Genomic DNA, 54,707 nt, shown 5'->3' with positions numbered 1-54,707 from the left:
CGACGGCCAATCTGTGGACGAACCGGGTCGCTGTGGACAACTCGTGGTCCGCGATCGGGTGACGGGTTGCGCGTCCAGTACACTGTTCACGCGGTTTCGTGTCAGCACGAGCCGACTACGCGTGCCCGCGCGTACGCCGCCGCGCAGCGGTCCCGGATAAGTCCGGTCCCCTGCAGGCAGGCCACCGGGTCCTTCGCGGTCCCGTTCCTGTTCAGGGAGCGGGTGGGGGAACCGGGCCGGGCACCAGGGCGACGAGTCGACCGATTCGTCGCGGCAAACCAAACGCGCGCCCCGGACAGGGCGCGCCCGACACAAGAGGTGAACACAGGCCATGGCCGTCGTCACCATGAAGCAGCTGCTCGACAGCGGCGTGCACTTCGGGCACCAGACCCGGCGCTGGAACCCGAAGATGAAGCGCTACATCTTCACCGAGCGCAACGGCATCTACATCATCGACCTGCAGCAGACGCTGACCTACATCGATGGTGCGTTCGACTTCATCAAGCAGACCGTTGCCCACGGCGGCACGATCCTGTTCGTCGGCACCAAGAAGCAGGCGCAGGAAGCGATCGCCGAGCAGGCTCTGCGAGTCGGCATGCCCTACGTCAACCAGCGCTGGCTGGGCGGCATGCTCACCAACTTTCAGACCGTTCACCGCCGTCTGCAGCGTCTCAAGGAACTCGAGACCATGGAGCAGACCGGTGGCTTCGAGGGTCGCACCAAGAAGGAAATCTTGATGCTGACCCGCGAGAAGGACAAGCTGGAGAAGACGCTCGGCGGTATCCGCGACATGTCCAAGGTGCCCAGCGCCGTGTGGATCGTGGACACCAAGAAGGAGCACATCGCCGTCGGCGAGGCTCGCAAGCTGAACATCCCGGTCGTCGCGATCCTGGACACCAACTGCGACCCCGACGAGGTCGACTACCCGATCCCGGGCAACGACGACGCGATCCGCTCCGCCGCGCTGCTGACCCGCGTGGTCGCCGACGGTGTGGCCGAGGGCCTCATGGCCCGCAGCGGCCGCAGCAACGGCGCTTCGGAAGGCGGCGAGGAGAAGCCGGTCGGCGGCGAGCCGCTGGCCGAGTGGGAGAAGGAGCTGCTGGCCGGTTCCGACTCCGGCCAGGCCGCGGAGGGCGGCGAGCAGCAGCCCGCGCAGTCCTGATCACTCGCGCTGCGCACCCGCTGCATTCCGGCGGGTGCGCAGCGCGATCAGGCTGCTCGCCAGTCACACTGGCAACCGACCCGCATCGGGCGCGAGAGCACGGCCGCTGACCGCGGCGCTCCGCGTGGTGCCGGGTCCGAAAATCCGGAAAGATCTTCCACTTCCGTATCAACAGGGACGGACTACGCACGATGGCGAACTTCAGTGCGGCCGACGTCAAGCGTCTTCGCGAGCTGACCGGCGCCGGCATGATGGACTGCAAGAAGGCTCTTGAGCAGAACGACGGCGACTTCGACAAGGCCGTCGAGAGCCTGCGCATCAAGGGTGCCAAGGACGTCGGCAAGCGCGCCGAGCGCGCCACTGCCGAGGGCCTGGTCGCCGCCGAGGGCGGCGTGCTGATCGAGATCAACAGCGAGACGGACTTCGTCGCCAAGAACGACGAGTTCATCGAGCTGGCCAACAAGGTCGTCGCCGCTGCGGCCGCCGCGGGTGCGACCGACGTCGACTCCGCGCTGGCCGCGAAGCTGGACGACAAGACCGTCGGCGACGCGATCCAGGAGCTCTCCGCCAAGATCGGTGAGAAGCTGGAGCTGCGCCGGGTCAAGAAGTTCGACGGCCAGGTGGCCACCTACCTGCACCGTCGTTCGGCCGACCTGCCCCCGGCCGTGGGCGTGCTGGTCGAGTACACCGGTGACGACGCGGAGGCCGCTCGCGGTGCCGCGATGCAGGTCGCCGCGCTCCGCCCGACCTACCTCTCCCGCGACGACGTCCCCGAGGACCTCCAGGCCAACGAGCGCCGGATCGCCGAGGAGACGGCGAAGGAGGAGGGCAAGCCGGAGAAGGCCCTCCCGAAGATCATCGAGGGTCGCCTCAACGGCTTCTTCAAGGAGAACTGCCTGCTGGACCAGGCGTCCGTGCAGGACAACAAGAAGACCGTCAAGGCCCTGCTGGACGAGTCCGGCGTGACCGTGACCGGATTCGTCCGGTTCGAGGTCGGCCAGGCCTGATCCGACGCCGCGGCGGCTGCCGGCCGTGCCCAGCGGGCTCGGCCGGCGCACCGGCCCCGGCGGCCGTGGAAGACGGCACGGCGCCCCGCCTCCGTTGTCGAGGCGGGGCGCTTTTGCAAGGTAAGGACGGACCCGGGCTCGTGGGGGCCGCGCCGGGTTCCGGTCGCTCAGGAGCCGGGTATCCGGTTCTCGACCCGCACATCGGCTGAAGAAGTGCACACTCAAGTTCTCGCGGGAGGATCCCAGTGACCGACGACGGCCCGGCTCAGCGCGGTTACGGCCGCGTGCTGCTCAAGCTCGGCGGCGAGATGTTCGGCGGCGGCAGCGTCGGAATCGATCCCGAAGTGGTGGCCACCGTCGCCCGGCAGATCGGCGAGATCGTCGCCGACGGCGTCGAGGTGGCCATCGTGATCGGTGGCGGGAACTTCTTCCGCGGCGCCGAGCTGCAGCAGCGCGGCATGGACCGCGCGCGCGGTGACTACATGGCGATGCTGGGCACCGTGATGAACTGCCTGGCGCTGCAGGACTTCCTCGAACGCGAGCACGGCATCGACACGCGGGTGATGACCGCGATCACCATGGGCCAGGTCGCGGAGCCCTACATCCCGCGGCGCGCGATGCGGCACATGGAGAAGGGCCGCGTGGTCATCTTCGGTTCCGGCACCGGCATGCCGTACTTCTCCACCGACACCACTGCCGCGCAGCGGGCGCTGGAGATCGGGTGCGAGGTCGTGCTGATGGCCAAGGCCGTCGACGGCGTGTACACCGCCGACCCCAAGACGACGCCGGACGCCAAGCTGTTCGAGCACATCACCCACCGCGAGGTGCTGGAACGCGGCCTGAAGGTCGCCGACGCCACGGCGTTCAGCCTGTGCATGGACAACCACATGCCGATCTTGGTCTTCAACCTCATGGAGGAAGGCAACATCGCCCGCGCGGTCGGCGGTGAGAAGATCGGCACGCTGGTCAGCACCCCGGGCGCGGAGAAGCTTTGATGGTGCTGGATCCTGATCTGGTCGTGGGGCCGCCCGGGGGGCGAGCTGAGCGACACGCCACACTTGCAACATCCACTGGTCGGCAGACTTAAGGAGCAGCCGTGATCGACGAAGCACTTCTCGAAGGCGAGGAGAAGATGCAAAAGGCTGTGGAGGTGGCCAAGGATGGGCTGGCCTCCGTCCGCACCGGTCGCGCGAACCCCGCGATGTTCTCCAGCATCGTCGTGGACTACTACGGATCGCCGACGCCGTTGAACCAGCTCGCGAGCGTCTCCGTGCCGGAAGCCCGGCTGGTCGTGATCAAGCCTTACGACGCCAGCCAGATGCAGGCGATGGAGAAGGCGATCCGCGATTCCGACCTCGGCGTCAACCCGTCCAACGACGGCCAGCTGATCCGCGTCGCGATCCCGCAGATGACCGAGGAGCGCCGCAAGGAGATGGTCAAGCTCGCCAAGTCCAAGGGCGAGGACGGCCGGGTCACCATCCGCGGCATCCGCCGCAAGGTCAAGGAAGAGATCGAGCGCATCGTCAAGGACGGCGAAGCCGGCGAGGACGAGGGCGCCCGTGCGGAGAAGGAACTCGACAACCTGACCCACCGCTACACCGGTCAGGTCGACGAACTGCTCAAGCACAAGGAAGCGGAACTCCTCGAGGTCTGAGTGGTGATGCCCGGCCAGTGCGCAGATGAGTCCGGAATGTCGGCCGACGTTCCGGACCCGTCTGCGCGCCCGTCCCGTGCTGGTCGTGATCTCCGCGCCGCGATCGGCGTGGGTGTCGTGCTCGGGGCGGCCGTGATCCTGTCGTTGCTGATGGTCCGGTTCGTGTTCATCGGCATCGCCGCAGCGGCCGCCCTCGTGTCGACCATCGAGTTGGCCCAGGCCGTGCGGCGCGCGGCGGGCATCCGGATCTCATTAGTGCCGGTGCTGGTCGGCGGGCAGGCCATGATGTGGCTGTCCTGGCCGTTCGGCCTGCGCGGGATCCTGATCTCGTTCGCGATCACCGTGCTGGCCTGCTTGGTCTGGCGGTTCCGCAACGGAGTTGACGGCTACCTGCGCGATGTCACCGCGTCGGTGTTCACCGCCGCCTACGTGCCGCTGTTCACCGCGTTCGCCGCGATGCTGGTGCGTCCCGAGGACGGGGCGTTCCGGGCGATGGTGTTCCTGATCTGCGTCGTCGCCTCGGACACCGGCGGTTACGCGTTCGGCGTGCTGTTCGGCAAGCACCCGATGGCGCCGGTCATCAGCCCGAAGAAGTCCTGGGAGGGCTTCGGCGGCTCGCTGGTCGGCGGGATTCTGGCCGGTGCGCTGTCGGTGTGGCTGCTGCTCGACGGCCAGTGGTGGATGGGCGTGCTGGTGGGCGCCGCGCTGGTGTGCAGCGCGACGATTGGCGACCTGATGGAGTCGGTGATCAAGCGCGACCTGGGGATCAAGGACATGGGCAACCTGCTGCCCGGTCACGGCGGTCTGATGGACCGGATGGATTCGCTGCTCCCGTCGGCGCCGCTGGCGTGGATGATGCTGTTCTGGCTCATCCCCGGCTGATGCGGACCTGGCGGGCGAAGCGCGGTCCCGAGGTCAGGCCGAGCCCGAACATCTGGAACTGGCCCGAGGTCTACGAGGCGGAGAACACCGCTCAGGACCCGGACGGGGCGGTGTGGGAGGCGCTGCGCGCCGAGCGCGACTGGGCGGGGCTCGACGTGGTCGACGTGGGCTGCGGTGATGGCTTCCATCTGCCCGTCTTCGCCGGCAGCGCCCGGTCGGTGATCGGTGTCGAGCCGCACTCGCCGCTCGCGGAGCGCGCCCAGGCCCGGACCTCGGGCACGCCGGGCGTGGAGGTCGAGGTCGCTCCCGCCCAGCGGCTCCCGCTGGACGAGGGCAGCGCCGACCTGGTGCACGCCCGCACCGCGTACTTCTTCGGTCCCGGGTGCGAACCGGGTCTAGCGGAGGCGGAGCGGGTGCTGAGGCCGGGCGGCACGATCGCGATCGTCGACCTGGACGCCGCGACGGCGCCCTACGGTGCGTGGATGCGCGCGGACGCGCCGCAGATCGATCCGGACGGCATCGAGTCGTTCTTCGCCCGCCACCACTTCACGAGCATCTCGGTGCCCACTCGCTGGCGCTTCGATGACCGCCGGACTCTGGAGGCGGTCCTGGGCATCGAGTTCTCGGCGAGGACGGCCGCCCGGGCGGCGGCGGAAACCGCAGGGCTCACCATCCCGGTGACCTACCGCCTGAGGACGAGGACCAAGCCCGCAGGCCTCCTCACCCCGTGAGTCGGGGACCTCGGGCAGTTTTGGTCCGAACCGTCCATGATCGAAGTCCGTTTTGCCCGGACAATTCGGACCAAAACTGCCCCCCGGCCTCCGTGCTCGGTCTCCCGGGTTCAGGGGTTAGAAGGTGGCGCCTGCGGGTTGCCTGGTGACGGCGTTGACGCGGTTGAACAGGTTGGACACGCCGATCATCAGGGTCAGGGCCGCGATCTGCTCCTCGTCGTAGTGCTCGCTGATCCGCTTCCAGAGCTCGTCGTCGACGGCGTCGCCCTTGTCGGCGAGGCGGGTCGTGGCCTCGGCCAGCTCCAGCGCGGCGCGCTCGCCGTCATCGAAGAAGGGAGCCTCCCGCCAAGCCGCCACCGCCCAGAGCTTATCGTCGCTGGTCCCGAGCGCCTTGAGCTGCTTGGAGCTGTAGTGCGCGCAGAAGCTGCAGCCGTTGATCTGGCTGGAGCGCAGGTGCACCAGCTCCAGGGTTTCCGCCGGGATGTCGACCGAGTGAATCGTCTTCATCAACGCCTGGATCGACTTGAAAGCGTCCGGCAGGAGCATCGCGGGGTTGTTCATCCGTGCTTGCATGAGTGCCTCCCTGTCACATGAGCCGGTCCCGGCTCGTCTTTCCCCATGACGGGCGGCGACGGAGGAATGTGACCGATGGACGACAGCGATTTTCTGGCGAAGCGCTTCGAGCAGCACCGCAGGCGGTTGAAGGCGGTCGCGCTGCGGATGCTCGGTTCGCACACCGAGGCCGAGGACGCGGTGCAGGAGGCGTGGCTGCGCGTGGACCGCGCGGGTACCGATGACGTCGCCAATCTGGGAGGTTGGCTGACCACGATCGTCGGCCGGGTCTGCCTGGACATGCTCCGCGCCCGCCGCTCCAGGCCCGAGCAACCGGCCGAGGACCTGCCGGAGCCGTCGGAAGGACCGACCCCGGAAGCGGAAGCGGTGATGGCCGACTCCGTCGGGCTGGCCCTGTTCGTCGTGCTCGACGCCTTGGAACCGGCCGAACGGCTCGCGTTCGTCCTGCACGACATGTTCGCGGTGCCCTTCGACGACATCGCCCCGATCGTGGGGCGCAGCGCGACGGCCACCCGGCAGCTCGCCAGCCGCGCCCGTCGCAGGGTGCGGCGGAGCGGCGAGCCGGAGCCCGACCTGGTCGCGCAGCGCGAAGTCGTCGAGGCGTTCCTGCGAGCGGCTCGCGAAGGCGACTTCGAGGGCCTGCTGTCCGTGCTCGACCCGGATGTCGTGCTGCGCGCCGATCAGCGCGCGGTGGACACCGCGGCTCGCGCCCGCAAGGCCGGTGCCCCTGCGCTCGCGGCGGAATCGCGCGGTGCGGACGTCGTCGCCAAGGCGTTCCAGAACGGTGCCAAGCTGGCGCGCCCGGCGCTGATCGCCGACTCCATCGGCGCCGCCTACGCGCCTCGCGGCAAGGCGCACTCGGTGTTCATCGTGACCACTCGCGACGGCCGGATCTCCGAGATCGAGGTGATCGCCGACCACGACCACCTCGCCGAGCTCGACCCGGTGCTGCTGGACTGATCACTCGCCCGTTCGCCGGGCGGTGTCGATGACGGTGAAGGTGGCGCCGACGACGTCCCGCAGCACCGCCGTCCGGCCGTGCGGGGAGTCGGAGGGCTCCCGCAGCACTTCACCGCCCAGCGACTGGGCCTTGGCGACGGCGGCGTCGGTGTCGTGGTCGGGATCGACCTGGAAGTACAGCTGCCAGTGCGGCGGGACGCCGTCCGGCAGCGCGAGGCCGGACTCGAAGCGCCCCAGAGTCGGCTGGTCACCGACGTACCAGACGGTGTAGTCGAACGCGCCGCCCTGCTCGCCGATCTGCTCCTGCCGGTAGGCCAGGAGGTCCGCGTAGAAGGGGTCGGTGGCCGCGCCGTCGCGGGTGTGCAGCTCGGCCCAGCACAGCGCGCCCGCGCGACCCCAGCCGAACACGGCGTTGTCCGGCGCTTCCCACAGGCCCACGACCGCCCCGCCCGGGTCCTCGGCGATCATGAACATCTCGTGCCCCGGTGTGTCGGTCGGCGGGATGATGACCTTGCCGCCCAGGGCCCGGACCCGTTCGGTCGCGCGTCGCGTGGACCCGCACTCCAGGTACAGCGTCCACGCGGTGGGGATGTCGTCGGATTCCGGTCTCATCAAGCCCGCGACCGGGGTGTCGTCCCGGAACGCGATGTTGTAGTCGCTGCGCTGGACCCAGCGCCAGCCGAACAGCCCGGTGTAGAACTCGCGCGCGGCCTCGACGTCCTGCGACGTCAGGTCGGTCCACCCGGGCGCACCCAGTGGAATGCTCACGACGATCACTCCCGAAAACGGCACCAGCGGCCCCTCGATGCGATCAAGCGGGCCCTTCGTGTAGGCAGCGTCACGTCTTCGTCGTACTCCCGCAATGCGAAGCGCCCGAATGACGCCTTGATAGCCGCACGACCGCGTGATCGACTGGTGGATGTCGTATGCACGTACTCGGGTTTTTCAGGAGCAGCCATGGCATTCCGCGCGGCGCAGCCGGTCACCGCGGGCCTCAGCCGGCTTGCTCAACTGGACGGCCGGGAGCGTGCGCGCATCATCAGGCAGCTGAGCCAGCAGCACCCCGTCTTCCGCTCGATGCTCCGGCAGGCGATCATCGCGCGCGTCGTCGCGTTCGGATCCGCCATGGTGCTGGGCGCTTCTGTGGTGACCTTGGCGCAAGGCTTCGACATGTGGATCGTCGCCAGCCTGGTCTTCGCCGGGATGGGCGGTTTCTGCTACGTCGCCGTGGCGCTGACCAGCAGCCGATTCGACCTGCTCATGGCGGTTCTCGGCGCGCATCGCACGGACGAGCTGCACAGCAGGCTGATCACCGAGCAGATCTACGGCGACGAGGTCGCCCAGGTCGAGCCGCTGCCGGAACGCCCGGCGCAGCAGGTGGTGCACTCCCGCGCGGTCGGTTCGCGGCTGACCGGCGAACCTAGCTCTGCACGCTGATCGACAGCGCTGCCGCGATCTCGTCGCCCACGAAGTGGGTTTCGGCGTGCGGGGGTTCGCCCACGCGCACCACCAGCGGCCCGCCGAAGGGCTTGCGCTCCACGATCTCGATCCGCGAACCCAGCGTCATGCCGTGCTCGGTGAGGTAGCGCAGCAGTTCGGAGTCGGTGTCCCAGACGCGCGCGATGGTCCCGACCGTGCCGGGCTCGATCTGGTCGAGCTGCAAGGCCCTGTTCGCGGCGAGCGTGCCGTCGGCGGTGGGGATGGGATCGCCGTGCGGATCCACGGTGGGGTTCCCCAGCTTCGCCGAGATGTGCTCGACGAGTTCGTCGGAGACGGCGTGCTCCAGCGCGTCGGCTTCGCGGTGCACCTCGTCCCAGCGGTAGTTGAGCTCCTCGACCAGGAACAGCTCGATCAGCCGGTGCCTGCGCAGCACGGAGTGCGCGAGCCGGCGGCCTTCGGGGGTGAGCTCGACGCTGCGGTAGCGGACGTGGGTGACCAGGCCGAGCTGGTCCAGCTTGTTGATCATGCCCGAGACCGAGGACGGGCTGAGGCCGAGACGCGCGGTCAGCGTCGCGTTGGTGACGGGCTCGCCTCGCTCGCTGAGCCCGTAGATCGCCCGGAGGTAGTCCTCGACCGAAGACGACGGGCGCTCGGTTTCACTCGGCATGACTTTCACGATACGGGCGGCACCGCGCTCGCGGTCGCTCGGTCACCGACGGCCGAACGTCGCCGCAGCGCGCGGGGGATGAGGCCCTGCCCGGGTGAGAGCAGGTAGGCCAGCGCGAACACCGCGGACTGGCAGACCACGATCATGCCCCCGGTGGAGGTGTCGATGTGGAAGCTCAGGTAGGTGCCCGTCACCGCGCACAGCACCGACAGCCCCGCGGCCGTGACCAGCATCCGCGGGAACCGCTTGGTCAGCAGGAAGGCCGTCGCTCCCGGGGTGATCAGCATGGCCGTCACCAGCACGACTCCGACCGCTTGCAGGGCGACCACCACGGTCAGCGCGAGCATCGCCAGCAGCACGGTGCTGATCCGCCGCGGGGAGATGCCGATCGCGTGCGCGTGGGTCGGGTCGAAGGCGTAGAGCGTGAGGTCGCGCCGCTTGAGCAACGCCACCGACAGGACCACGGCCGCGATGATCAGCACCTGAGCGATGTCGAAGTCGGTGACGCCCAGGACGTTCCCGAACAGGATGTGGTTGAGGTCCACCTGGCTGGGGATCCGCGAGACCAGCACCAGACCGAGTGCGAACAGCCCGGTGAACACCACGCCGATGGCGGCGTCGCCCTTGAGCCGGGTGGTGCTGCGCACCCCCGCGATCAGCCCGACCGCGAGGCTGCCGAACAGGAACGCCCCCACCGAGAACGGCATCCCCAGCACGTAGGAGAGGACGACGCCCGGGAGCACGGCGTGCGACACGGCGTCGCCCAGCAGCGACCAGCCGATCAGCGTCACCCAGCACGACAGCACCGCGCACACCAGGCCCGCGACGAGGCTCACCAGCAGGGCCCGCTGCATGAACCCGAACTGGAGGGGCTCGATCAGCCACTCGATCATCGTGCCTCCACTCCGAACGTGCGGGCCAGCATCTCGGGCGCCAGGACCTCCTCGATCGCGCCGTGGGCGATCACCCGCTGCTGCAGCAGGATCGCCTCGTCGCACAGCTCGGGGACGCTGGCGAGGTCGTGGGTGGAGATGACCACGGTGCGCCCCTCATCGCGGAGTTCCCGCAGCAGAGCGCTGATCATCGCCTCGGACTTCTTGTCCACCCCGGCGAAGGGTTCGTCCAGGAACAGCAGCCGGGCGTCCTGCGCGATCCCGCGCGCGACGAAGGTCCGCTTGCGCTGGCCGCCGGAGAGCTCCCCGATGGGGCGGTCGGCCAGCTCGGTGAGGCCCACGCGGGTCAGCGCGGAGCGCATCGCGGCCTTGTCGGCGCGGCGCGGCCGCCTGGTCGGGCCCAGGTCTCCGTAACGGCCCATCAGCACCACGTCGGAGACCGTCACGGGGAAGGTCCAGTCGACCGCCTCGGACTGCGGCACGTACGCGATGAGCCCTTCGCGCCGGGCCTGCTTGCGGTCGCGGTCCATGATCCTGATCTCGCCGGCGTCCGGCCGGACCAGGCCCACCAGGGACTTGAACAGGGTGGACTTGCCCGATCCGTTCATCCCGAGGAGACCGCAGATGCGGCCTTCGCGGACGTCCACCGACACGTCGTCGAGGGCGAGCACCTCGCCGTAGCGAACGGTGAGGTGGTGAGCGGTGATGGCGGTCACGGTGTCCCTCCGCGCAGTCCGGCGACGATGGCGCGCGCGTCGTGGCGCAGCAGGTCGAGGTAGGTCGGGACCGGGCCCTCAGGCCCGGAGAGCGAGTCGACGTAGAGCTTCTCGCCCAGCTCGGCCCCGGTCTCGGCGGCGACCTGCCGCTGCGGGCCGTCGTTGACGGTGGACTCGCAGAACACCGTCGGCACTTCGTTGTCCCGGACGAACTGGGTGGTGTCCTTGATCTGCTGCGGTGTTCCCTCGGACTCGCTGTTGACCGGCCACAGGTACGCCTCGCGCAGGCCCGCGTCGCGCGCGAGGTAGGAGAAGGCGCCTTCGCAGCTGACCAGCGCCCGGTGCGACTCGGGCAGAGTGGCGAGCTGGTCGCGCAGGTAGCGGTCGATCTCGGCGAGCTTCGCGAGGTAGGCGTCGGCGTTCGCGCGGAAGGTCGCCTCGTGCGCCGGGTCGATCCGGATGAAGGCGTCCCTGATGTTGGTCACGTAGGTGGCGGCCGTGCGCGGCGACATCCACGCGTGCGGGTTCGCCTTGCCCTGGTACTCGCCGCTGCGGATCGGGATGGGGTCGACGCCCTCGGTCAGCGTCACGTGCTGGGCCTCGCTGCGCTGCACGAACCGGTCGAACCAGCGTTCCAGGCCGAGCCCGTTGTCGAGCACCACATCGGCTTTGGCAGCCTCCAGCATGTCGCTGGGCGTGGGTTCGTACTCGTGGATCTCCGAGCCGGGCTTGGTGATCGACTCGACGACGAGGGCGTCGCCGGCGACGTTGCGCGCCATGTCGGCGAGCACGGTGAAGGTGGTCACGACGTGCTTGCGGTCGTCGTCGGGCCTGCTCAGGCTCGTTCCGCAGGCCGACACGAGCATTGCGAGCACGGCCAGGACGGCGATGTTTCGGCTCGTCGCCACTCCGGTTTTCGCCACGGCGAAAAACATACCTCGGGGAGTCGTGAAGTCCAACCAGGCGGTGGAACCGGCTGCCCACCAAGGTCGTCACCCGGCGTGGGAGACTGTAGGGCGCTATGTCTACGAAATCCCTGCCGCTCGTCTTCGACGCCCCGCGCCGCGGCAAGCCGCCGCGCCACCTCGCCGACCTCTCCGCCGAGGAGCGGAAGGCCGTCGTCGCCGAGCTGGGGGAGAAGCCGTTCCGCGCCAAGCAGCTCGCCAACCACTACTTCGGCAGGCTCAACGCCGACGTCGAGTCGATGACCGACATCCCGGCGGGCAGCCGCGAGGCGCTGGGCGCCGCCCTGCTGCCGGAGCTGCTGAGCACGGTGCGCAACCTCGACACCGACGAGGGCACCACGCGCAAGACGCTGTGGAAGGCGCACGACGGGACGCTGCTGGAGAGCGTCCTGATGCGCTACCCGGACCGCGCGACGGTGTGCATCTCCAGCCAGGCGGGCTGCGGCATGGCGTGCCCGTTCTGCGCCACCGGCCAAGGTGGGCTGCAGCGCAACCTCTCGACCGCGGAGATCGTCGACCAGGTCCGCTCGGCCGCGGCGATGATGCGCGACGGCGAGGTCCCCGGCGGACCCGGCCGGTTGTCGAACGTCGTGTTCATGGGCATGGGTGAGCCGCTGGCCAACTACCGGCGGGTGATCGACGCGGTGCACCGCATCTGCGATCCGGCCCCGGACGGACTCGGCCTGTCGCAGCGCTCGGTCACCGTCTCCACCGTCGGCCTGGTGCCGGCGATCCGGAAGATGACGGCCGAGAACCTGCACGTCACGCTCGCGGTGTCGCTGCACACCCCGGACGACGAGCTGCGGGACACGCTCGTGCCGGTCAACAACCGCTGGAACGTCGCGGAGGTACTCGACGCCGCCCGCGGCTACGCCGATCACACCGGCAGGCGGGTGTCGATCGAGTACGCCTTGATCCGCGACATCAACGACCAGCCGTGGCGCGCCGACCTGCTCGGCAAGCTGCTCAAGAAGCACCTCGGCCAGTTCGCGCACGTCAACCTGATCCCGCTGAACCCGACGCCGGGCAGCAAGTGGGACGCCAGCCCGAAGCCGGTCGAGCGCGAGTTCGTCCGTCGCGTCCGCGAGACCGGCGTCTCGTGCACGGTCAGGGACACCCGAGGCCAGGAGATCGCAGCGGCCTGCGGCCAGCTCGCAGCCGAGGAGTGACCGACCCGCCCACCCCGGACCCAGGCGGCTATCCGTCCACGAACCCGGCGGCCAGGTGCCCACAGAACCGGCGGCCAGATGTCCACAGAACCTTCGGCCAATTGCCCACAGATCAGGCGGCCAAGTGACCACTGATCATTTATAGTGGTGGGCGTGAGCATCAAGAATTCGCTGGTCGAGCGGCATGCCGAGGGTCTCGTGACCGAGGCTCTCGGTGATACTCGCGTGGTGCTGGTGAACGGTGCGAGGCAGGCGGGCAAGAGCACGCTCACCCGGCTCACGGCGGAGCGTTCCGACAATCCCACGATGCGCTTCCTCGACGACCCGACCACCGCTGAAGCCGCGAGTGGTGCTCCCGCTGATTTCGTCGAGCACAACGGCCTGATGGTGATCGACGAGATCCAGTTGGCGCCGGAGCTGCTCAGCTCCATCAAGTTGACCGTTGATCAGGATCCGCGCCCAGGCAGGTTCCTGCTGACCGGTTCGTCGCGCGTGCTCGCCTTGCGGGCGCTCCCCGATGCGCTTCCCGGACGCATGGAGATCATCGAGCTGTGGCCGTTCTCCCAGGGGGAGATCGACGGGGAGCCCGACGCATTCATCGATGCCGCGTTCGCGCACGGTCCGCACCTCGATCATTCGTCGACGCTGCGGCGGCGAGACTACCTGGAGCGAGCCACGATCGGCGGTTTCCCCGAGGCGGTTCGGCGCACTCCGCGCAGGCGGAGTGCGTTTTTCAACTCCTACTTATCCACGCTCATCGAGCGAGATGTGCTGGAACTGGCCAGCATTGAGCGTCACGGCGAGCTGATGCGGTTGCTGGCGCTGCTCGCGGGGCGTGCAGGAGGGCTGCTCGTCCCTTCGGCGCTGTCGAACCAGTCGGGCATTCCGCGCACCACGCTCACGCGCTACCTCGATCTGCTCGGATCGGTGTTCTTGATCAAGCGGATTCCCGCTTGGTCTTCCGGGCACACGCACCGCGTCGTGAGCACGCCGAAACTCGCGTTCACCGACACCGGCGTGGTCTGCCATCTCCTCGGCCAGGACGTGAACCGACTGGCGGAGCCGGGCGGCTCGGCGGGAGCGGTGTTGGAGAACCTCGTGGTCATGGAGCTCGCGAGGCAGCTGACCTGGTCCGAGGAGAGAGGGCAGCTGTTCCACTACCGGACCAAGGACAAGGTCGAGGTGGACGCGGTCATCGAGACCCCGGACGGGCGCGTGATCGGGGTTGAGGTGAAAGCGGGCTCGACGGTGCGCGGTGAGGACCTGGCAGGAATGCGGCATCTGGAGAAGCAGGTCGGCGAGCGGTTCGTCGCGGGTTACGTGCTCTACACCGGGCAGCAGACGCTGCCGTTCGGCGACAAGGTGCGAGCGGTCCCGATGGACGCGTTGTGGCGGGTGCGGCCGTGAATTCGTGACCGCAATGAACAGAAGTGGCCGCTGCGGCCTCCGGTGGCCGATGATCCTCAGGTCTGAGTGATCGAGCTGGGAGGCAACGGTGCCTGACCTGAGAATTCGTGGCATTGCGGTTCATTCGATCGTCGCGGCGGCGCTGGTCCTGCTCGCCGCACCCGCTCACGCCGAGGTGCCAGGTCATCCGGCGCCGAGCGCGGGCTGCGGGAACACCGCGGTCGTGCCCGGGGAATCGGTGACCGAGGAGATCGTCTCCGGCGGTGTCACCCGCACCTACCTGCTGCACGTGCCGGAGAACTACGTCCCGGCGCGCCCGACTCCGGTGGTGCTGTCCTTCCACGGGCACACCCGGGATTCCGCGTACCAGGAGGAGCTGTCGGAGTTCTCCGGCACCGACGCCATCGCGGTGTACCCGCAGGGCCTCGTCGGCACCGACGGCGAGACCGCCTGGCAGGGAGCTCCGTACTCGGCCGACGTCGACGACGTCCGGTTCACCGGCGACCTGCTCGACGAGCTGGAGCGCGATCTCTGCGTGGATCCGGCGCGCGTCTACGCCGCGGGCAAGTCCAACGGCGGCGGGTTCACTGGGGTTCTCGCGTGCCGCATGAGCGACCGGATCGCGGCCTTCGCACCGGTCTCCGGCGCCTTCTACCCGCAGGGCGGTGACTGCGAGCCCTCGCGCTCGGCGCCGATCCTCGACTTCCACGGCGTGGCGGACGAGACGATCCCCTACGACGGTGACGAGGCCCGAGGGCTCCCGCCGATCCCCGACTGGCTGGCGGGCTGGGGCGAGCGAAACGGCTGCGACCCGACTCCGGTCACCCGCAACCTCGGCGACGGGGTGAGCACCGTCGACTACCGGGCCTGCGATGGCGGTGCCGAGGTCACCCACTACCGGATGGACTCGGTCGCCCACGACTGGCCGGCCACCCACCCGAACCCGGACTCCGACCAACCCGCGCCGATCGACGCGACTCCCCTGATCATGGACTTCTTCAACCACCACTCGTTGCGCTGAGCGAGACCAGTCCCAGTTTTAGTCCAAACCGAGCCATGATCATGTCCGAAATGTCGGCTCAGTTTGGACTAAAACTGGGACTTGGTGCGGTGGGTTCCCGGGGTCTGGAGAAGCGAAGGGCCTCTCCCCGGTTTCGAGGAGAGGCCCTTCTGTGAAGTTCCGCGTCAGCGGCGGCGCTTGTTCTTGGCCAGGTCGTAGAACAGCCCGAGGGCCAGGACCACGGCAGTGCCGATGAGGAACACGTCCTCCATCTTGAAGTGCCCGCCACCACTGAGGATGCCCTGGTGGTTGCCGATGAGCATGAGCAGGACCGCGACGACCGAGAACCAGCCGGCGATCTGGGTGCCCTTCGGGAAACCGCCGTGCCAGCCCCACTCGACCGACGGTTCCTCGGCCGGGTCGATGGCCTGGCTGGGCTTCTTCTCCAGCTCGGTGCTCGCCACGTTCCCCTCCTGCGCCACACCGGCCACACGCGGGGCCGGAAAGCCTGTTGCTTGGGTTTCGCGCACCGCCGGGTGACGATCCACGATCGAGCCCATCTTCGCACACCCGATCGGCGTCGCGGCGGCCACCTGCCGGGCATCAGCTGCGAAAAAGGTGCCGCACGAGCTCGGCTCGCACGGCACCCGGTGAACTGCGGTCGGCGCTAAGCCTCCTTGGCCCCGCCCTTGGCCTTGCGGCCGACGATGACCCGGTAGATGCCGAGCACGATGAGCGAGCCCACGATCGCCAGGATCCACGTTCTGATCGACCAGAACTCGTTGAGACCCGTCCCGAAGATCCACTTGCCGATGTAGCCGCCGAGGAATGCTCCGACGACACCGAGCAGCATGGTGATGATGATCCCGCCCGGGTCCTTGCCCGGCATGATCAGCTTCGCGATGGCACCCACGATCAAGCCCAGGACGATCCATCCGATGATGCCCATGACGGCCTCCTTTGTTCATCGGGCAGTGGCAGGTACGCCGATCGTGACGCCGGATGGTGATTTGTGCACCGCGAGGGGCACCTGCTCACCTCCTTCAGGGACAATGGCGGCGATGCACGCCGACACGAGCACACAGAGCGACACCTCCCCGCGCACCGTTCTGGTGCTCGGTTCCACCGGGTCGATCGGTACCCAGGCACTCGACGTGATGCGCGACAACCCCGACCGGTTCCGGGTCGTGGGGCTCGCCGCGGGCGGCAGCGACCCGCAGGCCCTGGCCGCGCAGGCGCTGGAGTTCCAGGTCCCGGCGGTCGCCGTGGCCAAGGGCACGGCCGCCGAGGACGTCCAGCTCGCGCTCTACTCCGAGGCCCAGAAGCGCGGCTACGCGGAAGGTGAATTCAAGCTCCCGCGCCTGCTCGCCGGGCCGGAGTCCGCGCTGGAGCTCATCGACCTCGCCCCGGCCGACGTGGTGCTCAACGGCGTCGACGGCTCCCGCGGCCTGCGGCTGACGCTGGCCGCCCTGGAGACGGGCGCCCAGCTCGCGCTGGCCAACAAGGAATCGCTGGTCGCAGGCGGCGCGCTGGTGCTGGGCAAGGCGGCTGCTGGGCAGCTCGTCCCGGTCGACTCCGAGCACTCCGCGCTGGCCCAGTGCCTGCTCGGCAACGATAACACCGACGTGGACCGCCTGGTGCTGACCGCCTCCGGCGGGCCGTTCCGGGGGCGCAAGCGCGAGGACCTGGCCGAGGTCACGGTCCAGCAGGCGCTGGCGCACCCGACCTGGGCGATGGGCAACGTCGTCACGATCAACTCGGCGACCCTGGTCAACAAGGGCCTCGAACTCATCGAGGCGCACCTGCTGTTCGGCATCGAGTACCCGCGCATCGACGTCGTGGTGCACCCGCAGTCGATCGTGCACTCGATGGTCACCTACACCGATGGCGCCACGATCGCGCAGGCCAGCCCGCCGAACATGAAGATCCCGATCGCGATGGGGCTGGAGTGGCCGCGCCGCGTGCCCGGTGTGGCGCCGCGGCTGGACTTCACCGACGCCCAGGAGTGGACCTTCGAGCCCCTGGACGACGAGACGTTCCCGGCCGTCGAGCTGGCCCGCGCGGCCGGCTCCGGCGGGGGCTGCCTGCCCGCGATCTACAACGCCGCCAACGAGGAGGCGCTGGCCGGGTTCGTCGAGGGACGGCTCCGGTTCAACGAGATCGTGCACACTGTGGGTGACACGCTCGCCGCCGCTGACCAGTGGCGCGGCGAGCCGTCGGAACTTGACGAGATCTTCGCAGCCGAGGACTGGGCGCGGGCCCGGGCACGCGAGCTGGCCGGACGGAAGGCGGAATAGTGCTGGTCGTCGTTGGCATTGTGATCTTCTTCTTCGGGCTGCTGTTCTCCATCGCGTGGCACGAGCTGGGTCACCTCGCTACCGCCAAGATGTTCGGTGTCAAGGTCACCGAGTACATGGTCGGTTTCGGGCGCACGGTCTGGTCGCGCAAGAAGGGCGACACCGAGTACGGGGTCAAGCTCATCCCGTTCGGCGGCTACATCCGGATGATCGGCATGTTCCCGCCGAAGAAGGACGAGGAGTACGGCCGCAGCGCGTCCTCGGCGCCCTGGCGGGCGATGATCGAGGACGCCCGGCAGATGTCGGCCGAGGACGTCACGCCCGAGGACTCGCACCGGCAGTTCTACCAGCGCTCCCCGTGGAAGCGGATCATCGTGATGCTGGCCGGGCCGGTGATGAACCTGATCCTCGCGGTCGGCATCTTCGCCGCGATCCTGATGGGGCACGGCATCAACACGCCGACCCTGACGGTCTCCACGGTCAGCGAGTGCGTGCTGCCCGCCACCGCGCCCGACACGCAGAAGTGCCCGCCGGGGGCCAAGCCCTCGCCGGCCGCCGCCGCCGGGTTCAAGCCCGGCGACCAGATCGTGGAGTTCAACGGCAAGCCCTTCCACACCTGGGACGACCTGCAGCAGGAGATCCGCACCTCGAAGGGCGCGGTCCCGGTCGTCGTCGAGCGCGACGGGCACCGCGAGACGCTCAACGCGAACCTGATGCAGACCGAGCGGCCCAAGCTGAACTCCAGCAGCGAGTACGAGACGGTCGGCTTCCTCGGCCTGTCGCCCACCTCCATGCTGGTCAAGCAGGACGTCGGCGGTGTCGTCAACACCATCGGCGAGTTCGTCAGCCTGACCGCGCAGAAGATCGTCGAACTGCCGCAGCGGGTCCCCGACCTGGTCAGCGCCATCTTCGGCGGCGAGCGGCACAAGGACTCGCCGGTGGGCATCGTCGGCGCCAGCCGGCTTGGCGGCGAGGTGCTGGCCACCGACCAGTTCGGCGTCGACGAGCGCATCATCCTGATGTTCAACCTGCTCGCGGGCGTGAACCTGTCGCTGTTCGTGTTCAACATGCTGCCGCTGCTGCCGCTCGACGGCGGTCACGTCGCGGGTGCCGCGTGGGAGTGGATCCGCCGCGGGTTCGCCAAGCTGGTCCGGCGTCCGGATCCGGGACCGTTCGACACGGCGCGGTTGATGCCGCTGGCCTACGCGGTCAGCCTCCTGTTCATCGCCTACTCGCTGCTGGTCCTGGTAGCAGACATCGTCAACCCGGTGACCTTGAATTAGGGGTCGTTGCAGAATCACCTTGCTTGGCGGTGCGGGTGGCGGAACCTCAGCGGTCCTCTGGCTCCGGGATCCGACGCTGATGTATGTCCAATACACGGCGCGTCGGCTGTCCTCACCAGAGAACCGCTGAGAACCCGCGGCGGTGCGGGCTGAGTCCCGCACCTGAAGAGGCGGCTGCCGCCGCGTCCGCCTGGATCCGGGAATCTTTGAGGTCGGCCGGGCACGTGGTCGTTCGTCCGCTGATTTCACCGCTGTGGTGGAACTGGTTCACAGGTGGGGACGGCGGGTCGCGTTGGGCGAGGGCGATGGCGTGAGTTTGTGAGCGCAAGATCACCGTTAGGGTGAGGCGCCCCCGAAGTTGTGGGCCGAACGGGACGTGAACGGCAGAAGTCGATCACCCAACGTGATTCGTCCGACGCCCGGACGTCCAGCCGGATGAAGGTGCGCCGGTATCGTGGACCGCGGGCGGGACACCGTCCGAAGCACACCAGAAGAGGTGGAGAGGTATCGATGACCGTCGATCTGGGCATGCCTGCGGGCGCCGCCCCGGTGCTTTCCGAGCGGCGTAAGACTCGCCAGTTGCAGGTCGGACCGGTCGGAGTCGGCAGCGAGAGCCCGATCTCCGTGCAGACCATGACCACGACCGTCACCGCCGACATCAACAGCACCCTGCAGCAGATCGCCGAGCTCACCGCTGCGGGCTGCGACATCGTCCGGGTCGCGTGCCCGACCGCCGACGACGCCGAAGCCCTGCCGGCCATCGCCAAGAAGTCGCAGATCCCGGTCATCGCCGACATCCACTTCCAGCCGAAGTACGTCTTCGCGGCGATCGAGGCGGGTTGTGCCGCGGTGCGGGTGAACCCCGGCAACATCAAGAAGTTCGACGACAAGGTCAAGGAGATCGCGCAGGCCGCGAAGGACCACGGCACGCCGATCCGGATCGGCGTCAACGCCGGTTCCCTCGACCCGCGCCAGATGGAGAAGCACGGCAAGGCCACTCCCGAGGCGCTGGCCGAGTCCGCGCTGTGGGAAGCGGGCCTGTTCGCCGAGCACGACTTCCACGACATCAAGATCTCGGTGAAGCACAACGACCCGGTGGTCATGGTGCGGGCCTACGAGATCCTCGCCGAGCAGTGCGACTACCCGCTGCACCTCGGCGTCACGGAGGCCGGTCCGGCCTTCCAGGGCACCATCAAGTCGGCCACGGCCTTCGGCGCCCTGCTCCGCCAGGGCATCGGCGACACGATCCGCGTCTCGCTGTCGGCCCCGCCGGTCGAGGAGATCAAGGTCGGGACCCAGATCCTGCAGTCGCTGAACCTGCGCCCGCGCAAGCTGGAGATCGTCTCCTGCCCGTCCTGCGGACGTGCTCAGGTCGACGTCTACAAGCTGGCCGACGAGGTCACCGCGGGCCTGGAGGGCATGGAGGTCCCGCTGCGCGTCGCGGTCATGGGCTGCGTCGTCAACGGGCCCGGTGAGGCCCGCGAGGCCGACCTGGGCGTGGCCTCCGGCAACGGCAAGGGCCAGATCTTCGTCAAGGGCGAGGTCATCAAGACCGTGCCCGAGCACCAGATCGTCGAGACCCTGATCGAAGAGGCCATGCGCATCGCCGAGGAGATGGGCGAGGGAGTCGAGGAGGGCGAGAGCCCGACCGTCACCGTCGGCTGACCCGGCGTCACGCACGAATCGGCCGTCCGGCACGTCCGGGCGGCCGATCGGCTTTTTCCAGCGTTGTCGCTGCTCCGAACGGGTGACGGCAGTGTTGCTCGATGTGGTTGATCTCCGCCGATCAGCCGTTCGCGTGGCATTTCTGGCACTCTTGGCGGGTGCTCAAGGTTGCCGGTGCCCGCTTGCTGGAGGAACGGGACGCGAATCTGGTCCGGTCGGTGCTGGACTCCGCGCCCGTGGCCGCCTGCATGGTCGCCGCGCGCGTCGAGGAGGCCGGGCTGCACCCGCTGCGGCTCGGCGGTGAGCTCTGGGGCTACGGCAGCAGGCTGACCGGCGTGTGCTTCTCCGGGGCGAACCTCGTCCCGCTGCGCGGTGGCCAGGACGAGATGCGCGCCTTCGCCGATCGCGCGCTGCGCCGGCGCCGGGTGTGCTCCTCCCTGGTCGGCCCGGCCGAGCAGGTGCTGGCGCTGTGGGAAGAAGTGGAAGTCCAGTGGGGGCCCGCGCGCGAGATCCGCGCGGAGCAGCCGCTGATGGTGCTCTCCGAGCGACCGCACGTCGAGCCCGACCCGCTGGTGCGGCCGGTGCGCCCGGACGAGCTGGAGCGCTACCTGCCCGCCGCGGTGGCCATGTTCACCGAGGAGGTCGGCGTCGACCCGTCCACCGACGGCGGCGCCGCCGGGTACCGGGCGAGAGTGGCCGATCTCATCGCCGGGGGGCGCGCGTTCGCGCGCTTCGAGGACGGCGAGGTCGTCTTCAAGGCCGAGATCGGTGCGCTGTCGTCGACGGTCGGGCAGATCCAGGGCGTCTGGGTGCATCCGGACCGCCGGAGCACGGGCCTGGGCACGGCGGGCACGGCGGCCGTGGCCGATCGCCTCGTGCGCGGCGTGGGTCGCACTGCGAGCCTGTACGTCAACGACTTCAACGTCGCGGCCCGCGCCGCCTACCAGAAGGTCGGCTTCCGGCACGTCGGTGATTTCGCGACCGTGCTGATGTAGAGCGATTTCGTCCGCTCCGCCCCCTTTGCCGGAGCCCAGATTCGGTGCCGTGCATGACTTCGGCATACTCGCGGGCATGCTTTCCTCGCGGATCATGGCCGGTGTGGCCGCAACGCTGCTGATCCCAGTGGCCGGATGCAGCACCGGGCCATCCGAGAAGGACGTGGCCACCTCGTTCGCCAACGCCGTCGCCGCGGGCGACGTGGCGGGCGCGGCGGCCCAGACCGACAACCCCGATGCCGCGCGCCGTGCGCTGGAGCAGGTGCGCAAGACGCTGTCCCCGACGGCCACGCACGCCGCCGTCGGTGACGTGACCGAGAACGAGCAGGGTGCTGCCGCGAAGTTCGACCTCTCGTGGGACTTCGGTGAGGGCAAGGTCTGGCGGTACCCGAGCACGATGCAGCTCGCCGAGGGGCCCGAGGGCTGGAAGGTCCTGTGGGCGCCGTCGGTGCTCCACCCGAAGCTCAAGGCCGGCCAGACCCTCGCCTACAGCGAGGTCATGCCCGCCCCCGGACCCGTGACGGGCGGTGAGGGCAAGCAGCTGATGGGCCCCGAGCCGGTGGTCACGGTCAGCCTCAACGGCCAGGAGGCCGGTGACGTGCCGGGCGTGGCGGGCAAGCTCGCCGACGCGCTGCGCCAGGTGGACCCGCAGATCACGCAGAAGTCCATCGTGGACGGTGTCGGCAAGACGCCGCCCGGGCAGCCCTACCAGGTCGTCACGCTGCGGCAGGCCGATTACGACAAGGTCCGCTCCAGCATCTACGACCTGCCCGGCGTGCGGTTCCCGGCGCAGATGCGGCTGCTCGCCTCCGAGCGCGGCTACGCCTCGCAGGTGCTGGCCGGTGTGTCCAAGAAGGTCGACGAGCAGGTCGAGGCCAACGCCGGGTGGCAGGTCGCGGTGGCCGACACCAAGGGCAACGAGATCAGCAAGCTGCACACCGTCGCGGACAAGCCCGTTCCGCCGACCTCGGTGACCCTGTCGGACAGCGCGCAGCGCGCCGCCGAGCAGGCGCTGGACCCGGTTCCGCAGGCCGCGATGATCGTGGCGATGAAGCCCTCCAACGGCGAGGTGCTGGCGGTCGCGCAGAACGACCCGGCCGACGCGCAGGGGCCGATGGCGCTGTCCGGGCAGTACCCGCCCGGCTCGACGTTCAAGATCGTCACCGGTGCTGCTGCGCTGGAGTCCGGCAAGGTCCGGGCCGACACCCCGGTCGACTGCCCGCCGAAGAAGGTCTTCGACGGCATGACCCTGCCGAACGACAAGGAGTTCGGCCTCGGGATGGTTCCGCTGCACACCGCGTTCGCGCAGTCCTGCAACACCACGTTCGCGCAGCTGTCGGTCGACCTGCCCGACGACGCGCTGCCGAAGGAGGCCAAGAAGTTCGGCATCGGCGTCGACTTCGACATGCCGGGATCCACGACGATCACGGGCAAGGTCTCCAACGCCGAGTCGGTCACCCAGCACGCGGCCAACGGCATCGGCCAGGGCAAGGTGCTGGCCAGCCCGTTCGGCATGGCGCTGGCGGCGGCGACGGTGGCCAACGGCGGGATGCCCACGCCGACGCTGATGCGCGGGCAGCAGACCACCGCCGACGGTGCACCGGAGAAGATCGACCCGGCCTCGCTGGACCAGCTGCGGTCGATGATGCGCGAGGTCGTGACCGGCGGGACCGCTCGTGGCCTGTCGGGCTCGGGCGAGGTCCGGGGCAAGACCGGCACCGCGCAGTTCGGCGACGGCACCCACTCGCACGGCTGGTTCGTCGGGTACCGCGACGACGTGGCCTTCGCGGTCCTCATCACCGATGCGGGAGCGTCGGGTCCCTCGGTCGAGGCGGCCAAGCGGTTCCTGGGTGGTCTCTGAGTCCCGACGATCGCAGAACGCGTGGGGTCGCTTCACGTGATCGGGCGATCACTTAGGGTCAATTGGGTGCTAGGTTGTAGCCCATCGAGCGCAACGGCGCTGTGGCGTTGCTGCGCTCGATGGCTCGCCGCCGGGGTTGCCACGCCACCGACGAGCGATCCTGGTCGCCACGTTGTGTTGCCGTTGCGACGGGCGACCTGACCGGGTGTCCGGGGGTTCTCCCGGGCGCTGGTCGGCCCGCCGCGACTCCGGCGGGCATCCCCGACGACCCCGTGCCGGCACCGCCTCCCCCGAAGGCCGTCGGCGCCGCCCAGGTGTGAACAGGAGTGGTTTTGATCTACTTCGATTCTTCCGCGCTGATCAAGATGATCGCCCCGGAGCCGGAGAGCCAGGCGTTGAGCCAGTGGATCCGGGACCGCTGGGAGCAGCCGCGCGTGACCAGCGCGCTGTCCAAGGTCGACGTGCTGCGCAACTTCCGCGAGCAGGGCCCGGCGGCCGAGGACCTGGCCTCCATCGTGGTCTCGAAGCTGGAGACGTTGCCGGTGCAGCAGGAGGTCCTGGACACCGCCAGCGAGCTGCGCGCGAACCTCGGCCCGGTGGACGCGATCCACCTCGCCTCGGCCTGCGGCATCCGCAACCAGCAGGTCACCTACGTGTCCTACGACCCGGCGCTGATCGAGGCGGCGAAGGAAGCCGGCCTCGCGACCGCGTCCCCCGCCTGAGCACCTCCTGCTGACCGGCGGTAACCGTTTCGCTTCGCGGAAACGACCGCGTCGTGCGGTTACCGCCCGGAGTCGTGGCGGCGAGCGTGGTTAGAGTGGGGACATGCCGGTTCGAGCCCCGTTGAAGCCAGGCGTTGCGACGCCGCGCCGCCCAGTCCCAGCGAACATCGAGCGTCCCGAGTACGTGGACAAGCCGGCTCCCCAGCGCAACACCGACCCCGACGTGCAGACGCCGGAGATCATCGAGTCGATGCGCTACGCGGGCAAGCTCGCCGCGGAGGCGCTGGCCGAGGCGGGCAAGGCGATCCAGCCGGGCGTGACCACCGACTCCGTCGACGCCGTGGTGCACGAGTTCCTGCTCGACCACGGCGCGTACCCGTCGACGCTGGGCTACCGGGGCTTCCAGAAGTCCTGCTGCACCTCGATCAACGAGGTGATCTGCCATGGCATCCCGGACTCGACGATCATCGAGGACGGCGACATCGTCAACGTCGACGTCACCGGCTTCGTCGGCGGGGTGCACGGCGACACCAACGCGACGTTCCTGGCCGGTGACGTCTCCGAGGAGGCGCGCCTGCTGGTCGAGCGCACCCACGAGGCGACGATGCGCGGCATCAAGGCCGCCAAGCCCGGGCGTCAGCTCAACGTCATCGGGCGCGTCATCGAGTCCTACGCCAAGCGCTTCGGCTACGGCGTCGTCCGCGACTTCACCGGCCACGGCATCGGCCGCTCGTTCCACAGCGGACTGGTGATCCTGCACTACGACGAGCCGTCGGTCGACACCGTCCTGGAACCGGGCATGACCTTCACCATCGAGCCGATGATCACCCTCGGCACCCACGAGTACGACATGTGGGAAGACGGCTGGACGGTCACCACGAAGGACAAGAGCTGGACGGCCCAGTTCGAGCACACCATCCTCATCACCGAAGACGGCAACGAGATCCTCACGCAGCGGTGAGCGGTCGCTTCCGGTCGAGCCACCACTGAGCGACCAGCAGCGGGATCGTCCAGCCCAGCCAGGTCGTCATGCCCGCGAGGTGTTCCGCGGGCATCGACGGTCCCAGGGCGAGGACCAGGACGGGCGACCACAGCCGGTTCGTCACGATCGACGCGGTCAGGGCGAAGCTGCGCACCATCCACCTGCGGTGGTCGCCGAACCGCCGCGCCCGAGCGGCGCGCCAGCCCGCCGCCGTGCAGATCAGCCAGAGCGCGGACAGCAGCACGTTGCTGGCGGCGGCCACCGGGCCGAACGGGGTCGCCGCGCCGATGACCAGGCCGATCAGCCCGGCCGGGAGCACGCCGGCGAAGACGTAGGCCCGCCCGATCCGGCGGTGCGCGACGGGGTGGCGGCTCCGGAAGCGCGGCCACACCTGGAAGCAGCAGGTCAGGATCGCCACCGAACCGCACAGCACGTGGACGACCAGGAGCGGGAAGTAGCCCGGCAGGTCCGGAGGCGGCACGCGCGAGGCGGCCGGGTCGAAGCTCAGGTACGGCGGCAGCGAGTAGGCCACGAAGACCAAGGCGATCAGCGCGAACGGGCCGACCCAGGGCCGTCGCCACCACGAGGTTCGCGCCGGGCGAGCGGTTGCCGGTGAGATCATGCTTTCCCCCTCGAATCGGTACGACGTACGACCCTACGAACCTGTCCGCGAACTCGGGGAAAACAGCTTCACATGTGGGGAAACCGCACTAGTCTGGCCAGGTGGGCGAGTCACAGCGCACTAGGGCGATGCCGCCGTACTTGCGGATCGCGGCGGACATCCGGCGACGCATCGACGAGGGCGAGCTGCGACCGGGCGACACCGTGCCCTCCACGCGCAGGCTGGTCGCCGAGTGGGGCGTGGCGATGGCCACCGCCACCAAGGCGCTCAACGCGCTGCGCACGCAGGGCTGGGTGACCACCGCGCCGGGCAGCGGCACGGTGGTCAGCGCCGGATTGCGATCGAGGCGCCCGGCCAGCGGCCCCGATGCCGCCATGACCAGGGAGCGGATCGTGCGCACCGCCCTCGCGCTCGCCGACCGCGAGGGCCTGGCGGCGGTGTCGATGCGGCGCGTCGCCGCCGAGCTGGGCAGCGGCGCCATGACGCTGTACCGGTACGTGCCGGACAAGGAGGAGCTGGTCCGGTTGATGGCGGACACGGCCTTCGGCGCCCAACCGCTGCCCGAACCCGGACCGCCGGGCTGGCGCGCCAAGCTCGAACTGGCCGCTCGCCTGCAGTGGAGCATCTACCGGCGCCACCACTGGCTTCCCCCGGTGCTGCTGACGTCGCTGACCGATCCGCCGGTCGTCGCCAGCGGCATCGCCCTGGTCGACTGGCAGCTCCGCGCCCTCGACGGCCTCGGCCTCGACGACCAGACCAAGTTGTGGATCCTGGCATCGCTCAACGGCTACGTCGGCGGCATCGCCATCACCCGCTCCCTGGACGCCGAGTCCGAGCACGGCACCGGCCTCACCAGCGCTCAACGCCAAGCCCTCGACCACTCTCTGCTGACCGGCCTGATCGCCACCGGCCGCTTCCCGGCGATGGAATCCCTCGACGCCCACCTCGACCTCGACGACGTCTTCACCTTCGGCCTCCAACGCCACCTCGACGGCCTCGAAACCTTCCTGTCCCGTTAGCGGACCAGGTCGGGGCGGAACTTCGAGATGGCCCGGGTCACCCGGTTCACGGTTGACCTCCCCGGCAGCAGCAGGCGAGGGGTCAGCGGGTCGTCGGCGTCCATCAGCTGCGGATGCGCGGCCCCGAATCCGTCGTCGGCCGGCTGGAACAGCAGTGCGGCCTGAATCGGCTTGGACTCCGGGTCGTCCTTGATCTTCGGCTGCGGCATGCGCCCGTGGAGGGCGCGCACCTCGTGCCAGCCCACCAGATCGAGACCTTCCTTCGACGGGAGGTAGAGCCCTCGCTCGTCGACGTGCACCCGCAGCGGTTTTGCGGTCATGACGGTGGCGAAGATGGTCATCAGCGCCGAGGGAACGAAGAGGATCACGGTGAAGAACCAGCCGACGACGCTGGCCACGCTCGACGAGCTGTTGACCGCTTCCTCCGGGTAGAGCGCGATGTAGAGGAAGAGGCTGCAGATCGCGCTCGCGATGAGTCCGCCGATCACCATGCTCCAGCCCTCGTGGTAGCGGACCACCTCGGCGTTCACCCCAGGAACCACCGCCGGGGAGAGGGTTTCGAGCCCGGCAGCCCGGGCCTCCCGGTGAGCGCGGCGCTCTTCGTCGATGACGCGCTGACGCTCGCGCCAGTGCGCCTTCTCCTGCTGTTCCTGCCGCTTCTTCTCGGCCTGTTCCTCCGGAGTCCCGTGGATCTTCTCCCAGAACTCGCGCTGCCCGACCTGCGAGAAACCCCAGACCAGAGACCTGACGAACATCCACAGCACGGGCGGAGCGAGGCCGATGGTGGCCAATGTGATGACCACGAGCCGGAAACCTTCTGAGTAGCCCTCCGCCGCGGTGTAGGTGTGCAGCGCGGTGTTCGTGCTGAACCGGCTTCCGCCGTAACCCCACGTGAGCCGCTTCTCCTCGCCGACGTCCTCCGGGGAGAAGAGGTTCATGTCGATGGTCGTGGTCCAGGACTTCCCGGTCTCGTCGTCCCGGACCCGGAGGGTGCAATCCCAGTTGTGCCCGAAGCCGCGGCGAGTGACGGGACCGGTGTCCTCACAGGACTCGACCAGCGCTGTGGCATTCGGCCGCTCGTGCTTCTCCGGGAACGAGAAGATGATCGTCGGCCAGAGCATCGCGATGCAGGCCGTGACCACGAGGCCGCTGACGACCTTCGCAAGACGGACGACGACCGCGTCCGAACGCCACACCGCCACGCTCATCTCTTCATCTCACGCCGCCGTCGCCGCTGTTCCTTGCGGAGCTCGCGGTTGCGCCGCATCTCATCCCAGAACTCGTCGTCCTGCTGCTTCTTCGCCTTCTTCTCCGTCGAGGTGCCGAGGCTCTTCTCCCAGAACCGGCGCTGACCCTCTTGGGAGAACGACCAGGTGATCGCCTTCGCCAGGAACCAGAGGGAGGCCACGATCGCCACTGCCCCGACCGCGAACATGACGATGAGATTGGTCGCCCCGGAATAGCCCTCGGGAGAGGAGTAGACCCTGTTGTCGGATTTGACGATGCGGCCACCCGCGTAGGCCCACGCCACGCGCTTGTCGTCACCGATGTCCTCAGGGGTGAACAGGTTCATGTCGACCTGGTCGTTCCAGGTCTCGCCCGTCTTGTCATCGCGCACCTCGACCGCGCAGTTCCAGTGGTGACCGAATCCGCGACGGGTGATCGGCCCGGTGTCCTCGCACGACTGCACCTTGGCGGTGGCATTGGTGGTCGTGCTCTTCTCCGGGAAGGAGAAGATGATCGTCAATGCGGTGAGCACGATCAACGCCACGATGCCCAGGCCGAGCACGAGGCGGATGATGCGCGCAATGGGATTGTCCGACTTCCACATGCTGTCGACTAACCTCCGTCGCGGTTGTTCTCGGCCTCGTCGGCGCCGTCGTCGAGCTTCGCGGTCTCCTTGACGGCCTCGTAGCCGAACTTGCTGGCTCCGCCGTCGTCCCAGCCCGCCGACACCGGGCCGGATGTGGGGTCGGCGAGGTCTCCGCGGAAGGCCGGCTTGAACTCGGCGCCACCTGCGAGGAAACCGCGTTGCGCTGCGCTTCCCGTTGTCGTGCTAGGAGCGATCCTCCGCGCAGCATCGGAGACGGATTGTTCGGTGATCGCTTTCTGGCCCGGGGTGACCCCTGGCATTTCGCCCAGGTTGCGGAAGAACCCGTCGACTCCCTTGCGCAACGAGGTCGCTGCCGAGCCGAGCTCGTCGAGCTTGCTCCACAGGTTGTGCAGCACGGTGCCGAGCTTGTTCATCCACTCGGAGATCTTGTCCGCCCACTTCAGCGCGATCCGCACCGCGTCGGCGATCGCGCCGCCAGCGGCGATGCCCGCGGTGCACGCTGCGGCGATGCCCCACTTGAGCAGGCAGCTCACGATCTCGGCGATGGCGCCGGAGATCATGTCGCGCACGATGCCTCGCACCGCGCCGACGACAGCCCCCGCACCGTCAACGGCGGATTTCATGCTCGTGCTGGCAGCGGCGAGCTGGTCCACCTTTTGTGAGATGTCGTCGCCGAGCTTGCGGTAGGCGTCACCGGCCTGGCCTTCCCAACCGGTCGTGCTGCCAACGGCTTGGCCGTACTCCTGGCCAACGCTCTTGAGTTCCTTGCCGATGTTCTCCCATGTGCTGGCCATACCGCCGATGGCGTCGGGATTGCCCATGAGGGCGTCGAATGGCTCCCGGAGGAACGAGATGTTCTCCATCGCCCACCCGAACCCCCAGCTGATCAACGTCCCCAGCGGGTCTGCGGCCAAACCGACGGCATCCACGCCCAGGCCGAGAGCATTGAGCCCTGCGGAATCCCAGTCGTTGTTGTCGATGGCCTGGCAGACCCCGTAGAAGTTCTCGGCGCCGCCACCACCGCTCAGCGGGTTGGAGGTGCCCTTCTGCTCGGCGTCCTTCGTGGATTCGTCCGCCGTGACAACCATGTCCGCTTCAGAAGTCAACCTTGACCCCCTGGATGATGGACATGTTCTCCTGGTCGGTGCGCTCGTACTCGTCCGCGGTTTCGTCCAGGGCCTTCTTGACCGAGTCGAGCCCCTTCTTGCCGCTCTGAACGGCCGACTTCACCGCTTCGCCTTGGGCGATGCACTGGGAGGCGATGAACTGGCCGAAGATGCCGAAGGCGTTGGTGGCCATGGTTGTTTCGGCTGCGCCGTGGGCTGTGTTGACGCGGTCGGCGAAGCCTTGGACCTGGTTGCTGTGCTGCTTGATGACCGAGACGTCCGCCCGGAAGCCGTCGCTCATCGCAGGAAGCTCCCGTTCGAGTTGTCGTCATCGTCGTCGGGAGGTGACGCGGGGCGTGCGGGCGGTTGCTGCGGGTCCTCGTCGGTGCCGTCGCCCGCGTAGCCGTGGGGGAGGCTGTTCTTGACGAAGTCGAGGGCTGCTCCGTCGCCGACGAACTGCTGCATGACCTCGACCATCTGCCCGGCGGCCCGGCGCTGGGCGTCGCGCACGCAGGTCATGATCGCCGCGGCGACCTGATCCGGTTTCGGGTGCTGGAACCCGTTGCCGAAGCGGATGTCCTCCAGCACACCGCTGCTGTTGACCTTGACCGTGATCTGGCCGTCAGGGGAGCGCGGACGCGCCGACCTGCGTGAGCTCGTCCTGCGCGCGGTCGGTGTCGGTCTTGATCTGCTGCAGCTTGGCGTTGTAGTCGCTCAGCCAGTCGTCAGGTGTCGTCATCGGAAGTCCGTGGGTCGAGGGCAGGCCAGTCGGCAGGGTAGTTGAGCAGGTTCTTCCCGTGTCCGGATTTCGGGTGTCGGTTCCCACAGGAGGGGCATGGGGTAGGAACTAGGTGTGAATGCGCTGCTGGTCGCCGGGACGACTTCGGATGCGGGCAAGAGCGTGCTGACCGCTGGGATCTGCCGGTGGTTGGCGCGGTCGGGCGCGCGCGTCGCGCCGTTCAAGGCGCAGAACATGTCCAACAACTCCGTCGTCACCCCTGACGGCGGGGAGATCGGGCGGGCGCAGGCGGTGCAGGCCGCCGCGTGCGGGATCGAGCCGTCCGTGCGCTTCAACCCCGTGCTGCTCAAGCCCGGCAGCGATCGGAGTTCGCAGGTCGTGGTGCTGGGCCGGGTCGCGGGCGAGGTCACCGCGCTGTCCTACCGCGAGCGGAAGGCGGCCCTGCTCGACACCGTCGCGTCCACGTTGGAGGAACTGCGGCGGGAGCACGACTACGTCGTCTGCGAGGGGGCCGGATCGCCCGCGGAGATCAACCTGCGGGCCAGCGACATCGCCAACATGGGGCTCGCGCAGGCCGCGCGACTGCCCGTGGTGGTCGTCGGCGACATCGACCGCGGTGGGGTGTTCGCGCAGCTCTTCGGCACCCTGTCGCTGCTGGACCCGGCCGATCAGGCGCTCGTCGCCGGCTTCGTGATCAACAAGTTCCGCGGTGATCCCGAGCTGCTGCGCCCGGGGCTGGACCAGCTGAAGCACCTGACCGGCAGGCCCGTCCACGGAGTCCTGCCGTGGGCCGAGGACCTGTGGCTCGACGCCGAGGACTCGCTGTCCTACGTCGCCGACGGCGTCGTCGGCCGACCTGCTCCGCCGCGCGGCGGGCAGTGGCTGCGGGTCGCCGTGCCCCGGCTGCCGAGGATCTCCAACGCCACCGACGTCGAGGCGCTCGCCGCCGAACCCGGTGTGGCGGTGCGGTTCGTGACCGAACCCTCCCGGCTCTCCGACGCCGATCTCGTGGTCCTGCCCGGCTCGAAGTCCACCGTCGCCGACCTCGCCTGGCTTCGGGAGAGCGGCCTCGCCGAGGCGATCGGCCAGCACGCGCGCGCCGGGCTGCCGGTGGCCGGGATCTGCGGCGGGTTCCAGATGCTGACCAGGCGCATCCACGACGAGGTCGAATCCGGATCAGGCGCGGTCGACGGCCTCGGACTGCTCGACCTGGAGATCGACTTCGCGCCGGAGAAGACGCTCGCGCGACCGCGTGGTGAGGCCTTCGGCGCGCCCGTCAGCGGCTACGAGATCCACCACGGCGCGGCCGTCCGACGAGGCGACCTGGAACCGCTGGTCACCCTGCCCGACGGCGAGGGCGAAGGCGGGGTCGCCGGACCGGTGCTCGGCACGCACTGGCACGGGCTGTTCGAGAACGACGCGTTCCGCCGCGAGTTCCTGGCCTGGGCGGCGGAGTTGGCCGGGCGAGATGGGTTCCGGGCTGCCGAGAACACCGTCTTCGCCGACATCCGCGACGCGCAGCTCGACCTGCTCGGCGACCTGGTCGCCCAGCACCTCGACACCGGCGCGCTGCGCCGACTCCTGGACGGGGGAGCGCCTTCAGATCTGCCGCCGTTGACCGCCGGTCTCGGCTGAGACCCGGCGTTCCGGTCGGAGGCGACGAAAAGGACGCCCCGTAGGCGGAATCGCCCAATCGACTACGCGAGTCGGCCTCATGATCTGTGTGATGCGGGTAACTTGGCGGCATGGCTGTTGAGTTTTCCGTGGACGAAGCCGCTGCACGGCTGACCGAGCTGATCGAACGAGCGGAAGCGGGCGAGCACATCGTGATCACCCGCTTCGGCGCACCAGCGGTGTCGCTCGAACCGAGCCCGGTCCCCGCGCAGCGCGGCGGCTTCACCGCCGGAGTGGTCGCGGCGTCGTGGGCCGTTCCGGCCGTCGACGGCACCTTCGACGTGGGCACCGACTACTGGGCCGATCCGGGGAGCTCCCTGGGCGCGTGATCACTGCGCTGGTCCGTCGAGGCGTCAGCTGGATAGTCTTTCGAGCGTGCCTGCTGACGCCCCGACGATCCTCGCCACCAGCGGTGGCATCCGCGCATCCCAGCGCCTGGCCTGGGTGCCAGGGCCGCTGACCCGGCACGCCGTCGACCTCGCCGGGACGACCGGCCGGGCGCCGCGCGTGTGCTTCCTGGCCACCGCCGTCGGCGACGACGCCCGAGTGATCAACACCTTCTACGGCGCCGCCATGAACGAGGGCTGGCAGCCCAGTCACCTGGCGCTGTTCCCCATGCCGAACATCGAGGACGTCCGCGAGCACCTGCTCACCAGGGACGTCGTGTGGGTCTTCGGTGGCAGCGTCGCCGGATTGCTGGCGATGTGGCGGCTGCACGGGCTCGACGAGATCTTCCGCGAAGCGTGGCAGGCGGGAGTCGTGCTCACCGGGGTGTCAGCGGGGTCGATCTGCTGGCACGCGGGCGGCACCACGGACTCGTTCGGCCCCGAGCTGCAGCCGATCACCGACGGGCTCGGCCTGCTGCCGCACTCCAACGGGGTGCACTACGACAGCGAACCCGGGCGGCGCCCGCTGTTCCAGCGGTTGATCGCCGACGGGACGCTGGCGCCGGGCTTCGCCACCGACGACGGAGTCGGCCTGCTCTACCGGGGCCCCGAATTCGTCGAAGCCCTCGCCGAGAAGCGCGAGGCCGGGGCGTACCGAGTCGACCGCGGCCCGGACGGGACCGCGGTCGAAACGGCGTTGGACGTGCGCCGGCTCAGTTGAGCGGCAGGTTCAGCAGCGCGTTCTCCAGCAGTTCCGGCATCGCCGGGTGGATCCAGTACTGGCCGCGCGCCATGCTGCGGGCGTCCAGGCCGAAGTGCATGGCCTGGATGATCGGCTGCAGCAGCGTGGGGGCCTGCGGGCCGATGATGTGCGCGCCGAGCAGGAGCCCGGTGTTCGGATCGGCCAGGATCTTGGCGAACCCCGTGGTGTCCTCCATCGCCCAGCCGTAGGCGATGCCCGCGTAGTCCTCGGTGGAGGACACGTACTCGACTCCTCGCTGCCGGGCTTCGCGCTCGGTCAGGCCCACCGAGGCGATCTGCGGACCGGAGAACACCGCGTGCGGCACGAAGCGGTGGTCGGAGGAGATCGGCTCGTCGGGGTGCAGGAGGTTGTGCTGCACGACGCGGGTCTCGTGGTTGGCGACGTGCTTGAGCTCGTGGTCGGAGCTGATGTCGCCGAGCGCCCACGCGCCGTCGACCGAGGTGCGCTGGGTGTCGTCGACCGCGATCTTGCCCGCGTCGTTGATCTCCATGCCGCCGGCGGCCGCGTCGATCAGGTCGGTGTTGGGGGTCCGGCCGATCGCGATCAGCAACTCGTCGGCCTCGACGGTGTCCTCGCCGTCCGGGCCCTCCAGGTTCAGCCGGACCTGATCGCCCACCTTCTCGGCGGAGACGACCTTGCGGTTGAGCCGCAGGTCCCACCGCTCGGCGGCGATCTCGGTGAACCGCGCCGACACGTCGTCGTCCTCCGCGCGCAGCAGGCGGTGGGACCGGCCGATCATGGTGACCTCGACGCCCAGGGAGCTGAACACGTGCGCGAACTCGGCGCCGATGAAGCCCGTGCCCATGATGATCATCCGGCGTGGGAGCTCCTCCAGGCGCATCACGTCGTCGCTCGTGCGCACCTCGACCTGGTCCAGGCCCGGCACGTCCGGGATGACCGGGCGTCCACCGGCGGCGACCACGAACCGGTCGGCGGTGATGGTCTCGCTGCCGCTCTCGGTCTGGACGCTCAGCTGCTTGACGCCGGTGAACGCGGCGTTGCCGCTGTAGAGGGTCACGTTGGACGAGCCCTCGGCGCGGTAGCGGCGGCCGCCTTCGGAGATCGGGTCGATGCGCCCGAAGATGCGGTCCCGGATCTCCGGCCAGCGCACTCCGCGCAGGTCCAGGTCGACGCCCAGCCGTGCGCCCGCGCTCGGCGAGCCGGCGACGTCCGCGGTGTGCACGAACATCTTGGTCGGGATGCACCCGACGTTCAGGCAGGTGCCGCCGTAGGCGTCGTTGGGCCCGATGCCCTTCTCGACGATGGCCACGTTCCAGTCGGCGAACCGGTCGTCGAGGATCGAGTTGCCGGAGCCGGAGCCGATGATGACTAGATCGAAGTGCCGCACGGTCCCATCCTGCCTCACTTGGTGCGGGCCGTCTCCGGCCCGCGCGCGTCGGTCAGTTCCAACCCGGCGAGCCGCCCGGTGATTCCACGCCGATCTCGGTCGCAGATCACACCGACCGCGTGCGCGCAGCACCACAGCAGGCCGAGCGCCGCGCTGGGGGCGCCGCGCAGCAGCTCGCAGCCGCCTTGCAGCAGGGCCAGCCCGCCGGTGCCCAGCGCCCACCGCAGCACCACGGCCAGTCGACCAGGTGAGCGCGCTCGCAGCAGGACCAGCCGTTGGCCGGGTGTGCCGCCCCGGCCGCGGGTGGCCAGCAGCAGGACCGCGGACGGGGCCAGCCACGCCGCGCCGGCCTGCCACGCCGGCGAGGGCGGGACGCCGGACCAGCGCAACGCGAACCCGGTCAGGTGCACGCACACCACGCCCAGCCACCACAGCAGCAGTCCGTCGCAGCACATCGCCAGCAGTCGCCGCCCGGCCGTCACGGGCCGCGGTGCGCCGGCGCACCCGCTGCTGCTCGGGAGACCGCGGAGCAGCGGCGCGATGGCGCTCCCGAGCAGCGCCCCGGCGGTGTTGGCGATGACGTCGTCGACGTCGAAAACGCGGTAGGAGCAGGGGAACTGGAACCACAGGCCGGTCAGCTGAGTGGCCTCGACGAACAACGACACGCCCGCCCCGGCCAGGGCGGTGACCGGTGGTGCCCGCCGCAGCAGCGCGCCCAGCGGGACGAACAGCGCGATGTTGCAGACGAACTGCTCGAACCCGGCAGTGCTGGTCAGCGCCGACAGCGGGCGCAGTTGGGCGGAGAAGCAGGAGCCACCGACGGGCGGCAGGACGTAGCAGGCAAGCCCGATCGCGTAGAGCAGCGCCGCGAAGCGCAGCGCGGCCGTGCCGACGCGCAGCTCGCCGTGCCTGCGGTAGTGGCCGGCGACGAACGACGGCAGCAGCAGCGCGGCGACCCCGATGGCGATCACCGCTGCGGCGGATCCCGGCAGCAGGCTCATCTCTCGCACCTCCCTCATGAAGAAAGAGGCGCGAACACCCTCAACAGATACAGCTCGATCGGGTGATCACGACGTCGCGCCCGCCCGAACAGCTCCGGGCGGGCGCGACGACGACAGCATCAGTGCTGGTAGGTGGGGGTGATGACGGCGCGGCCGACGGTGTGGAAGGCCAGGTTGAAGCTGACCACCGCCGGGGACGCGTTCTCGTCCGCGCCCAGCTCGTCGGTGTCCACCGCGTGCACCACGAAGTAGTAGCGGTGCGGGCGGTCGCCGGGCGGCGGCGCGGCGCCGCCGAACGCGCGCTCACCCATGTCGTTGGCGACGTGGAACGAACCCGCCGGGATGTTCTGCCCGTTGCGGTTGCCCGCGTCGGCGGCCAGCTCGGTGACGTCGGCGGGCACGTCGACCAGGACCCAGTGCCAGAAACCGCCGGGGATCGGTGCGTCCGGGTCGAAGCAGGTGACCACGAAGCTCTTGGTCGTCTCCGGGAAGCCCGACCAGCTCAGCTGCGGGGACACGTTCTGCCCGTCCGCGCCCATGCCGTCGAAGGCCTGCGCCTTGGACATCGCCCGGCCGTCGGCCACGTCGGTGGAGGTGACGGTGAACTCGGGGACCGCAGGCAGGAACGAGTACGGATCAGGATCGATCGAGCGCTCCAGACTCATGCGAGCATCCTCCTTTTCCTGGTGGCTAAGGGGTGATCGTCGGCGATCACCGGGCACAGCCTAGGAGACCTCACGCAGCTCGGGCTCGCCGGTTCTCCCGGCAAAGTTGCGCTCTGCGCAATGAGGGGTGTGCATTCTGCAGCAGCGTGTGGCTAAGCTGGCGCCCGATCCAGCGGTGACGGGAGGAAACGTGGCGCAGCCGGGCTACGAGACCGAGGTGTTGTGCCTGGGCGAGACCATGTCGTTGGTCGCCCCGTCCACGCCGGTCTCCCTGGAGGAAGCCGCTTCCTTCACCCTCTCTGCCGGTGGTGCCGAGTCCAACGTGGCCGTGCACCTCGCCTCGCTCGGGCACCGCGTGCGGTGGGCGAGCCGGGTCGGTGACGACCCGCTGGGGCGGCGGATGGTCGCCTCCCTCGCCCGATCCGGTGTCGAGACCGGTCTGGTCGAGATGCGTTCCGATGCGCCGACCGGCGTCTACTTCAAGGATCCCGGCCCGGATGGCACCCGCGTGCACTACTACCGCGCGGGCTCGGCGGCGTCGACGATGGACCTGGACTTCCTCGCCGACGAGGTCGTCGACGACGCGCGACTCCTGCACATCAGCGGCATCACCCCGGCCCTCTCGGAGGGCTGCGACCGGCTGATCCGGCGGTTGCTGACGCGCCCGCGCCGCGCCCCGATCTCCTTCGACGTCAACCACCGGCCCGCGCTGTGGTCCGCCCGGCAGGCCGCTCCGGTGCTCGCCGAGCTCGCGCAGCTCGCCGACGTCGTGTTCGTCGGGCTCGACGAAGCCGCCGCCCTGTGGGGCGTGAAAACCGCTGAGGACGTGCGAGAACTGCTCGACTCCCCGGTCACGGTCGTGGTCAAGGACGGCGCCGAGGCCGCGCACGCGCTGGGGGAGACCAGCACCGTCGTGCCCGCGCCGACCGTCGAGGTCGTCGAACCGGTCGGCGCGGGAGACGCCTTCGCGGCCGGATTCCTCTCCGGTGTGCTCCGGGGAGAGGACGACGAGCGCTGCCTGCGCCGGGGCCACCTGCTGGCAGCGCACAGCCTGCGCAGCACCGAGGACCACGCCGCGCCGCCCGAGGCCGAATCGCTGGCGCGCTGGCTGGCGCTCGACGAACAGCGTTGGAGCGCACTGCGATTCGGCGGAGATGAGTGAGATGACCCTGCTGGACGAGCTCCTCGCCGGTCCGGTGATGGCGATCCTGCGCGGCATGGACCCGCAGCGGACGGTCGAGCTGGCCCGCCGAGCCTGGGACCTGGGCATCGACGCCGTCGAGGTCCCGATCGAGACGCCGGAGGCCGAACCTTCCCTGGCCGCGGCCGTGCGAGCGGGTGCCGAGCGCGGGCGCCCGGTCGGCGCGGGCACGATCACCACGCCGGACCGGCTGCGCACCGCGCGCGACCTGGGGGCGGCCTTCACCATCGCTCCCGGGCTCGACCCGGAGATCGTGCGGCTGAGCGCCGAACTCGACCTCCCCCACGTGCCGGGAGTGGCCACGCCCAGCGAGATCCAGCAGGCCATGCGGCTCGGGTCGTCGTGGGTGAAGGCCTTCCCCGCGGCAGAGCTGGGCAGCAGCTGGTTCCGCGCGATGAAGGGACCCTTCCCGGGGCTGCGGGTGGTGGCGACCGGCGGGATGAACGCGCGCAACGCGCCCGAGTTCCTGCAGGCCGGAGCCGATGTGGTCGCGGTCGGGTCGGCGCTGGAGGATGAGGCGCAGCTGCCCGCTCTGGCGCAGCTCGTCGAGGCCTGAGGACGTTCGGGCACGAGTTTTCAGCAGCAGTGAGATGTGGAGGAGAAGTGAAGGTCCACGTTGGTCCGACGGCCCACCCGGAGCTGGAATCCGCCGTGATGGCGGCCGGTGCCGAGCTGAGCGCCGCGGAGGACGCGCACGCGCTGGTGTGGTTCGGCGGGGAGCCGGGCAGGTTCGCCGACTACGACCGGCCCGGCCTGGAGTGGGTGCAGCTGCCGTCGGCGGGCGTCGAGTCCTGGGTGAGCGCCGGTGTGCTGCGCGAGGACCTGACCTTCACCTCCGCCGCGGGCACCTTCGCGCAGACCGTCGCCGAGCACGCGCTCGGCCTGATGCTCGCCGGTGCGCGGCAGCTGCCCGCGATGGCGCGGGCGACGACCTGGCAGCGCCCGGAGGGGATGCGCAGTCTCGCCGGGTCGACCGTCGGCATCATCGGTGCCGGCGGGATCGGCAAGGCCCTGATCGAGATGCTGCGCCCCTTCCAGACCCGGGTGCTCGCGGTGAACCGCTCGGGCAAGCCCGTGCTGGGGGCCGAGCGGACCTGGCGGTCGGAGGACGCCGAGGGCGTGAACGAGCTGCTCGCCGAGTCGGACTTCGTGGTGGTGGCGGCTCCGGCGACCTCGGCGACCTCGAAGCTCATCGACGCCGCCGCGCTGCGGGCGATGAAGTCCGACGCGTGGTTGATCAACATCGCCCGGGGGTCGCTGGTCGACACCGAAGCGCTCGTCGAGGCGCTCGACGCGGGCCGGATCGGTGGGGCGGCGCTCGACGTGACCGACCCGGAGCCGCTGCGCGACGGGCACCCGCTGTTCAGCCACCCGCGCGCGCTGATCTCGCCGCACACGGCCAACCCGCCGTCGTTGCAGATGCCCGCCCTGGCACGTCGCGTCGAGGAGAACGTCCGGCGCCGGATGGCGGGCCAGCCGCTGCTCGGCCTGGTGGACGTCGCCGCCGGCTACTGACCGCATCACCGCAGTTCGTCCGTCCACTGCGGACGGCGGGTCGCCGGCCGCGCTCTCCGCCGGATTTGTCCGTCCACTGTGGAAGGAGCGGGTGGGCCGTCCGGGTGGAGAACGCCGCCAAATTCCACTCGTTCGTGTTGTGCTCCCGGCCGAGGTGTATCTGAGAGGGGGTTCGTTTCCTCTTACTCGTGGACACTTTGGACGAGCCGGAGCGGCGGACGGATGGCCGCCGGGAGGCTCCGGGGGAGGAGACGAACCATGTCGAAGAAGTTCGGGGTGCGGGCAGCGGCGGGGACGCTGGCGGCGATGAGCCTGGTCGGCGGACTGCTGGCCACCACGGCGAACGCCACCGAGCAGGGGGCGGCTGCGCCGCCGATCGTCGGTGGCGACACCGCTCGGATCGCCGACCACCCGTGGGTGGTCTACCTGGCCGATGACCAGGGAAACCAGTTCTGCGGCGGTAGCATCGGCGCGGCCAACAAGATCATCACCGCGGCGCACTGCGTCAAGGGCGAGAAGCCCGCTTCGGTCCGGGTGGTCGCCGGGCGGGAGAACAAGTCGTCCGCCGACGGCGTCGAGGCCAAGGTCACCGACGTCTGGGTGCACCCCGGCTACCAGGACGCCAACACCGGATCGGACGTGGCGGTGCTGACCCTCGACCAGCAGCTGGCGCAGGCCCCGCTGCCGGTCGCCACACCCGCCGACACCGCCTCCTACGAGGCGGGCCGGATGGCCACCGTCCTCGGCTGGGGCGCCACATCCGAAGGCGGCGACGCCTCCGAGACCCTGCAGAAGGCGGAGGTCCCGCTGACCTCGGACGCCGACTGCAAGGCCGCCTACGACCAGTACGACTCCAAGGCGATGGTCTGCGCCGGGTTCCCGGAGGGCGGCGTCGACAGCTGCCAGGGAGACTCCGGTGGTCCGCTGGTGGTCGACGGCAAGCTGGTCGGCATCGTCTCCACCGGCAACGGCTGCGCCCGGCCGGGCAGCCCAGGCATCTACACCCGGGTGGCGACCTACCAGGCCGATGTCCAGCAGCAGCTCACCGCGCAGCAGTGATCACGCGGCACTGATCACGCAGGGGTCAGCCGCAGCCCCGGGCCCAGCTCCCGCGCGAGCCCGGCCGCGAGGCTCCGGAAGGCCCGCACCTGCGGGTCGAGATCGCCGGAACGGCTGACCAGCACGCTGTGCTCCCACGGGGCGTCGGCCACCGGGACGCATCGGGTGCCGGGCCACGGGTAGAAGCGCTCGAAGGATTCCAGCGCCGAACCCGCCCCGCGCCCGGCGGCGGCGGTGGCGAGCACCTCGTGCGGCGTGACCGCGTCGTCCCGGCCGCGGCGCGGGGCCTCACCGCCCCGTGCCGCGGTGAAGTACAGGTAGTCGGTGAACTGGCGCGGCGTGCGCTCGGGCAGCCGGATGAACGGCAGGTCGAGCACGTCCGCCAGCCCCACCTCGGGAGCGTCGGCCAGCTCCCAGCGGGCCGAGACCACGACGATGCGCCGCTCGGTGGTCAGCACGTCGATCTCGACGCGCTCGTCCTCCGGTGCCGGCCGGACGAAGGCGACGTCCACGCGGTGCTCCAGCAGGGCCGACACGTGCTCGGTGAAGTCCAGCGGCACCACTCGCAGGTCGATCTCCGGGTGAGCCCTCCGGAACGCCTGCACGGTGGCCGGCGTCAACTCCGCCGAACCGTGCCCCATGACGCCCACGCGCAAGGTCCCGGGCTCGTTGGTCGCGGCCTCGGCGACGTCGGCTCGGGCGACTTCGGCGGCGGCGAGCAGCGCGCGGGCGTGGCGGGCGAGCCGGTGTCCCGCAGGCGTCAGCCGCACCGGGTTGCGATCCAGCAGGGGCGTTCCGAAGTCCAGCTCCAGCTGCTTGACGTGCTCGGTCACGGTCGCCTTGGCCAGGAACAACCGCTCGGCGGCCCGGCCGAAGTGCGCTTCATCGGCCACCGCCAGCAACGTCGCCAACCGCCGCAGGTCCATCCCCGCAACGTAGAACCAGGCGAATCGAGAGGCCAGCGAATGAGAGGTGTTTCGCGACGTCGGCCTTCGAGAGCTCGCCAGGTATCAAGTTTGACACCATCAGGCCATGGCGATGACCCTTCGATTGACCGACGACGAGGCGGAGGCTCTCCGTCGGCGTGCTGAACGCGAACAACGTTCCATGCAGGACGTGGCCCGCCAAGCGGTGCGCGAATACGTCGAGGAGCACAGCCGGCTGGACTTGATCAACCAGGTTCTGGATGAGGAACTACCGCGCTATGCCGAGGCGCTGGAGCGTCTGGGCAAATGATCTACCTCACGCTGGATGAGTTGCTCCTGGTCGCGAGGCGGACCCTGGGTGGTGAGGCCGAAGTTCGGGACTTCGGATTGCTCGAATCGGCGTTGGCCAGACCTCGGGCAACGGCTTTCGGGGAGGAGGTCTATCCGACGCTGACGGATAAGGCGTCGGCCTTGCTGCACTCCCTCGCGCGCAACCACGCTCTCGTCGATGGCAACGAGCGTCTGGCCCTGGCGGCGACGTTCACCTACCTCGGCATCAACGGACGACGGTTGACCTTCTCGAACGCCGAGGCGTACGTCGTGGTCATGGCCGTGGCCTCAGGTGAGCTCGATGATGTCCCCGCCATCGCGAAGCGCCTCCAGGACGCGACTGAACCGCGTTGATGCCGCCTGCGTTCGGGAAATCCGAACGGTCGGTAGCTGCGGTGCGGTGGGGGACGTAGAACGTCAGGTGTGCGAAACGTGTGGGTGCCTGCCGCTCTGCTGCTGATGGTCGCCGGGTGGGGCGCGAACCAGTTCTCCCCGCTGCTGGGGGCGTACCGAGGTGAGCTGGGGCTGAGCCCTGCGCTGGCCACCGGGCTGCTCGCGCTGTACGTGCTCGGGCTCGTGCCGGGCCTGCTGTTCGGCGGCCCGCTGGCCGATCGGCGCGGCCGCAAGCCGGTGGTGATCTGGGCGATCGTGATCAACGCGGCCGCCACGGTGGCGCTGATGCTGGGGGCGCACGTCGTGCCGTGGCTGGTGGTCGGGCGGCTGCTGGTCGGGGTGAGCACCGGTGCGGTGCTGGCCGCCGGGAGCGCCTGGGTGCGCGATCTGTCGCACCCGCCGTTCGGCACCGCGACCGAGGACGGCGCCGGTGCCCGCAGGGCGGGCGTGCTGCTGGCGGCCGGGTTCAGCATCAGCGGTGTGGTGTCCGCGGTGGTCGCGACCTGGGGACCGCACCCTCTGGTCAGCGCCTACGTCCCGCACCTGGTCCTGTGCGCGGTGACGTTGCCGCTGGCGTTGCGCTGCCCCGAGACCCGGGTCGCACCGGAGCCCGGAGCGCCGCGCGGCAGGGGTGCGCGCGACCCCCGGTTCCTGCGCCGGGTGGCGCCGGTGGCGCCGTGGATCTTCCTGTGCCCGACGGTCGGTTTCGCGGTGCTGCCCGCGGCGGTCACCGCTCACGCGCCCGACTACGAGGTGCTCTACGCCGGGGTGTCGACGTTGTGCGCGCCGGGTTTCGGCGCGGTCGTGCAGCCCTGGGCGCGCCGGATCGCCCGGCGCGGGGTGCGCGCGACGGCCGTGTTCGGCCTGCTGGCCATCGCGGCCGGACTGGTGCTGGCCGCGGCTGCGGCGTGGCTGGTGCAGCCCTGGTTGGGGCTGGTCGCCGCGCTGACGCTGGGCACCGGCTACGGCTTCGTCTCGACCTACTGCCTGACGATGGTCGGGCGCATCGCCGGACCGTCCGAGCTCGCCGGGCTGACCGCGATCATGTGGGTGCTGGCTTACCTGGGCTTCTGCACGCCGTTCGTGGTCAGCCTGCTCTCGGGCGTGGTCGCCGTGCCCGTCGTGCTCCTCGTGCTGGCCGCGCTCGCGCTGCTGACGCTGCTGTCAGCTCGCGACGAGACCGATCGAGATGGTCACGAAGGCCGTCGCGCTCAACGCGTCCAGCGACTTCGAGACTCGGGGGTCCTTTAGCCGGTCGGCGATCCCGGCGGCGGCCAGCACGATGCCGACCTCCCAGATCGCGGCCAGCAGCAGGAAGACGACGCCCAGCGCGACCAGCTGGAGCGCCGGTTGCGCGGACGCCCCGACGAACTGCGGCAGGAACGCGAGGCTGAACAGCAGCATCTTCGGGTTGGTCAGGTTGCTGAGCAGGCCGCGCAGGTAGGGGTTGCCGTCGTCCGGCGGAGGAACGTCCAGCGAGCCGGATTCGCGCTTGGTCAACCAGTACCCGCGCACGATGGTCGCCGCGAGGAACAGCAAGTAGGCCGCTCCCACCCACTTCAGCGCCACCATCACGCCCGGTGCGCTGGTGATCAGCGCTCCCAGACCGGAGATGACCAGGGCGACCTGCAGCGCGCTGGCGCTGTGGATCCCGGCCAGCGCGAGCATGCCCGCCTTGCGCCCGTGGTTCAGCGATGTGCGCAGCAGCAGGAAGACGTCCACTCCCGGTGTGATGATCACGACCGCGCTCGCCAGCAGGAAGGCGGGCAACGGCGTCGGGTCCAGGAGCACGGCGAGTCCTCACTTTCCGGCAGCACGCACGGCTGCGTCGCTTGATCAGGTGCTTCTCGTCATCCGGTCAGGCGAAATCGGCGGACGCCCGGGGTGGAGGCACCCGGATCCGCGGCGGCCTGAGGTGGAGTTGCGATCGTCAACGTCGACGTTCGCGAAAGAATTTGCTTTCGACTTACAGTTTATCGAAAGATTTTCCCGTGAGCGTGTGAGTTGCGCCTCGTGATGTTTCGGTGTGCAGGTGATTACGGTGTGTCCGCTCCGTCGATGACCGCGACAGCTGGAGGCACCCGCTTTGGGCCGCGAACAGGGATCCGCCGACAAGACCCGGGCGCTGCGCGCGCTCGCCATCGCCGGGGCGGTCACCGCGCTGGCCAGCACGAGCCCCGCCGCCCACGCCGAACCGGCGGTCACCGGCGACGACCAGCCGCAGTCCCGAATCCTCGGCGGCTCCGGCGCCGACACCCAGGACGCGCCCTGGGTCGTCGCGCTCACCGACCGGTACGGCAACCACTTCTGCGGCGGCACCCTGATCCGCGCGGGCGAGGTCGTCACCGCGGCGCACTGCGCGCACGACCCGCTCACCGGGGCGGAGCGCTCGCCCAGCGACCTCAAGGTGGTCGCCGGACGCACCGACCTGCGCAGCTCGGAGGGCACCGAAGCCGAGGTCGACAGCGTGTGGGTGCACCCGCGGTACGAGGACTTCACCACCGGCGACGACCTCGCGGTGCTCAAGCTCAGCACGCCCCTGCCGCAGCGCCCGCTGCCCGTGGTCGAGCCGGGCGACCAGTCGCCCTACCGGCCCGGCACCCAGGCTCGCGTCTACGGATGGGGCCGGACCAGCGAAGACGGACCGCCCTCCGACACCCTCCGGTCCGTGGAAGTGCCGGTGGCCCCGGACGAGAGCTGCCGCTCCGCGTACCCGAACTACGACCCGCGCAGCATGTTCTGCGCCGGATACCCCGAAGGCGGGCGGGACGCCTGCGCCGGCGACTCCGGCGGGCCGATCGTCGCCGACGGACGGCTCATCGGCGTGGTGTCCTACGGAACCGGATGCGGTCGTCCCGGCACGCCCGGCGTCTACACGAAGCTGTCGGCCTACACGCCCTGAGCCCGTGCGCGAGTGGTCTGCACAACTCCGGCCGCCGATGAGTTCGGGAAACCGGGAAGTCCTGTGATATCCAGGTAAGAGTGACCCTTCAGCCGCTCGCGACCGCCGTGCAACGCGCTTACACCGCGGACCTGGACGCCTACGACTTCTACCGGATGCTGCGGTTGCGCGTCGACGTCTTCGTCGTCGAGCAGGAGTGCGCCTACCCCGAGCTCGACGGGCGCGACCTGGAGGATTCGACCCGGCACTTCTGGGTCGACTCCGCCGACGACTACGTGCTCGGCTACCTGCGGCTGCTCGAAGACCCCGACGGCACCTACCGCATCGGTCGCGTCTGCACCGCCAAGAGCGCGCGCGGCCTCGGCCTCGGACGCAAGCTGATGCGCGCCGCCGTCGCCGAGGTGCAGAACTCGCCCGCCGTGCTGTCCGCGCAGACCTACGCCAAGGACTTCTACGCCTCCTTCGGCTTCGTCGAAACCGGTGAGGAATACCTCGAAGACGGCATTCCGCACATCGACATGCGCCGCGAACCGCGCCGCGCGGGCGTCACCGCCGGCCGCTGAGATGTGAGTTGCGGCGCCAGGAGGTTGGGCGCTTGATCGACGTCTGGAACGATGTCGGTGAATCCGTTTGCAAGGGGTGTTGGCAGGAAGCCGGTGCGAGTCCGGCACGGTCGGCGCCACTGTGACCGGGGAGCGGACCTCCCGCGAGAGCCACCGGGGTGACCTGGGAAGGCCGGAGGCCGTGACGATCCGGGAGTCAGGACACTGCGGCCCCTTGTTCCCGACAGCGGGGCGTCCGCACCCCGAGGAAGGAACCACACCGGCATGTCCGCTGCCCCTCGCTTCCCCTTCTCCGCTGTGGTCGGCCACGACGACCTGCGGCTCGCGCTGCTGCTCAACGCGGTGCACCCGCGCATCGGCGGTGTGCTGGTGCGCGGCGAGAAGGGCACGGCCAAGTCGACCGTCGTGCGCGCCCTCGCCGCGCTGCTGCCGCCGCTGGACGTCGTCGACGGCTGCCGCTTCGGCTGCGACCCGGCCGCCCCCGACTCGCAGTGCCCCGACGCACCGCACGGCGACACCGGCACCCGCACGCCGGCGCAGCTCGTCGAGCTGCCCGTCGGCGCCACCGAAGACCGGCTCATCGGCTCGCTCGACCTCGAACGCGCCCTCACCGAAGGCGTCCGCGCCTTCCAGCCCGGCCTGCTCGCCGGAGCGCACCGCGGTGTGCTCTACGTCGACGAGGTCAACCTGCTGCACGACCACCTCGTGGACCTGCTGCTCGACGCCGCCGCCATGGGCCGGGCGCACGTCGAGCGCGACGGCGTCTCCGTCTCGCACGCGTCGTCGTTCCTGCTCGTCGGCACCATGAACCCGGAAGAGGGCGAACTGCGGCCGCAGCTGCTCGACCGCTTCGGCCTCACCGTGCAGGTCGCCGCATCGCGCGAGGTCGAGACCCGGACCGAGGTCGTCCGCCGCCGGCTCGCCTTCGAAGCCGATCCCGCCGGGTTCGCCGCCCAGTGGGCCGACGCGGACGCCGAGCTCGCCGAGCACATCAGCGCCGCCCGCGCTCGCGTGGAGAAGGTCCAGCTGCCCGACACCGAGCTGCGGCGGATCTCCGCGTTGTGCGCGGCCTTCGACGTCGACGGCATGCGCGCCGACCTCGTGCTGGCGCGCACCGCCGTCGCTCACGCCGCCTGGCGCGGCGCCGAAGCCGTGGCCGAGGAGGACGTCGAGGCCGCGGCCCGGCTCGCGCTGCCGCACCGGCGTCGCCGCGACCCGTTCGACGAACCCGGGATGGCCGAGGACCAGTTGCAGCAGGCGCTCTCCGACGCCGCGGACCAGGCCGACGACCAGCAGCCGGAGGATCCCGACGACGACCCCGACGGCGGTCCGGACGGCGGCCCCGGCGGAGGCGAGCCGCAGGACGAGCCCACCGGACCCACCGGCGGTGGAGGGGGAGAGCAGCAGGAGCAGTCCGGCAGCGGTGACACCGAGCGCACCCCGGCCGGCACCGGTCCGTCCTTCCGCGCCCGGCTCCTGGAAGTGCAGGGGCTCGGCGAAGGAGCCCCCGGCCGCCGGTCCCGCGCCCGCTCGCGCAGCGGGCGCACCACCCGCGCGACCACCGTCGACGGCCACGGCCTGCACGTGACCGCGACGCTGGCCGCCGCCGCACCCCACCAGGCCGCGCGCGGGCGCAGCGGTCCCGGGCTCGTGCTGCGCTCCGAAGACGTGCGACGAGCCCTGCGCGAAGGGCGCGAGGGCAACCTCGTGCTCTTCGTCGTCGACGCCTCCGGATCGATGGCCGCCCGCGACCGGATGACCGCCGTCAGCGGCGCCGTGCTGTCCCTGCTGCGAGACGCCTACCAGCGCCGCGACAAGGTCGGCGTGATCACCTTCCGCGGCGACCAGGCCGAAGTGGCGCTCCCGCCCACCTCGTCCGTCGACATCGCCGCGGCCCGGCTCCGCCGGATGCGCACCGGAGGCAGGACCCCGCTCGCCGACGGCCTCCTGCGCGCCGAGCACGTCATCCGTACCGAGAGCACCCGGGACCCGCAGCGCAGGCCGCTCGTCGTGCTGCTCACCGACGGCAAGGCCACCGTCGGCGTCCAGGGCACCCGCTCCGCCCAGGCCTTCGACGACGCCCTGCGCGCCGCGCGGGTCCTCGCCGGCACCGGAACGGCCTCCGTCGTCGTCGACTGCGAGAGCGGACACGTCAAGCTCGGACTGGCGAACCAGGTGGCCACAGCCCTGGGCGGACCCAGCCTGCGGCTGGAGGAGCTCTCCGCCGAACACGTCGCCGGAGTCGTGCGCGCCGTCAGCGGTGACAGCGGGTTGGCCGCTTAGTCTCTTTTTGGTTACGAGATTCAGCCCTGTGAGTACCGACCCATCGGTCGGATTGGTACGGTGACCACCAGTCCACCTGACCCCCAGGGGTGGACCTCCAAAGTGCCCCGCGCTCCCAGCGACCCCCAGGCCGGTTGAGCGCGGGGCTCTTTTTCGTCTGTTCCGGTGGTCGGCTTGCTTGGCGGTGCGGGTGGGGGAACCTGAGGCGGTCCTCCTGCTCCGGGCGCCTCGACTTATGTATGCCAATGCACGGCGTCGAGGCGTCCTCACAGGAGAACCGCCTCAGAACCCCCGGCGCTGCGGGTTGCTCAGGTGGGGTACTGAGAAAGCACCTTCGGTGCTTGCCTGACGGGGGCTGTTACGCCTTGGTTGGTTGGGGTTGGTGGTAGCGGCTTCTGGTGTAGGTGGCTGTTGCTACCAAGGGGATCGCTACTGCTCCTGCTGTGATGAACAGGATCGTGTAGTTGCCGTTGTCGGCCAGGGGGCCTGCCGCTGCTGAGGCGACCGCGCTGCCCAGGAACAGGGCGCAGGCGAAGAGCGCGACAGCCGTGCCCCTGGCTTCGGGAGCGACCGAGGTCGCCCAGGCCTGCAGCGAGGAATGCATGAACGACCAGCCCCCGCCCAGCAGGAGAGCCGTCACGATCACCGTCGCCAGGTTCGTGTCCAGGGAGACCAGGGCGTACCCGACGATCATCTGGGTGCCGCCGATGGCGATCAGCAGCGAGACCCGGACCTTCGAGTTGATCGCCTTGACGACGCGGGAGAACACCAGCACCCCCACGCCGTAGGCGCCGGTGGCCAGACCCGCCACGGCCACGTCGAGCCCCTCGTGGACCAGGGCGGAGGCCAGGAACGTCATGGTGCCCAGCAGCACCGCGCCCTCCACGAAGACCAGGCTGAACACCAGCAGCGCCCAGCGGTTGCGCAGGACTCCGCCGATGTGGGAGCCGACTCCGCCCACCGCCGCGCGGGCGGGTTCCGGGAGACCGCGCAGGAGCAGGGCGCAGACCGCGGCGCAGACCGCGGGGAGCGCGAACACGACCCGCCAGTCCAGCCAGTGGGCCAGCACGCCGCCGACCGCGGTGGCCATCGCCGTGCCCACCGCCTGGGCCGCCATCAGGTCCGAGAGCGCGCCCTGGCGCTCCTGCTGCGAGACCGTGTCCCCGACGTAGGTCAGCGTCGTCGGGACCACCGCGCCCATGAACGCGCCGGCCAGGACCCGCGCGATGATCAGCACCGGCAGCGACGGCGCGAACGTCGAGAGCAGGCCCGTGGCCGCCGCCGCGAGCAGCGTGCCGCGCATGATCGGGACGCGGCCGAAGCGGTCCGAGAGGATTCCCCACAGCGGCTGGGACAGCCCGTAGGACAGGAAGTAGCCGCTGGCGACGGTGACGGCCGAGGCGATCGGGACGTGCATGCTCAGCGCGATCAGCACCAGCAGCGGCGTCACAGCGAAGCGGTCGAAGCTGCTGATGAACGAGGCTGCGGACAGCACCAGAGGCGGTCTGGTGGGCATGCGGCGGCTCCTAGTCCTGGGACGCCGGTCCATCTTCGCCCCTCGAACGCCCGGTGATCCGGTGAAGTTGGCCACCCGGTCCGGGCTCGTGCGCTGCGGTTCCCCGTCCCGCAACGTCGGAGGTGGCGACTACCCGCACCGCCAAGGAGATCACCGTCCGCGACCTCTTAGGGTCGGTGCATGCCTCAGGGACAGCCTTCCTCCGTGCCAGCAGATGGACTCACCACGCGTCAGCGCCGCAACCGGCCGCTGGTGGCGGTGCACACCGGTGAGATGAAGGGAAAGTCCACCGCCGCCTTCGGACTCGCGCTGCGCGGCTGGAACCAGGGCTGGTCGATCGGCGTCTTCCAGTTCGTCAAGTCGGCCAAGTGGAAGGTCGGTGAGGAGTCGGCGTTCCGCGCGCTCGGCAAGCTGCACGAGGAGACCGGCGAGGGCGGTCCCGTCGAGTGGCACAAGATGGGCGAGGGCTGGTCCTGGACCCGCAAGAAGACCAGCGAAGAAGACCACGCCGCCGCCGCGCTCGAAGGCTGGCAGGAGATCGCCCGCCGCCTCGACGAGCAGCGCCACGGCCTCTACGTCCTGGACGAGTTCACCTACCCGCTGCACTGGGGCTGGATCGACGTCGACGAGGTCGTCGCCAAGCTCAACGAGCGCGGAGGCCACCAGCACGTCGTCATCACCGGCCGCTACGCGCCGCAGGCGCTCATCGACGCCGCCGACCTCGTGATGGAGACCGGCAAGGTCAAGCACCCCATGGACGCCGGTCAGAAGGGCCAGAAGGGCATCGAGTGGTGAAACCCGATCGGGTGGTCTTCGCGGCTCCGGGATCGGGAGAGGGCAAGACGACCGCGGTGACCGGCCTGCTCGGCGCTCTGAAGAGGCGCGGTGACCGGGTCGCGCCCTTCAAGGTCGGGCCCGACTACATCGACCCCGGCTACCACCGGCTCGCGGCCGGGCGCACCGCCCGCAACCTCGACCCGGTGCTGGTGGGCGCCGACCGCATCGCTCCGCTGCTGCACCACGGGGCCGTCGGCGCCGACATCGCGGTGGTCGAAGGCGTGATGGGCCTGTTCGACGGCCGAATCGGCGCGCAGGAGGAGCTGCCGTACGGTTCCACCGCCCACGTCGCGGAGCTGATCGACGCGCCCGTCGTGCTCGTCGTCGACGCCAGGGGGCAGAGCCAGAGCCTGGCCGCGTTGCTGCACGGCTTCCGCAGCTTCCGGCCGCAGGTCAGGGTCGCCGGGGTGCTGCTCAACCGGGTCGGCTCGTCCCGGCACGAGGAGGTGCTGCGCTCGGCCGCCGAGAGCGCGGGCCTGCCGGTGCTGGGCGCGATCCCGCGTGCCGACGACCTCGAAGTGCCCTCGCGTCACCTGGGGCTGGTCACGGCCGTCGAGCACGGCGCCGAAGCGCTGCGCGCGGTGGAGGCGATGACCGACGTCGTGGAGGGGTCGGTCGATCTCGACGCCGTCTCCGCGCTCGCCCGCACCGCCGGTGAACTGCCCGGTCCCGCCTGGGATCCGGCCGCCGAAGTGCGGCCGCAGGGCCGTCCGGTCGTCGCCGTCGCGGGTGGCCACGCGTTCAGCTTCGGTTACGCCGAGTACGTCGAACTGCTCGAAGCCGCGGGAGCGGAGGTCGCCCTGGTCGACCCGCTGCGCGACGAGCGGTTGCCGAACGGGACCGCCGGGCTCGTGCTGCCCGGCGGCTTCCCCGAGCAGCACGCCTCCGCCCTGTCGGCGAACACCGCGCTGCGCAACGAGATTCGCGGGTTCGTCGACACCGGTGCTCCGGTCCACGCCGAATGCGGCGGGCTGCTCTACCTGGGTGAACAGCTCGACGGTGAACCCATGTGCGGTGCCCTGCCGGTGCGCGCGGCGATGACCTCGAAGCTGACGCTGGGGTACCGCGATGCGGTCGCCGCGACCGAATCCCCGCTGTTCGCCGAGGGATCCCGCGTCAGCGGGCACGAATTCCACCGCACGGCAACCGAACCGGGCCACGGCGACGTGCCTGCCTGGTTCTGGCACGGCCCCTCCGGTCCGCAGCGCGAGGGGTTCGTCCACGGCGGTGTGCACGCCTCCTACCTGCACACCCATCCCGCCGGAAACCCCGATGCGGTGGCCCGTTTCGTGGCGAGATGCCTGCGGTGACCAGCCTCGGCGCCGAGGCTGGAGCTACCCGCGGTGATGTCCGCGCTGCGGAAGGTCAACGCGCTGCGGGAGCCGGCGGGGCCGCGAGGTACGGTCGTCGCCTGCGGCGGCGGGCGACGCCCGAGGCGGTGCGCGGTGCACCGCTCGGTCCGCGTCGGGCCTCCGGCAACCCGGTGCCGCTCGCCGAGTCATCCGATGTGGATGAAGCGCCTTGAGTTGTCGACAGTGGTAGTGCTGCCACCCAGAGGCGGAAGAGGAGAACCATGGTGACTGGTCGGATCTCGTTCGTTGGCGCCGGACCCGGCGCGGCCGACCTGATCACGCTCCGCGGAGCCAAGCGAATCGCCGAGGCCGACATCGTGGTGTGGACCGCGAGCCTGGTCACCCCGGAATGCGTGCAGGAGCACGCGCGGTCCGACGCGGAGCTCATCGACTCCTCCCGGCTCACCCACGAGCAGGCGGTGGAGATCTTCCGGCGGGCCGAGCGCGACAAGCTCAACGTGGCCCGCGTGCACTCCGGCGATCCCTCGCTGTGGGGCGGGGTCCAGGAGCAGCACGACGCCGCGGCACGGATGAACGTCGAGGTCGAGATCGTGCCCGGCGTTCCCGCCTTCTCCGCTGCGGCAGCCGCGATCGGCCGCGAGCTGACCGTCCCGGACGTCGCGCAGTCGCTGGTGCTGACCCGCCTGGAGGGCGCCAAGACGGCGATGCCCGATGGCGAGACGGTGCGCGAGTTCGCCAAGCACGGCACCACGATGGCGCTGTTCCTCTCCGCCGCGCGCACCAGCCAGCTCGTCGAGGAGCTGCGCGCGGGCGGCTACCCGGACGACACCCCGGTGCTGGTCGCCTACAAGGTGACCTGGCCGGATGAGCTGCTGGTGCGCAGCACGCTCGGCGAGCTCGAAGCCGACTGCAAGAAGCACAAGCTGTGGCGGCACACCTTGTTCATCATCGGCAAGGGCCTCAACGCGGGCGGCAGCCGCTCGCACTCGTACCACTCGGGGCAGTTCCACTCCTACCGCAAACCGGACCGGGAGTCCCGCCGCCCGCTGCGCGCCGAGCGTCCCGTTCGCCGCCTCGACCCCCCGCGCGAGAAGTCCGGGGAGCCCCAGCGAGCCGAGACGCCGCCCGCGAAGCCCGCGGAGGGCGATTCCGGCAAGCTCAAGGAGTCCGACGCGGCGTGGTGGGCCGTCCGCGACTGGCAGGAGTCCGCCCGGGGAGCGGCGCGGTTCGGCGCGAATCGCACCATCTCGATCCGCGAAGCCGACGAATCGCAGTCGCAGCTGTTCGGCACCGACGAGGCCGGCGATCCGGAACCCGTTGCGCCGCAGCAGGAATCGAGCACGTCGTCGGGGTCCGCGGCGACCCGGACCACGGCCAAGACCGGTACCGCGCGCAAGCAGACGAGCGCGGCGAAGTCCAGCACGGCCAAGCGCAAGGCTCCGGCCAAGCCGAGCTCCGGCAAGTCCAAGCAGACCGCCAAGCGCAAGCCCCCGGCCAAGCCGGACGAGACGTCGGAGTGATCCGCCGCTGAACCCGCCGTCGCCCGCCGCCCGTATGAGGTGTGGCAGCGCGGTGGCCGTTCCCCGGCGTGTGCGCACCGCGTGCGCGCCCCCGTGGCCGCAGTATTGGAGCCGTTCAGCGAGGAGTGCGGTCGAGGGCCGCGTGCTCGGGTCCTGGTCGATCGCCAGGCGCAGCACGTGGTCGCGGCCACCGAAGCGAGGTGGGTGACGTGGCAGTCACGGTGATCGGGGTCGACGGCGCAACGCTGCCGCCGGGTGGTGCCGAGGCGATGGAGCAGGCGCGACTGGTCGTGGGAGGCAAGCGGCACCTCGACGCGCACGCCCCCGACCACGCGAAACGCCTGGAGCTGGGTCCGCTGGAACCGGCGCTCAACGCGCTGTTCTCGCTGTCCGGCGACGAGCGGGGCGTCGTGCTGGCCTCCGGCGATCCCGGGTTCTTCGGCGCGGTCCGCGCCCTGCGGGAGCGCGGCATCCGCTGCACGGTGCTGCCCGCGACCTCCAGCGTCCAGCGCTTGATGGCGCGCGCGGGACGTTCGTGGGACGACGTCGTGGTCGTCAGCGCGCACGGGAGCGACCTGGGAGCGGCGATCAACGTGTGCCGCGCCCGCTCCGCGGTGGCCGTGCTGACCGCACCGAAGTCGGGACCCGCGCAGATCGCGTCCGGGCTGGCGGGCTGGCGACGCACCATGATCGTCGCGGAGGACCTGGGCGGTCCGAACGAGTCCGTGGTGACCGTGGAGCCGGCCGAGGCGGCCAAGCGCAGCTGGTTCGAGCCCAACGTCGTGCTGTGCCTGGCCGACGCCGACGAGGTGCCGCCGCGCGGCTGGATGGCCGGTGGCGAGCCGGTCCCGCCCGCGACCGGGTGGGCGCTGTCGGAGGACGAGTTCTCGCACCGCGACGGCATGATCACCGGTGCCGAGGTGCGCGCCGTGGCGCTGGCCCGGCTCGCCCCGAGGCCCGGTGCGCTGGTCTGGGACGTGGGAGCGGGTTCCGGTTCGGTGGCCGTGGAGTGCGCCCGGATGGGCGCTGCCACCATCGCGATCGAGTCCGACGAGGCGCAGGTGGTCCGGCTGGTCACCAACGCCGCGGGGCACGGCGTCGACGTCCGGATCGAGGAGGGCAAGGCCCCGCAGGCGCTGCGCGAGCTGCCCAAGCCGGACTCGATCTACGTGGGAGGCGGCGGCCAGGAGGTCGTCACCGCCTGCGCCCACGCCGGGGCGTCTCGCGTCGTGGTCGCCCTGTCCGCGCTCGACCGGGTCGCGCCGACCCGCGAGACCCTCCGCTCGGCCGGGTACGAGGTACACGGCGTCCAGCTGGCGGCGTCCCGCCTGGCGGAGCTGGAGGACAACTCCACCCAGCTGGAAGCTGCCAACCCGGTCGTGCTGATCACGGCGCAGAAGAAGCCCTGATCCAGCCCGGCGCGAGGTCGGCCGGGGCTGATCGCGCGCCGGGACCGGCTCGCTCGGACGTGCCCTAGGGTGTCACCCGAACCGGGCAGGTGACGACGAGCGGGGGAGAAGCAGTGATCGGTCTGTTCGCGGTGACCGCGGCGGGACGGCGGGCGGCCGCGGAACTCGCCGGACGGCTGGGGCCCGAGGCCCTGGTCGCCGACGGCCCGATCGGCCCAGCCGTGCGGCGCCTCTGGGACCACCTCGACGCGGCCGTGTTCTTCCTGGCCAGCGGCGCGACGATCCGCCTGGTCGCTCCGCTGCTGCAGGACGAGCGCACCGACCCGGGCATCGTCAGCGTCGACGAGGCGCAGCGCTTCGCGATCGCGCTGACCGGTGGCCACGACGGTGCCGCCAACTCGCTGGCCGAGCAGGTCGCGGACGTCCTCGATTGCGCGGCGGTGACCACCACGGATCCGGAGACCACGGGCACGACCGCGCTGGACGAACTGGTCGACCAGCTCGACGCCACCGTCGACGGAGACCTGCCGGCCTGCGGCGGGGCGATCCTCGACGGCGCCCCGGTCCGGCTGGTCAACCCGCACGGCTTCCCGCTTCCCGCGCTGCCGCCCAACGTCGGCACCGAGGTCGTCGGTCCGCTGTGGACGGTGGTGATCGACGACCGCCGACCGACCGAGCAGGAGGAGCGCACGCTGCGCCTCATCCCGCGCACCCTGGTCGTCGGGGTCGGGTCGGCGAGCGGTGTTTCGCGC

General features: G+C 70.1%; 57 protein-coding genes and 1 riboswitch (1 of these 58 only partly in view). Of the genes, 37 read left to right on the top strand and 20 right to left on the bottom strand.

Going from position 1 to position 54,707, the window contains the following annotated elements:
* Positions 1 to 331: 331 nt before the first annotated feature.
* From rpsB to ACYVF3_RS15700, 6 genes are all read left to right on the top strand, one after another.
* Positions 332 to 1,162 carry a 30S ribosomal protein S2 gene (gene rpsB / locus ACYVF3_RS15725; protein WP_461154965.1) on the top strand — a complete coding sequence of 277 codons (831 nt, stop codon included), beginning with the start codon at positions 332 to 334 and terminating at the stop codon, positions 1,160 to 1,162.
* A 191-nt stretch (positions 1,163 to 1,353) separates the two neighbouring features.
* Complete coding sequence (tsf, locus tag ACYVF3_RS15720) at positions 1,354 to 2,169, top strand: translation elongation factor Ts (protein WP_461154964.1); 816 nt, start codon at positions 1,354 to 1,356, stop codon at positions 2,167 to 2,169.
* A 245-nt stretch (positions 2,170 to 2,414) separates the two neighbouring features.
* Positions 2,415 to 3,164 carry a UMP kinase gene (pyrH, locus tag ACYVF3_RS15715; protein WP_145737635.1) on the top strand — a complete coding sequence of 250 codons (750 nt, stop codon included), beginning with the start codon at positions 2,415 to 2,417 and terminating at the stop codon, positions 3,162 to 3,164.
* Positions 3,165 to 3,265: 101 nt separating this feature from the next.
* Entirely contained in the window at positions 3,266 to 3,823 is a 558-nt protein-coding gene (frr, locus tag ACYVF3_RS15710) for a ribosome recycling factor (protein WP_461154963.1), read from the top strand.
* Between the two features lie 36 nt (positions 3,824 to 3,859).
* Positions 3,860 to 4,705: a phosphatidate cytidylyltransferase gene (locus ACYVF3_RS15705; protein WP_461154962.1), complete on the top strand. Its 846-nt coding sequence runs from the start codon at positions 3,860 to 3,862 to the stop codon at positions 4,703 to 4,705.
* The gene (locus tag ACYVF3_RS15700; RefSeq protein ID WP_461154961.1) at positions 4,705 to 5,436 is read left to right on the top strand and encodes a class I SAM-dependent methyltransferase; all 732 of its coding nucleotides are present in this window, start codon (positions 4,705 to 4,707) and stop codon (positions 5,434 to 5,436) included. The genes ACYVF3_RS15705 and ACYVF3_RS15700 overlap by 1 nt, the downstream gene beginning before the upstream one ends.
* Before the next feature lie 117 nt (positions 5,437 to 5,553).
* Here the strand turns inward: ACYVF3_RS15700 and ACYVF3_RS15695 are convergent, their stop codons facing one another.
* On the bottom strand, positions 5,554 to 6,009 hold the full coding sequence (locus ACYVF3_RS15695) for a carboxymuconolactone decarboxylase family protein (protein WP_461154960.1): 456 nt from the start codon (positions 6,007 to 6,009) through the stop codon (positions 5,554 to 5,556).
* Between the two features lie 75 nt (positions 6,010 to 6,084).
* Between ACYVF3_RS15695 and ACYVF3_RS15690 the strand changes: the two genes are divergently transcribed.
* Positions 6,085 to 6,969, top strand: a complete 885-nt coding sequence (locus ACYVF3_RS15690; RefSeq protein WP_461154959.1) for a sigma-70 family RNA polymerase sigma factor — start codon at positions 6,085 to 6,087, stop codon at positions 6,967 to 6,969.
* Here ACYVF3_RS15690 and ACYVF3_RS15685 read toward each other — a convergent pair whose 3' ends face one another.
* Positions 6,970 to 7,737 carry a VOC family protein gene (locus tag ACYVF3_RS15685; protein ID WP_461154958.1) on the bottom strand — a complete coding sequence of 256 codons (768 nt, stop codon included), beginning with the start codon at positions 7,735 to 7,737 and terminating at the stop codon, positions 6,970 to 6,972.
* A gap of 189 nt (positions 7,738 to 7,926) precedes the next feature.
* Here ACYVF3_RS15685 and ACYVF3_RS15680 point away from each other — a divergent pair, with 189 nt between their 5' ends.
* Positions 7,927 to 8,406 (top strand): hypothetical protein, encoded by a 480-nt coding sequence (locus tag ACYVF3_RS15680; RefSeq protein WP_461154957.1) that lies wholly within the window; start codon positions 7,927 to 7,929, stop codon positions 8,404 to 8,406.
* On the opposite strand, the gene ACYVF3_RS15675 is transcribed toward ACYVF3_RS15680, so the two are convergent.
* Genes ACYVF3_RS15675 through ACYVF3_RS15660 form a run of 4 tightly spaced genes read right to left on the bottom strand, consistent with a single transcriptional unit; the run spans position 8,390 to position 11,551 of the window.
* Positions 8,390 to 9,076, bottom strand: a complete 687-nt coding sequence (locus ACYVF3_RS15675) for a metal-dependent transcriptional regulator (protein WP_461154956.1) — start codon at positions 9,074 to 9,076, stop codon at positions 8,390 to 8,392. The two genes, ACYVF3_RS15680 and ACYVF3_RS15675, sit on opposite strands and share 17 nt — an antisense overlap.
* A gap of 5 nt (positions 9,077 to 9,081) precedes the next feature.
* Positions 9,082 to 9,969 carry a metal ABC transporter permease gene (locus tag ACYVF3_RS15670; protein ID WP_461154955.1) on the bottom strand — a complete coding sequence of 296 codons (888 nt, stop codon included), beginning with the start codon at positions 9,967 to 9,969 and terminating at the stop codon, positions 9,082 to 9,084.
* The gene (locus ACYVF3_RS15665) at positions 9,966 to 10,685 is read right to left on the bottom strand and encodes a metal ABC transporter ATP-binding protein (protein ID WP_461154954.1); all 720 of its coding nucleotides are present in this window, start codon (positions 10,683 to 10,685) and stop codon (positions 9,966 to 9,968) included. Before ACYVF3_RS15665 ends, ACYVF3_RS15670 begins: the two co-directional genes overlap by 4 nt.
* Positions 10,682 to 11,551 carry a metal ABC transporter substrate-binding protein gene (locus ACYVF3_RS15660; RefSeq protein ID WP_461155004.1) on the bottom strand — a complete coding sequence of 290 codons (870 nt, stop codon included), beginning with the start codon at positions 11,549 to 11,551 and terminating at the stop codon, positions 10,682 to 10,684. The genes ACYVF3_RS15665 and ACYVF3_RS15660 overlap by 4 nt, the downstream gene beginning before the upstream one ends.
* A 155-nt stretch (positions 11,552 to 11,706) precedes the next feature.
* Between ACYVF3_RS15660 and rlmN the strand changes: the two genes are divergently transcribed.
* The 3 genes from rlmN to ACYVF3_RS15645 all read left to right on the top strand — a co-directional run bounded on the left by rlmN (position 11,707) and on the right by ACYVF3_RS15645 (position 15,247).
* Positions 11,707 to 12,819: a dual-specificity RNA methyltransferase RlmN gene (gene rlmN / locus ACYVF3_RS15655; protein ID WP_461154953.1), complete on the top strand. Its 1,113-nt coding sequence runs from the start codon at positions 11,707 to 11,709 to the stop codon at positions 12,817 to 12,819.
* Between the two features lie 153 nt (positions 12,820 to 12,972).
* Complete coding sequence (locus ACYVF3_RS15650) at positions 12,973 to 14,226, top strand: ATP-binding protein (protein ID WP_461154952.1); 1,254 nt, start codon at positions 12,973 to 12,975, stop codon at positions 14,224 to 14,226.
* An 88-nt stretch (positions 14,227 to 14,314) separates the two neighbouring features.
* Positions 14,315 to 15,247, top strand: a complete 933-nt coding sequence (locus tag ACYVF3_RS15645; protein ID WP_461154951.1) for a CE1 family esterase — start codon at positions 14,315 to 14,317, stop codon at positions 15,245 to 15,247.
* A gap of 164 nt (positions 15,248 to 15,411) precedes the next feature.
* Here the strand turns inward: ACYVF3_RS15645 and ACYVF3_RS15640 are convergent, their stop codons facing one another.
* Positions 15,412 to 15,690: a DUF2631 domain-containing protein gene (locus ACYVF3_RS15640; protein ID WP_145737622.1), complete on the bottom strand. Its 279-nt coding sequence runs from the start codon at positions 15,688 to 15,690 to the stop codon at positions 15,412 to 15,414.
* Positions 15,691 to 15,893: 203 nt separating this feature from the next.
* Positions 15,894 to 16,175, bottom strand: a complete 282-nt coding sequence (locus ACYVF3_RS15635) for a GlsB/YeaQ/YmgE family stress response membrane protein (protein ID WP_461154950.1) — start codon at positions 16,173 to 16,175, stop codon at positions 15,894 to 15,896.
* Between the two features lie 103 nt (positions 16,176 to 16,278).
* Between ACYVF3_RS15635 and dxr the strand changes: the two genes are divergently transcribed.
* The 7 genes from dxr (at position 16,279) to map (ending at position 25,010) form a co-directional block, all read left to right on the top strand.
* Positions 16,279 to 17,523, top strand: coding sequence for a 1-deoxy-D-xylulose-5-phosphate reductoisomerase (dxr, locus tag ACYVF3_RS15630; RefSeq protein WP_461154949.1), 1,245 nt, complete (start codon positions 16,279 to 16,281; stop codon positions 17,521 to 17,523).
* Positions 17,523 to 18,806 carry a M50 family metallopeptidase gene (locus tag ACYVF3_RS15625; RefSeq protein WP_461154948.1) on the top strand — a complete coding sequence of 428 codons (1,284 nt, stop codon included), beginning with the start codon at positions 17,523 to 17,525 and terminating at the stop codon, positions 18,804 to 18,806. Before dxr ends, ACYVF3_RS15625 begins: the two co-directional genes overlap by 1 nt.
* Positions 18,807 to 19,316: 510 nt before the next feature.
* The gene (ispG, locus tag ACYVF3_RS15620) at positions 19,317 to 20,471 is read left to right on the top strand and encodes a flavodoxin-dependent (E)-4-hydroxy-3-methylbut-2-enyl-diphosphate synthase (protein ID WP_461154947.1); all 1,155 of its coding nucleotides are present in this window, start codon (positions 19,317 to 19,319) and stop codon (positions 20,469 to 20,471) included.
* Positions 20,472 to 20,629: 158 nt separating this feature from the next.
* The gene (locus ACYVF3_RS15615) at positions 20,630 to 21,466 is read left to right on the top strand and encodes a GNAT family N-acetyltransferase (RefSeq protein ID WP_461154946.1); all 837 of its coding nucleotides are present in this window, start codon (positions 20,630 to 20,632) and stop codon (positions 21,464 to 21,466) included.
* A gap of 76 nt (positions 21,467 to 21,542) precedes the next feature.
* Complete coding sequence (locus ACYVF3_RS15610; protein WP_461154945.1) at positions 21,543 to 23,327, top strand: penicillin-binding transpeptidase domain-containing protein; 1,785 nt, start codon at positions 21,543 to 21,545, stop codon at positions 23,325 to 23,327.
* 332 nt (positions 23,328 to 23,659) lie between these two features.
* Positions 23,660 to 24,049 (top strand): type II toxin-antitoxin system VapC family toxin, encoded by a 390-nt coding sequence (locus ACYVF3_RS15605; protein ID WP_461154944.1) that lies wholly within the window; start codon positions 23,660 to 23,662, stop codon positions 24,047 to 24,049.
* Between the two features lie 103 nt (positions 24,050 to 24,152).
* On the top strand, positions 24,153 to 25,010 hold the full coding sequence (map, locus tag ACYVF3_RS15600; RefSeq protein ID WP_461154943.1) for a type I methionyl aminopeptidase: 858 nt from the start codon (positions 24,153 to 24,155) through the stop codon (positions 25,008 to 25,010).
* Here the strand turns inward: map and ACYVF3_RS15595 are convergent.
* A complete protein-coding gene (locus ACYVF3_RS15595) occupies positions 24,997 to 25,653 on the bottom strand; it encodes a DUF2306 domain-containing protein (protein WP_461154942.1) in 657 nt (218 codons plus the stop codon). The genes map and ACYVF3_RS15595 overlap by 14 nt on opposite strands.
* A gap of 101 nt (positions 25,654 to 25,754) precedes the next feature.
* On the opposite strand from ACYVF3_RS15595, the gene ACYVF3_RS15590 reads away from it, so the two are divergent.
* The gene (locus ACYVF3_RS15590; protein ID WP_461154941.1) at positions 25,755 to 26,672 is read left to right on the top strand and encodes a GntR family transcriptional regulator; all 918 of its coding nucleotides are present in this window, start codon (positions 25,755 to 25,757) and stop codon (positions 26,670 to 26,672) included.
* On the opposite strand, the gene ACYVF3_RS15585 is transcribed toward ACYVF3_RS15590, so the two are convergent.
* Genes ACYVF3_RS15585 through ACYVF3_RS15565 form a run of 5 tightly spaced genes read right to left on the bottom strand, consistent with a single transcriptional unit; the run spans position 26,669 to position 30,200 of the window.
* On the bottom strand, positions 26,669 to 27,880 hold the full coding sequence (locus ACYVF3_RS15585) for a DUF6346 domain-containing protein (protein WP_461154940.1): 1,212 nt from the start codon (positions 27,878 to 27,880) through the stop codon (positions 26,669 to 26,671). The genes ACYVF3_RS15590 and ACYVF3_RS15585 overlap by 4 nt on opposite strands.
* Positions 27,877 to 28,503 (bottom strand): DUF6346 domain-containing protein, encoded by a 627-nt coding sequence (locus tag ACYVF3_RS15580; RefSeq protein WP_461154939.1) that lies wholly within the window; start codon positions 28,501 to 28,503, stop codon positions 27,877 to 27,879. Before ACYVF3_RS15580 ends, ACYVF3_RS15585 begins: the two co-directional genes overlap by 4 nt.
* An 8-nt stretch (positions 28,504 to 28,511) precedes the next feature.
* A complete protein-coding gene (locus ACYVF3_RS15575; protein ID WP_461154938.1) occupies positions 28,512 to 29,594 on the bottom strand; it encodes a WXG100 family type VII secretion target in 1,083 nt (360 codons plus the stop codon).
* Positions 29,595 to 29,601: 7 nt separating this feature from the next.
* Positions 29,602 to 29,913, bottom strand: a complete 312-nt coding sequence (locus tag ACYVF3_RS15570) for a type VII secretion target (protein WP_461154937.1) — start codon at positions 29,911 to 29,913, stop codon at positions 29,602 to 29,604.
* Complete coding sequence (locus ACYVF3_RS15565; protein ID WP_461154936.1) at positions 29,910 to 30,200, bottom strand: hypothetical protein; 291 nt, start codon at positions 30,198 to 30,200, stop codon at positions 29,910 to 29,912. Before ACYVF3_RS15565 ends, ACYVF3_RS15570 begins: the two co-directional genes overlap by 4 nt.
* Before the next feature lie 265 nt (positions 30,201 to 30,465).
* On the opposite strand from ACYVF3_RS15565, the gene ACYVF3_RS15560 reads away from it, so the two are divergent.
* From ACYVF3_RS15560 to ACYVF3_RS15550, 3 genes are all read left to right on the top strand, one after another.
* Complete coding sequence (locus ACYVF3_RS15560) at positions 30,466 to 31,986, top strand: cobyric acid synthase (RefSeq protein ID WP_461154935.1); 1,521 nt, start codon at positions 30,466 to 30,468, stop codon at positions 31,984 to 31,986.
* 110 nt (positions 31,987 to 32,096) lie between these two features.
* A complete protein-coding gene (locus tag ACYVF3_RS15555) occupies positions 32,097 to 32,354 on the top strand; it encodes a type II toxin-antitoxin system Phd/YefM family antitoxin (protein WP_461154934.1) in 258 nt (85 codons plus the stop codon).
* 46 nt (positions 32,355 to 32,400) lie between these two features.
* Positions 32,401 to 33,132 carry a Type 1 glutamine amidotransferase-like domain-containing protein gene (locus ACYVF3_RS15550; RefSeq protein ID WP_461154933.1) on the top strand — a complete coding sequence of 244 codons (732 nt, stop codon included), beginning with the start codon at positions 32,401 to 32,403 and terminating at the stop codon, positions 33,130 to 33,132.
* On the opposite strand, the gene ACYVF3_RS15545 is transcribed toward ACYVF3_RS15550, so the two are convergent.
* The 3 genes from ACYVF3_RS15545 to ACYVF3_RS15535 form a co-directional block, all read right to left on the bottom strand.
* Entirely contained in the window at positions 33,125 to 34,522 is a 1,398-nt protein-coding gene (locus tag ACYVF3_RS15545; RefSeq protein WP_461154932.1) for a mycothione reductase, read from the bottom strand. The genes ACYVF3_RS15550 and ACYVF3_RS15545 overlap by 8 nt on opposite strands.
* 14 nt (positions 34,523 to 34,536) lie before the next feature.
* Positions 34,537 to 35,523, bottom strand: a complete 987-nt coding sequence (locus ACYVF3_RS15540; RefSeq protein WP_461154931.1) for a VanZ family protein — start codon at positions 35,521 to 35,523, stop codon at positions 34,537 to 34,539.
* 119 nt (positions 35,524 to 35,642) lie between these two features.
* Positions 35,643 to 36,188, bottom strand: a complete 546-nt coding sequence (locus tag ACYVF3_RS15535; protein ID WP_461154930.1) for a YbhB/YbcL family Raf kinase inhibitor-like protein — start codon at positions 36,186 to 36,188, stop codon at positions 35,643 to 35,645.
* A gap of 190 nt (positions 36,189 to 36,378) precedes the next feature.
* On the opposite strand from ACYVF3_RS15535, the gene ACYVF3_RS15530 reads away from it, so the two are divergent.
* From ACYVF3_RS15530 to ACYVF3_RS15515, 4 genes are all read left to right on the top strand, one after another.
* On the top strand, positions 36,379 to 37,350 hold the full coding sequence (locus ACYVF3_RS15530) for a sugar kinase (protein ID WP_461154929.1): 972 nt from the start codon (positions 36,379 to 36,381) through the stop codon (positions 37,348 to 37,350).
* Positions 37,343 to 37,945, top strand: coding sequence for a bifunctional 4-hydroxy-2-oxoglutarate aldolase/2-dehydro-3-deoxy-phosphogluconate aldolase (locus ACYVF3_RS15525; protein WP_461154928.1), 603 nt, complete (start codon positions 37,343 to 37,345; stop codon positions 37,943 to 37,945). Before ACYVF3_RS15530 ends, ACYVF3_RS15525 begins: the two co-directional genes overlap by 8 nt.
* Before the next feature lie 47 nt (positions 37,946 to 37,992).
* Complete coding sequence (locus tag ACYVF3_RS15520) at positions 37,993 to 38,904, top strand: D-isomer specific 2-hydroxyacid dehydrogenase family protein (RefSeq protein WP_461154927.1); 912 nt, start codon at positions 37,993 to 37,995, stop codon at positions 38,902 to 38,904.
* Between the two features lie 258 nt (positions 38,905 to 39,162).
* Entirely contained in the window at positions 39,163 to 39,963 is an 801-nt protein-coding gene (locus ACYVF3_RS15515) for a S1 family peptidase (RefSeq protein ID WP_461154926.1), read from the top strand.
* 14 nt (positions 39,964 to 39,977) lie between these two features.
* Here the strand turns inward: ACYVF3_RS15515 and ACYVF3_RS15510 are convergent, their stop codons facing one another.
* Positions 39,978 to 40,889, bottom strand: coding sequence for a LysR family transcriptional regulator (locus ACYVF3_RS15510; protein ID WP_461154925.1), 912 nt, complete (start codon positions 40,887 to 40,889; stop codon positions 39,978 to 39,980).
* Positions 40,890 to 40,995: 106 nt separating this feature from the next.
* Here ACYVF3_RS15510 and ACYVF3_RS15505 point away from each other — a divergent pair, with 106 nt between their 5' ends.
* The 3 genes from ACYVF3_RS15505 to ACYVF3_RS15495 all read left to right on the top strand — a co-directional run bounded on the left by ACYVF3_RS15505 (position 40,996) and on the right by ACYVF3_RS15495 (position 42,863).
* Complete coding sequence (locus ACYVF3_RS15505) at positions 40,996 to 41,199, top strand: DUF6290 family protein (RefSeq protein ID WP_461154924.1); 204 nt, start codon at positions 40,996 to 40,998, stop codon at positions 41,197 to 41,199.
* Positions 41,196 to 41,573, top strand: a complete 378-nt coding sequence (locus tag ACYVF3_RS15500) for a type II toxin-antitoxin system death-on-curing family toxin (protein WP_461154923.1) — start codon at positions 41,196 to 41,198, stop codon at positions 41,571 to 41,573. The genes ACYVF3_RS15505 and ACYVF3_RS15500 overlap by 4 nt, the downstream gene beginning before the upstream one ends.
* A 69-nt stretch (positions 41,574 to 41,642) precedes the next feature.
* Complete coding sequence (locus ACYVF3_RS15495) at positions 41,643 to 42,863, top strand: MFS transporter (protein ID WP_461154922.1); 1,221 nt, start codon at positions 41,643 to 41,645, stop codon at positions 42,861 to 42,863.
* On the opposite strand, the gene ACYVF3_RS15490 is transcribed toward ACYVF3_RS15495, so the two are convergent.
* Positions 42,777 to 43,403, bottom strand: coding sequence for a LysE family translocator (locus ACYVF3_RS15490; RefSeq protein WP_461154921.1), 627 nt, complete (start codon positions 43,401 to 43,403; stop codon positions 42,777 to 42,779). The two genes, ACYVF3_RS15495 and ACYVF3_RS15490, sit on opposite strands and share 87 nt — an antisense overlap.
* 295 nt (positions 43,404 to 43,698) lie before the next feature.
* On the opposite strand from ACYVF3_RS15490, the gene ACYVF3_RS15485 reads away from it, so the two are divergent.
* The 3 genes from ACYVF3_RS15485 to ACYVF3_RS15475 all read left to right on the top strand — a co-directional run bounded on the left by ACYVF3_RS15485 (position 43,699) and on the right by ACYVF3_RS15475 (position 47,360).
* Complete coding sequence (locus tag ACYVF3_RS15485) at positions 43,699 to 44,514, top strand: S1 family peptidase (protein WP_461154920.1); 816 nt, start codon at positions 43,699 to 43,701, stop codon at positions 44,512 to 44,514.
* Between the two features lie 80 nt (positions 44,515 to 44,594).
* Positions 44,595 to 45,077, top strand: coding sequence for a GNAT family N-acetyltransferase (locus tag ACYVF3_RS15480; protein ID WP_145737595.1), 483 nt, complete (start codon positions 44,595 to 44,597; stop codon positions 45,075 to 45,077).
* Between the two features lie 57 nt (positions 45,078 to 45,134).
* Positions 45,135 to 45,306: riboswitch (cobalamin riboswitch) on the top strand.
* A 35-nt stretch (positions 45,307 to 45,341) separates the two neighbouring features.
* Entirely contained in the window at positions 45,342 to 47,360 is a 2,019-nt protein-coding gene (locus tag ACYVF3_RS15475) for a putative cobaltochelatase (RefSeq protein WP_461154919.1), read from the top strand.
* Positions 47,361 to 47,718: 358 nt separating this feature from the next.
* Here the strand turns inward: ACYVF3_RS15475 and ACYVF3_RS15470 are convergent, their stop codons facing one another.
* Entirely contained in the window at positions 47,719 to 48,876 is a 1,158-nt protein-coding gene (locus ACYVF3_RS15470) for an MFS transporter (RefSeq protein ID WP_461154918.1), read from the bottom strand.
* A 180-nt stretch (positions 48,877 to 49,056) separates the two neighbouring features.
* Between ACYVF3_RS15470 and cobO the strand changes: the two genes are divergently transcribed.
* The 5 genes from cobO to cobJ all read left to right on the top strand — a co-directional run.
* Positions 49,057 to 49,671 carry a cob(I)yrinic acid a,c-diamide adenosyltransferase gene (gene cobO, locus ACYVF3_RS15465; protein ID WP_461154917.1) on the top strand — a complete coding sequence of 205 codons (615 nt, stop codon included), beginning with the start codon at positions 49,057 to 49,059 and terminating at the stop codon, positions 49,669 to 49,671.
* Complete coding sequence (locus ACYVF3_RS15460) at positions 49,665 to 51,023, top strand: cobyrinate a,c-diamide synthase (protein WP_461154916.1); 1,359 nt, start codon at positions 49,665 to 49,667, stop codon at positions 51,021 to 51,023. Before cobO ends, ACYVF3_RS15460 begins: the two co-directional genes overlap by 7 nt.
* Positions 51,024 to 51,286: 263 nt before the next feature.
* Positions 51,287 to 52,546, top strand: a complete 1,260-nt coding sequence (gene cobM, locus ACYVF3_RS15455) for a precorrin-4 C(11)-methyltransferase (protein ID WP_461154915.1) — start codon at positions 51,287 to 51,289, stop codon at positions 52,544 to 52,546.
* A gap of 209 nt (positions 52,547 to 52,755) precedes the next feature.
* Entirely contained in the window at positions 52,756 to 53,955 is a 1,200-nt protein-coding gene (gene cbiE / locus ACYVF3_RS15450; RefSeq protein ID WP_461154914.1) for a precorrin-6y C5,15-methyltransferase (decarboxylating) subunit CbiE, read from the top strand.
* 113 nt (positions 53,956 to 54,068) lie between these two features.
* Positions 54,069 to 54,707 carry the 5' portion of a precorrin-3B C(17)-methyltransferase gene (gene cobJ / locus ACYVF3_RS15445; RefSeq protein WP_461154913.1) on the top strand. 1,119 nt of this gene lie beyond the right edge of the window, so only the first 639 of its 1,758 coding nucleotides appear in the window; the start codon lies at positions 54,069 to 54,071; the stop codon falls past the right edge of the window.

The sequence above is a fragment of the Saccharopolyspora tripterygii genome, from assembly GCF_054778355.1.
This window is presented reverse-complemented; position numbering and strand designations above follow the sequence as displayed.

Coding starts and splice junctions, on each gene's coding strand:
- rpsB (WP_461154965.1), top strand. CDS start 332: ATGGCCGTCGTCACCATGAAGCAGCTGCTCGACAGCGGCGTGCACTTC.
- tsf (WP_461154964.1), top strand. CDS start 1,354: ATGGCGAACTTCAGTGCGGCCGACGTCAAGCGTCTTCGCGAGCTGACC.
- ACYVF3_RS15705 (WP_461154962.1), top strand. CDS start 3,860: ATGTCGGCCGACGTTCCGGACCCGTCTGCGCGCCCGTCCCGTGCTGGT.
- ACYVF3_RS15700 (WP_461154961.1), top strand. CDS start 4,705: ATGCGGACCTGGCGGGCGAAGCGCGGTCCCGAGGTCAGGCCGAGCCCG.
- ACYVF3_RS15695 (WP_461154960.1), bottom strand. CDS start 6,009: ATGCAAGCACGGATGAACAACCCCGCGATGCTCCTGCCGGACGCTTTC.
- ACYVF3_RS15690 (WP_461154959.1), top strand. CDS start 6,085: ATGGACGACAGCGATTTTCTGGCGAAGCGCTTCGAGCAGCACCGCAGG.
- ACYVF3_RS15680 (WP_461154957.1), top strand. CDS start 7,927: ATGGCATTCCGCGCGGCGCAGCCGGTCACCGCGGGCCTCAGCCGGCTT.
- ACYVF3_RS15675 (WP_461154956.1), bottom strand. CDS start 9,076: ATGCCGAGTGAAACCGAGCGCCCGTCGTCTTCGGTCGAGGACTACCTC.
- ACYVF3_RS15670 (WP_461154955.1), bottom strand. CDS start 9,969: ATGATCGAGTGGCTGATCGAGCCCCTCCAGTTCGGGTTCATGCAGCGG.
- ACYVF3_RS15660 (WP_461155004.1), bottom strand. CDS start 11,551: ATGCTCGTGTCGGCCTGCGGAACGAGCCTGAGCAGGCCCGACGACGAC.
- rlmN (WP_461154953.1), top strand. CDS start 11,707: ATGTCTACGAAATCCCTGCCGCTCGTCTTCGACGCCCCGCGCCGCGGC.
- ACYVF3_RS15635 (WP_461154950.1), bottom strand. CDS start 16,175: ATGGGCATCATCGGATGGATCGTCCTGGGCTTGATCGTGGGTGCCATC.
- dxr (WP_461154949.1), top strand. CDS start 16,279: ATGGCGGCGATGCACGCCGACACGAGCACACAGAGCGACACCTCCCCG.
- ispG (WP_461154947.1), top strand. CDS start 19,317: ATGACCGTCGATCTGGGCATGCCTGCGGGCGCCGCCCCGGTGCTTTCC.
- ACYVF3_RS15610 (WP_461154945.1), top strand. CDS start 21,543: ATGCTTTCCTCGCGGATCATGGCCGGTGTGGCCGCAACGCTGCTGATC.
- map (WP_461154943.1), top strand. CDS start 24,153: ATGCCGGTTCGAGCCCCGTTGAAGCCAGGCGTTGCGACGCCGCGCCGC.
- ACYVF3_RS15595 (WP_461154942.1), bottom strand. CDS start 25,653: ATGATCTCACCGGCAACCGCTCGCCCGGCGCGAACCTCGTGGTGGCGA.
- ACYVF3_RS15585 (WP_461154940.1), bottom strand. CDS start 27,880: ATGAGCGTGGCGGTGTGGCGTTCGGACGCGGTCGTCGTCCGTCTTGCG.
- ACYVF3_RS15580 (WP_461154939.1), bottom strand. CDS start 28,503: ATGTGGAAGTCGGACAATCCCATTGCGCGCATCATCCGCCTCGTGCTC.
- ACYVF3_RS15575 (WP_461154938.1), bottom strand. CDS start 29,594: ATGGTTGTCACGGCGGACGAATCCACGAAGGACGCCGAGCAGAAGGGC.
- ACYVF3_RS15570 (WP_461154937.1), bottom strand. CDS start 29,913: ATGAGCGACGGCTTCCGGGCGGACGTCTCGGTCATCAAGCAGCACAGC.
- ACYVF3_RS15555 (WP_461154934.1), top strand. CDS start 32,097: ATGGCTGTTGAGTTTTCCGTGGACGAAGCCGCTGCACGGCTGACCGAG.
- ACYVF3_RS15540 (WP_461154931.1), bottom strand. CDS start 35,523: ATGAGCCTGCTGCCGGGATCCGCCGCAGCGGTGATCGCCATCGGGGTC.
- ACYVF3_RS15535 (WP_461154930.1), bottom strand. CDS start 36,188: ATGAGTCTGGAGCGCTCGATCGATCCTGATCCGTACTCGTTCCTGCCT.
- ACYVF3_RS15525 (WP_461154928.1), top strand. CDS start 37,343: ATGAGTGAGATGACCCTGCTGGACGAGCTCCTCGCCGGTCCGGTGATG.
- ACYVF3_RS15515 (WP_461154926.1), top strand. CDS start 39,163: ATGTCGAAGAAGTTCGGGGTGCGGGCAGCGGCGGGGACGCTGGCGGCG.
- ACYVF3_RS15510 (WP_461154925.1), bottom strand. CDS start 40,889: ATGGACCTGCGGCGGTTGGCGACGTTGCTGGCGGTGGCCGATGAAGCG.
- ACYVF3_RS15505 (WP_461154924.1), top strand. CDS start 40,996: ATGGCGATGACCCTTCGATTGACCGACGACGAGGCGGAGGCTCTCCGT.
- ACYVF3_RS15500 (WP_461154923.1), top strand. CDS start 41,196: ATGATCTACCTCACGCTGGATGAGTTGCTCCTGGTCGCGAGGCGGACC.
- ACYVF3_RS15475 (WP_461154919.1), top strand. CDS start 45,342: ATGTCCGCTGCCCCTCGCTTCCCCTTCTCCGCTGTGGTCGGCCACGAC.
- ACYVF3_RS15470 (WP_461154918.1), bottom strand. CDS start 48,876: ATGCCCACCAGACCGCCTCTGGTGCTGTCCGCAGCCTCGTTCATCAGC.
- cobO (WP_461154917.1), top strand. CDS start 49,057: ATGCCTCAGGGACAGCCTTCCTCCGTGCCAGCAGATGGACTCACCACG.
- cobM (WP_461154915.1), top strand. CDS start 51,287: ATGGTGACTGGTCGGATCTCGTTCGTTGGCGCCGGACCCGGCGCGGCC.